Source organism: Mesorhizobium sp. P2_B5 (genome assembly GCF_056404775.1).
Window position 1 is genome coordinate 276968 of the sequence record NZ_JBFUDJ010000004.1, and the last position, 57671, is coordinate 334638.

The 57671-nt window shown below is 63.3% G+C and carries 48 protein-coding genes and 1 riboswitch (2 of these 49 running past the window's edge); of the genes, 29 read left to right on the top strand and 19 right to left on the bottom strand.

Annotated elements, in window-relative coordinates:
* Both AC1D1N_RS17025 and AC1D1N_RS17030 read left to right on the top strand, forming a co-directional pair.
* Nucleotides 1–129: the 3' portion of an SDR family oxidoreductase gene (locus tag AC1D1N_RS17025; RefSeq protein ID WP_477349849.1), read on the top strand. It extends 657 nt beyond the left edge of the window; only the last 129 of its 786 coding nucleotides appear in the window; its start codon lies beyond the left edge, outside the window; the stop codon is at nt 127–129.
* Nucleotides 130–138: 9 nt separating this feature from the next.
* The gene (locus tag AC1D1N_RS17030) at nt 139–924 is read left to right on the top strand and encodes an SDR family oxidoreductase (protein ID WP_477349851.1); all 786 of its coding nucleotides are present in this window, start codon (nt 139–141) and stop codon (nt 922–924) included.
* A gap of 141 nt (nt 925–1065) precedes the next feature.
* Here the strand turns inward: AC1D1N_RS17030 and AC1D1N_RS17035 are convergent, their stop codons facing one another.
* On the bottom strand, nt 1066–1230 hold the full coding sequence (locus AC1D1N_RS17035) for a hypothetical protein (protein WP_436258784.1): 165 nt from the start codon (nt 1228–1230) through the stop codon (nt 1066–1068).
* Between the two features lie 116 nt (nt 1231–1346).
* On the opposite strand from AC1D1N_RS17035, the gene AC1D1N_RS17040 reads away from it, so the two are divergent.
* The 3 genes from AC1D1N_RS17040 (at nt 1347) to AC1D1N_RS17050 (ending at nt 5449) form a co-directional block, all read left to right on the top strand.
* Nucleotides 1347–2321: an ABC transporter substrate-binding protein gene (locus AC1D1N_RS17040; protein ID WP_477349853.1), complete on the top strand. Its 975-nt coding sequence runs from the start codon at nt 1347–1349 to the stop codon at nt 2319–2321.
* Between the two features lie 72 nt (nt 2322–2393).
* Nucleotides 2394–3473: a quaternary amine ABC transporter ATP-binding protein gene (locus AC1D1N_RS17045; protein ID WP_477349855.1), complete on the top strand. Its 1080-nt coding sequence runs from the start codon at nt 2394–2396 to the stop codon at nt 3471–3473.
* Nucleotides 3470–5449: an ABC transporter permease gene (locus tag AC1D1N_RS17050; RefSeq protein WP_477349857.1), complete on the top strand. Its 1980-nt coding sequence runs from the start codon at nt 3470–3472 to the stop codon at nt 5447–5449. Before AC1D1N_RS17045 ends, AC1D1N_RS17050 begins: the two co-directional genes overlap by 4 nt.
* Before the next feature lie 17 nt (nt 5450–5466).
* Here AC1D1N_RS17050 and AC1D1N_RS17055 read toward each other — a convergent pair whose 3' ends face one another.
* Nucleotides 5467–6825, bottom strand: a complete 1359-nt coding sequence (locus AC1D1N_RS17055) for an NAD(P)-binding domain-containing protein (RefSeq protein ID WP_477349859.1) — start codon at nt 6823–6825, stop codon at nt 5467–5469.
* Between the two features lie 291 nt (nt 6826–7116).
* Here AC1D1N_RS17055 and AC1D1N_RS17060 point away from each other — a divergent pair, with 291 nt between their 5' ends.
* Nucleotides 7117–7836 carry a helix-turn-helix domain-containing protein gene (locus tag AC1D1N_RS17060; RefSeq protein ID WP_477342200.1) on the top strand — a complete coding sequence of 240 codons (720 nt, stop codon included), beginning with the start codon at nt 7117–7119 and terminating at the stop codon, nt 7834–7836.
* A 161-nt stretch (nt 7837–7997) separates the two neighbouring features.
* On the opposite strand, the gene AC1D1N_RS17065 is transcribed toward AC1D1N_RS17060, so the two are convergent.
* The 4 genes from AC1D1N_RS17065 to AC1D1N_RS17080 are packed head-to-tail and all read right to left on the bottom strand — an operon-like array spanning nt 7998 to nt 11780.
* Nucleotides 7998–9038 carry a heme-dependent oxidative N-demethylase family protein gene (locus AC1D1N_RS17065; protein WP_477349861.1) on the bottom strand — a complete coding sequence of 347 codons (1041 nt, stop codon included), beginning with the start codon at nt 9036–9038 and terminating at the stop codon, nt 7998–8000.
* Nucleotides 9039–9047: 9 nt separating this feature from the next.
* Nucleotides 9048–10013, bottom strand: coding sequence for a PDR/VanB family oxidoreductase (locus AC1D1N_RS17070; RefSeq protein ID WP_477349863.1), 966 nt, complete (start codon nt 10011–10013; stop codon nt 9048–9050).
* Nucleotides 10010–10606: a dimethylamine monooxygenase subunit DmmA family protein gene (locus tag AC1D1N_RS17075; protein WP_477349865.1), complete on the bottom strand. Its 597-nt coding sequence runs from the start codon at nt 10604–10606 to the stop codon at nt 10010–10012. Before AC1D1N_RS17075 ends, AC1D1N_RS17070 begins: the two co-directional genes overlap by 4 nt.
* Nucleotides 10607–10646: 40 nt before the next feature.
* Nucleotides 10647–11780: an aminomethyl transferase family protein gene (locus AC1D1N_RS17080; RefSeq protein WP_477349867.1), complete on the bottom strand. Its 1134-nt coding sequence runs from the start codon at nt 11778–11780 to the stop codon at nt 10647–10649.
* Between the two features lie 286 nt (nt 11781–12066).
* Between AC1D1N_RS17080 and AC1D1N_RS17085 the strand changes: the two genes are divergently transcribed.
* From AC1D1N_RS17085 to AC1D1N_RS17160, 16 genes are all read left to right on the top strand, one after another.
* Entirely contained in the window at nt 12067–12354 is a 288-nt protein-coding gene (locus AC1D1N_RS17085; protein ID WP_352584414.1) for a hypothetical protein, read from the top strand.
* Nucleotides 12355–12381: 27 nt separating this feature from the next.
* Nucleotides 12382–12759, top strand: coding sequence for a hypothetical protein (locus tag AC1D1N_RS17090; protein WP_023668545.1), 378 nt, complete (start codon nt 12382–12384; stop codon nt 12757–12759).
* Nucleotides 12760–12782: 23 nt separating this feature from the next.
* Nucleotides 12783–12944, top strand: a complete 162-nt coding sequence (locus AC1D1N_RS17095) for a hypothetical protein (protein WP_477343593.1) — start codon at nt 12783–12785, stop codon at nt 12942–12944.
* A gap of 9 nt (nt 12945–12953) precedes the next feature.
* Entirely contained in the window at nt 12954–14357 is a 1404-nt protein-coding gene (locus AC1D1N_RS17100) for an APC family permease (protein ID WP_112565763.1), read from the top strand.
* Between the two features lie 41 nt (nt 14358–14398).
* On the top strand, nt 14399–15085 hold the full coding sequence (locus AC1D1N_RS17105) for a hypothetical protein (RefSeq protein WP_477349870.1): 687 nt from the start codon (nt 14399–14401) through the stop codon (nt 15083–15085).
* Complete coding sequence (locus AC1D1N_RS17110; protein WP_477349872.1) at nt 15082–15399, top strand: hypothetical protein; 318 nt, start codon at nt 15082–15084, stop codon at nt 15397–15399. The genes AC1D1N_RS17105 and AC1D1N_RS17110 overlap by 4 nt, the downstream gene beginning before the upstream one ends.
* Before the next feature lie 85 nt (nt 15400–15484).
* Complete coding sequence (locus AC1D1N_RS17115; protein ID WP_477349874.1) at nt 15485–16381, top strand: class II glutamine amidotransferase; 897 nt, start codon at nt 15485–15487, stop codon at nt 16379–16381.
* A gap of 4 nt (nt 16382–16385) precedes the next feature.
* Nucleotides 16386–17114 (top strand): GXGXG domain-containing protein, encoded by a 729-nt coding sequence (locus AC1D1N_RS17120; protein WP_352557259.1) that lies wholly within the window; start codon nt 16386–16388, stop codon nt 17112–17114.
* Between the two features lie 6 nt (nt 17115–17120).
* Complete coding sequence (locus tag AC1D1N_RS17125; RefSeq protein ID WP_192256103.1) at nt 17121–18449, top strand: FMN-binding glutamate synthase family protein; 1329 nt, start codon at nt 17121–17123, stop codon at nt 18447–18449.
* A 31-nt stretch (nt 18450–18480) separates the two neighbouring features.
* Entirely contained in the window at nt 18481–19788 is a 1308-nt protein-coding gene (gene glnT / locus AC1D1N_RS17130) for a type III glutamate--ammonia ligase (RefSeq protein ID WP_477349876.1), read from the top strand.
* Between the two features lie 36 nt (nt 19789–19824).
* Nucleotides 19825–21078 (top strand): sarcosine oxidase subunit beta family protein, encoded by a 1254-nt coding sequence (locus tag AC1D1N_RS17135; RefSeq protein WP_477349878.1) that lies wholly within the window; start codon nt 19825–19827, stop codon nt 21076–21078.
* A gap of 10 nt (nt 21079–21088) precedes the next feature.
* Nucleotides 21089–21364, top strand: a complete 276-nt coding sequence (locus AC1D1N_RS17140) for a sarcosine oxidase subunit delta (protein WP_477349880.1) — start codon at nt 21089–21091, stop codon at nt 21362–21364.
* Between the two features lie 241 nt (nt 21365–21605).
* A complete protein-coding gene (locus AC1D1N_RS17145) occupies nt 21606–24578 on the top strand; it encodes a sarcosine oxidase subunit alpha (RefSeq protein ID WP_477349882.1) in 2973 nt (990 codons plus the stop codon).
* A complete protein-coding gene (locus AC1D1N_RS17150) occupies nt 24571–25194 on the top strand; it encodes a sarcosine oxidase subunit gamma (protein ID WP_477349884.1) in 624 nt (207 codons plus the stop codon). Before AC1D1N_RS17145 ends, AC1D1N_RS17150 begins: the two co-directional genes overlap by 8 nt.
* A gap of 254 nt (nt 25195–25448) precedes the next feature.
* On the top strand, nt 25449–27818 hold the full coding sequence (locus tag AC1D1N_RS17155) for a DUF1989 domain-containing protein (RefSeq protein WP_436258766.1): 2370 nt from the start codon (nt 25449–25451) through the stop codon (nt 27816–27818).
* A gap of 527 nt (nt 27819–28345) precedes the next feature.
* On the top strand, nt 28346–30055 hold the full coding sequence (locus AC1D1N_RS17160; protein ID WP_436258765.1) for an APC family permease: 1710 nt from the start codon (nt 28346–28348) through the stop codon (nt 30053–30055).
* 75 nt (nt 30056–30130) lie between these two features.
* Here the strand turns inward: AC1D1N_RS17160 and AC1D1N_RS17165 are convergent, their stop codons facing one another.
* From AC1D1N_RS17165 to AC1D1N_RS17190, 6 genes are all read right to left on the bottom strand, one after another.
* Nucleotides 30131–31486 (bottom strand): LLM class flavin-dependent oxidoreductase, encoded by a 1356-nt coding sequence (locus AC1D1N_RS17165; RefSeq protein WP_436258764.1) that lies wholly within the window; start codon nt 31484–31486, stop codon nt 30131–30133.
* A gap of 190 nt (nt 31487–31676) precedes the next feature.
* The gene (locus AC1D1N_RS17170; protein WP_477349887.1) at nt 31677–33170 is read right to left on the bottom strand and encodes an aldehyde dehydrogenase family protein; all 1494 of its coding nucleotides are present in this window, start codon (nt 33168–33170) and stop codon (nt 31677–31679) included.
* A gap of 117 nt (nt 33171–33287) precedes the next feature.
* Nucleotides 33288–36428 (bottom strand): efflux RND transporter permease subunit, encoded by a 3141-nt coding sequence (locus tag AC1D1N_RS17175; protein WP_436258762.1) that lies wholly within the window; start codon nt 36426–36428, stop codon nt 33288–33290.
* A gap of 251 nt (nt 36429–36679) precedes the next feature.
* A complete protein-coding gene (locus AC1D1N_RS17180; RefSeq protein ID WP_436258761.1) occupies nt 36680–37819 on the bottom strand; it encodes an efflux RND transporter periplasmic adaptor subunit in 1140 nt (379 codons plus the stop codon).
* A gap of 55 nt (nt 37820–37874) precedes the next feature.
* Nucleotides 37875–38480 carry a TetR/AcrR family transcriptional regulator gene (locus AC1D1N_RS17185; protein ID WP_112565810.1) on the bottom strand — a complete coding sequence of 202 codons (606 nt, stop codon included), beginning with the start codon at nt 38478–38480 and terminating at the stop codon, nt 37875–37877.
* Between the two features lie 444 nt (nt 38481–38924).
* Entirely contained in the window at nt 38925–40565 is a 1641-nt protein-coding gene (locus AC1D1N_RS17190) for an acyl-CoA synthetase (RefSeq protein WP_477349890.1), read from the bottom strand.
* 191 nt (nt 40566–40756) lie between these two features.
* Between AC1D1N_RS17190 and AC1D1N_RS17195 the strand changes: the two genes are divergently transcribed.
* The 3 genes from AC1D1N_RS17195 to AC1D1N_RS17205 all read left to right on the top strand — a co-directional run bounded on the left by AC1D1N_RS17195 (nt 40757) and on the right by AC1D1N_RS17205 (nt 45168).
* Nucleotides 40757–41728 (top strand): sugar-binding transcriptional regulator, encoded by a 972-nt coding sequence (locus AC1D1N_RS17195; RefSeq protein WP_436258759.1) that lies wholly within the window; start codon nt 40757–40759, stop codon nt 41726–41728.
* Nucleotides 41729–41821: 93 nt separating this feature from the next.
* Nucleotides 41822–43876, top strand: a complete 2055-nt coding sequence (locus AC1D1N_RS17200) for a bifunctional aldolase/short-chain dehydrogenase (RefSeq protein WP_477349892.1) — start codon at nt 41822–41824, stop codon at nt 43874–43876.
* 224 nt (nt 43877–44100) lie between these two features.
* Entirely contained in the window at nt 44101–45168 is a 1068-nt protein-coding gene (locus AC1D1N_RS17205) for a D-alanine--D-alanine ligase family protein (RefSeq protein ID WP_436258757.1), read from the top strand.
* Between the two features lie 308 nt (nt 45169–45476).
* Here AC1D1N_RS17205 and AC1D1N_RS17210 read toward each other — a convergent pair whose 3' ends face one another.
* From AC1D1N_RS17210 to AC1D1N_RS17220, 3 genes are all read right to left on the bottom strand, one after another.
* On the bottom strand, nt 45477–46529 hold the full coding sequence (locus tag AC1D1N_RS17210; RefSeq protein ID WP_436258756.1) for a substrate-binding domain-containing protein: 1053 nt from the start codon (nt 46527–46529) through the stop codon (nt 45477–45479).
* A 46-nt stretch (nt 46530–46575) separates the two neighbouring features.
* Nucleotides 46576–47571, bottom strand: coding sequence for an ABC transporter permease (locus tag AC1D1N_RS17215; RefSeq protein ID WP_142869906.1), 996 nt, complete (start codon nt 47569–47571; stop codon nt 46576–46578).
* 66 nt (nt 47572–47637) lie between these two features.
* Nucleotides 47638–49149 (bottom strand): sugar ABC transporter ATP-binding protein, encoded by a 1512-nt coding sequence (locus AC1D1N_RS17220; protein ID WP_477349895.1) that lies wholly within the window; start codon nt 49147–49149, stop codon nt 47638–47640.
* A gap of 137 nt (nt 49150–49286) precedes the next feature.
* Here AC1D1N_RS17220 and mtnK point away from each other — a divergent pair, with 137 nt between their 5' ends.
* The 4 genes from mtnK to fba all read left to right on the top strand — a co-directional run bounded on the left by mtnK (nt 49287) and on the right by fba (nt 53793).
* Complete coding sequence (gene mtnK, locus AC1D1N_RS17225) at nt 49287–50555, top strand: S-methyl-5-thioribose kinase (protein WP_477349897.1); 1269 nt, start codon at nt 49287–49289, stop codon at nt 50553–50555.
* Nucleotides 50552–51646, top strand: a complete 1095-nt coding sequence (gene mtnA / locus AC1D1N_RS17230; protein ID WP_436258752.1) for an S-methyl-5-thioribose-1-phosphate isomerase — start codon at nt 50552–50554, stop codon at nt 51644–51646. The genes mtnK and mtnA overlap by 4 nt, the downstream gene beginning before the upstream one ends.
* Before the next feature lie 228 nt (nt 51647–51874).
* Nucleotides 51875–52019, top strand: a riboswitch (FMN riboswitch).
* 77 nt (nt 52020–52096) lie between these two features.
* Nucleotides 52097–52570: a 6,7-dimethyl-8-ribityllumazine synthase gene (locus AC1D1N_RS17235; protein ID WP_112565846.1), complete on the top strand. Its 474-nt coding sequence runs from the start codon at nt 52097–52099 to the stop codon at nt 52568–52570.
* A 158-nt stretch (nt 52571–52728) separates the two neighbouring features.
* Nucleotides 52729–53793, top strand: coding sequence for a class II fructose-bisphosphate aldolase (gene fba, locus AC1D1N_RS17240; RefSeq protein ID WP_436258751.1), 1065 nt, complete (start codon nt 52729–52731; stop codon nt 53791–53793).
* Between the two features lie 126 nt (nt 53794–53919).
* Here the strand turns inward: fba and AC1D1N_RS17245 are convergent, their stop codons facing one another.
* The 4 genes in view from AC1D1N_RS17245 to AC1D1N_RS17260 are tightly spaced (at most 21 nt apart) and all read right to left on the bottom strand, a layout consistent with a single transcriptional unit that may run on beyond the window.
* A complete protein-coding gene (locus AC1D1N_RS17245; RefSeq protein WP_436258749.1) occupies nt 53920–55242 on the bottom strand; it encodes an amylo-alpha-1,6-glucosidase in 1323 nt (440 codons plus the stop codon).
* A gap of 16 nt (nt 55243–55258) precedes the next feature.
* On the bottom strand, nt 55259–56299 hold the full coding sequence (locus tag AC1D1N_RS17250) for an ABC transporter ATP-binding protein (RefSeq protein WP_436258748.1): 1041 nt from the start codon (nt 56297–56299) through the stop codon (nt 55259–55261).
* Nucleotides 56300–56320: 21 nt separating this feature from the next.
* Nucleotides 56321–57166, bottom strand: a complete 846-nt coding sequence (locus tag AC1D1N_RS17255) for a carbohydrate ABC transporter permease (protein ID WP_352557226.1) — start codon at nt 57164–57166, stop codon at nt 56321–56323.
* A protein-coding gene (locus AC1D1N_RS17260) for a carbohydrate ABC transporter permease (RefSeq protein ID WP_352588974.1) crosses the window boundary here: on the bottom strand, nt 57163–57671 show its 3' portion. 337 nt of this gene lie beyond the right edge of the window; only the last 509 of its 846 coding nucleotides appear in the window; its start codon lies off the right edge, out of view; the stop codon is at nt 57163–57165. The genes AC1D1N_RS17255 and AC1D1N_RS17260 overlap by 4 nt, the downstream gene beginning before the upstream one ends.

Sequence of the window (57671 nt, forward strand, 5' to 3'; positions counted from 1 at the left end):
GATACGCCGATGGGGCGCATGGCGACCCCGGAAGAGATGGTCGGCCCGACCGTGTTCCTGGCCAGCCGCGCCGCGAGTTTTGTCACCGGCATCGACCTGATCGTCGATGGCGGTTTTGTCTGCTGGTAGGAGAACCAAGTGCCGAAGCGTTTTGAAGGCAAGACGGCTGTCATCACCGGGGCCAGCGGCGGCATCGGCGCGGCAATGGCGAAGCGCTTGGCCGAGGAAGGTGCTGCGGTCGTGGTCAGCGCCATCGATGCCCGGGTCGAAGAGGTTGCCGCCAGCCTGAAAGCCGCGGGCGCCAAGGTCGCATCGATGCGCATGGACGTGACCAGGAAGGATGAGGTCATCGCGCTCTACGATCTCGCCGAGAAGGAGTTCGGCCGCGTCGACATTTCGGTGCAGAATGCCTCGGTCATCACCATCGCCCGGATCGAGGCGATGACCGAGGCCGAGTGGGACAAGGTGATGGCAGTCAACACCAAGGGCGTGTTCCTGTGCTGCCAGGAAGCGATCGCCCGCATCCGCAAGCATGGCGATGGCGGCCGGCTGATCAACACGGCATCAGGCCAGGCACGGCAAGGCTTCATCTACACGCCGCATTATGCGGCGTCGAAGTTCGGCGTCGTCGGCATCACCCAGAGCCTGGCCAAGGAAGTGGCCAAGGAAAAGATTACCGTCAACGCGATCTGCCCCGGCATCATCGACACCGACATGTGGGCCTATAACGACGCCGCATGGGGCAAGCTTATGGGAGATTACAAGCCCGGAGAGTTGATGGCCGAGTGGGTGAAGAATATCCCGATGGGCCGCGCCGGCAGCGGCGAGGATGTCTCCGGCCTGGTCAGCTTCCTCGCCAGCAACGACGCCACCTACATCACCGGCCAGACGATCAATGTCGATGGCGGCCTGATCATGTCGTGAAGTCAGCTCTGGCGGTTGGCAATCGACCAGTCTGAAATTCCGCAGTGCACGAGCCGTCAGCCGTTGCGCCGCATGAACGTTGGTATATATAATTTCATCCCATGAAACGGCCTTGGTGGGGATGGGGCTCGCCGGCCGAGATCATGGGACCTTGATGGCTCTGAAGTCACAGAGCGCCGCCGGAGCGGCGATCGATTCGTTGACGATTGCTCGCGCAGCAATCCATGCGATGCCATGACGCGGGCCTATCCAGCACCATACCACCACCAGATTGAGCACCATCTCGCCTGCGCCGGTTGCGGCCATGGAGATGGTATGGCGCGAACGAGCTTGCGTAACGACCCGCCTTTCCAACACAATCAAGAAAAGACGCAAGAAGGGAACGACTAAGAACTTCCACATGGTTTGACAGGAGAACAAGCATGTCATTTCGCAGTGTGATTTCGAGACTATCAATGGGAGCCTTCGCACTTGCCTCGGCAAGTGCACTGACACCGGCGGCGCAAGCGGCCGCGCCTGAATCCAACGACCCGATCAAGATCGCGCTGTTCGACTGGACCAGCGTCAACCTCAACGCCAAGATCCTTGGCGGCGTTTTGGAAAAACTCGGCTACACCGTCGAATATCCGACCGCCGACTACCTCTCCAGCCTGACCACCGGCCTCACCAATGGCGATATCGATGTCGGCCTGGAATTCTGGGACACGACGGCCGGCGAAGCTATGAAGGCCTCCGACGCCACCGGCCAGACCGAGCGGCTCGGCAAGCTCGGACCGAAGGCCAAGGAAGAATGGTGGTTTCCCGAATACATGAAGGAGAAATGCCCGGGCCTGCCGAATTGGGAAGCGCTGAAGGACCCGAAATGCGCCGAGGCCTTTTCGACAGCCGAGACCGCACCGAAGGGACGCTATCTCGGCGGCCCGGTGACCTGGGAAGGCTTTGACGACGAGCGCGTCGAGGCGCTGAAGCTGCCCTTCACCGTCATCCATGCCGGCACCGACGCGGCGATGTTCGCCGAACTGGACTCGGCCTATCAGCGCAAGGCGCCGATCATGCTGTGGATCTATTCGCCGCACTGGGCGCCGGCCAAGTACAAGGGCGAATGGTTGCAATTCCCCGAACACACGCCGGAGTGCTACACCGACCCGAAATGGGGCACCAACCCCGACGCCAAATATGATTGCGGCAAGCCGCATGGCGAGATCTGGAAATACTCCTGGTCGGGCATGAAGGACAAATGGCCGGTCGCCTACAAAGTGGCCAAGGCTTACACGGTCGACACCGACGAGCTCAACAAGATGAGCGGCGAGATCGACCTCGGCGGCAAGACACCTGAAGAAGTCGCCGCCGCCTGGATCGCCGCCCATGAGGCCGACTGGAAAGCCTGGGCGCAGTGATCGTTCCGACTGGAAGCCAGACCCGGCCGTAGCGGCCGGGTCTATTTCCCTATTTTCCAGAAGGACCATTGGATGACGGAAGCGACTGAACCGCAGGCAGTTGGCACGCCAAAGGATGCGCGGCCGATAAAGCTTGCCTGCCGCAATGTCTGGAAGTTGTTCGGATCGAACGCTGCGAACTTCATTCGCGAGCGCGACGGCAAGGCCAGCATGGCCGACGTCGCTGCCGCCGGACTGGTCGGCGCGGTCCGCGCCGTCGATCTCGAAATACGCCAGGGCGAGATCTTCATCATCATGGGCCTGTCGGGCTCCGGCAAATCGACGCTGGTGCGCTGCATGTCCAGGCTGGTCGAGCCGACCCACGGCAAGGTCGAGTTCGAAGGCAACGATCTCCTAAAGATTTCCGACGCGGCGTTGATTGAACTCCGGCGCCACCGCATGGGCATGGTGTTCCAGAATTTTGCGCTCTTGCCGCATCTCAACGTACTGGAGAACATCGCTTTCCCCTTGAGCATCCAGGGCCAGGACAGGCCGACGCGGGAAGCTCGGGCGCGCGAGGTGATCGAGCTTGTCGGCCTGCGCGGACGCGAGCATTTTTATCCGCGCGAGCTTTCCGGCGGCCAACAGCAGCGCGTCGGCATTGCCCGCAGTCTCGCGACCAAGCCGGAGATCTGGTTTCTCGACGAACCGTTCTCGGCGCTCGACCCGCTGATCCGCCGCGAGATGCAGGATGAGCTGATGCGGCTGCAAACCATGCTGCACAAGACCATCGTCTTCATCACCCATGATTTCGACGAGGCGATCAGGCTGGCCGACCGCATAGCCATCATGAAGGATGGCGAGGTCATCCAGATCGGCACGCCTGAACAGCTCGTGGTCAATCCGGCGACCGACTATGTCGCCGAATTCACCCGCGACGTCGACCGCGCCAAGGTGATTTCGGCGCGCAGCCTGATGCGCGCCTGCGATGGCTCGGAGCATGGCGGCACGGTTTCGCCCGATGCCAAGATCGCCAGTTTCTCGGCCAGCATCGTTGGCTCGGGAAAACCGTTCGCCGTGGTCAACGGCACCGGCAAGCCAATCGGCGAAGTGACGCCGCAAGCGGTGATCGGGCTGCTGGCCGGTCTGGACAAACCGAGAGCCGGCGCATGACGGTAACGGCAAGCGCCAGCGAAACGAGGCCGCCGGTTCAGCGCTGGCTGCTGGTCTGGGCACTGGCACTTGCCGCCGTGCTGGTGGTGGTCCTGCAGCAGGACCGGCTGCCCTGGGCGGTCAATTATCCGGCCGAGGCGGTTGTCCCGGTCGCCGACTGGGTCAGCGCGCTGATGCGCTGGATCAAGTCGAACTTGTCGTGGCTGACCCGCTCGATCACCGCGGTGCTCGGCGTTCCCCTCGATTTCGCGCTCAATCTGCTCGCCAAGAGCTTCAAGATCGGCCACGGCGCCGACGCCTATGTGCTGCCGCGCCTGTCATGGGTCGGTGTCTGCGCTGTCGCCTTCATCGCAGGGCATGCCGTGGGTGGGCGGAAACTCGGCCTGCTGGTCGGCGGCTGTTTTCTCTACATCGCTCTGTTCGGCCAGTGGACCAGCGCCATGCTGACGCTGGCGCTGATTTCCATCGCGGTGCCGTTCTGCATCGTCACCGGCTTGTTTGCCGGCATCTGGGCGTGGCGCAAGCCATGGGCCGAGAGGCTGATCGTCTCCCCTGCCCTTGATCTGATGCAGACCATCCCGACCTTTGCATACCTCATCCCGATGCTGCTCCTGTTCGGCAATAGCCCGGTGTCGGCGATGATCGCCACCGCCATTTTTGCCACGCCGCCGATGGTGCGGGCGACGATGCTGGGTCTGTCGCGCGTGCCGTCCGAGATCGATGATTTCAGTGAGATGGCCGGTTGCACGGCGCAGCAGAAATTGTGGCGGGTGCTGCTGCCCTCGGCGCGGCCGACGCTGATGGTCGGCGTCAACCAGGTGATCATGCTGGCGCTGAATATGGTCATCATCGCCTCGATGATCGGCGCCGGCGGCCTCGGCTACGACGTGCTGCTCGCGCTGCGCGCGCTGAAGGTCGGCGAAGCGATGGAAGCCGGCCTTGCCATCGTGGCTTTGGCTATCGCGCTCGACCGGCTGAGCCAGGCCATCGCCCACAAGCAGGCGAAAGGCCAGACGCATCAGGCGGTGAGCCCGGTCTTCTGGCGGCGCTATCCCCATCTGACGCTGGCGCTCGCCATCCTTGCCGTCACCACGCTGCTCAGTCTCTATGTGCCAGCCTTCGCGGCGGTGCCGAAGGCGATCACCTTCACCACCGCGCCTTTGTGGAAGGCGGCGGTGAACTGGGTGACGATCAACTTCTTCGACGTAATCGAAGCGTTTCGCGTCGCACTGATCCTCAATGTGCTGAACCCGCTGCGCGCCTTCTGCGAAGGCTTTCCGTGGCTGGGTGCTGTGGCGCTGCTCGGCCTCGCCGGCTATCAGCTCGGCGGCCTGCGGCTGGCGGCACTGGTTGCTGCGCTGACCGCTTTCTGCGCCATCGCCGGTCTCTGGGAAAAGACCATGGCGACGGTCTATCTCTGCGGCATCTCGGCCTTCATCGCTTGCCTGATCGGCATTCCGATTGGCCTGATGGCGGCGCGCAGCGACCGTTTCGAAAAGATCGCCACGCCCATCATCGATACGCTGCAGGTGCTGCCGTCCTTCTGCTTCATCATTCCGGTGGTGATGCTGTTTCGGGTCGGCGACGTCACCGCCATGATCGCAACGGTCGCCTTCGCCGTGGTGCCGGCAATCCGCTACACCAATCACGGCATCCGCCAGGTGCCGCCGGCATTGATCGAGGCGGCCAAGGTTTCGGGCTGCACGCCGCGCCAGACCTTCTTTCGCGTGCAACTGCCGCTGGCGCTTCCCGAGATCATGCTCGGCGTCAACCAGACGATCCTGATGGCACTGGCGATGATCATCATCTGCGCCATGGTCGGCACGCGCGATCTCGGCCAGGAGGTGTTCATCGCGCTGTCGAAGGCCGATTCCGGCCGTGGCATTGTCGCCGGTCTCGCCATCGCCTTCATCGGCATCGTCGCCGACCGGCTGTTCAACGCCTGGACGGCGAAGGCGCGGGCGAGGCTGGGCTAGGCAGGACGATACCGCGGCTACTCGGCCGCCACACCTTTCACCTCGAGATAGCTCTCCATGGAATCGTCCAGCGCCTGCAGCCAGGGCGTATGATGCAGCGGCGCCATGGTGCCGGTCATCAGCGAGCGGTAGGCGTGGTCGCGGAAGCTCATAATGTCTTCCGCCTTGTGGTGCTCCCATTCCATGAAGGTCTGGTTGACAGCCTCGACGTCGAAGCCGGGATAGTCGGTCTGGTCCATCAATTCCTTAGTGTAGTCTCCCTGGAACCAGATCATCTGTTCGGCGTCTTCCAGCATCTCCTCGCGCGCACGCCATTTGGCGCCGTGCTCGGCCATCGCCTGCACCGACGGCAACTTAATGCGGCCCATGATGACGTCGCGGGCGAACCAGGCCTGCGCGTCGAACATGTTGAAAGTGTAGAACTGGTCCTGCATGCCGATATAGGACAGCTTCGGGTTCTTCTCCCAGACGACGCCCTCATAGAGGTCGAGCGGCCACATGCGGTTGGCGGTCTTCAGCTTGAGGTCGTCGGTGAGGAAGGGGAAGGAATGCAGATAGCCGGTGCACAGGATGATGGCGTCCACATCCTTGGTGGTGCCGTCCTTGAAGTGGGCGGTCTTGCCGACGACCTTTTGCAGCAGCGGCACCTCCTTCCAGTTCTCCGGCCATTTGAAGCCCATCGGCTTGGAGCGGTAGCTGGAGGTGATCGATTTGGCGCCGTATTTGTAGCATTGCGAGCCGATGTCCTCGGCCGAGTAAGAGCGGCCGATGATCAGGATATCCTTGCCCTTGAACTCCATGGCGTCGCGGAAATCATGGCTGTGCAGGATGCGGCCGTTGAAGGTCGAGAAGCCCTCGAAATAGGGCACGTTCGGCACGGAGAAGTGGCCGGACGCGACGACGACATTGTCGAACTCCTCGGAGTAGGTGACGTCGTTGGTGCGGTCATGCGCGGTGACGGTGAATTTCTTCGTCACATCCGAGAAGGTCACCATGCGCACCGGGCTGTTGAAGCGCACCCATTTGCGCAGGCCCGATTTCTCGACGCGGCCCTTGATGTAGTCCCACAAAACGGCGCGCGGCGGATAGGAGCCGATCGGGCGGCCGAAATGCTCTTCGAATGTGTAGTCGGCGAATTCCAGGCATTCCTTCGGTCCGTTCGACCAGAGGTAGCGGTACATCGAGCCGTGGACGGGATCGCCGTGTTCGTCGAGGCCGGTGCGCCAGGTGTAGTTCCACAGGCCGCCCCAGTCCGACTGCTTTTCGAAGCAGACGATTTCAGGAATGGTGGCGCCCTTGTCTTCGGCCGATTTGAAGGCCCTGAGCTGGGCCAGGCCGGATGGCCCGGCTCCAATGACGGCAACGCGAGTGTTCATGGCAGGCCTCCCGGTCTCATTTCAACTTTGACGCAATTCCTGTGGGAAAACCGTTTCACGCTTTTCCCAGGATTGCTCTTACGAAACAAATTTCACTCACAGTGACAGTAATTGCCCCTTCGATGCTGTCAACAGGGCTTGTGGCGAAACCGCGTTTCGTCCCAGCGGATTTTCGGCAAAAACCGATGGCAGCGCGACTTAAAGGGCTTGCTGTCGCGGTTGCGTTTCTGTATCGGCAGCGAATATGTTCACCTTGAGTGAAATAAATCTGCGATTCTTGGGAGCGGCGACATGGCGAAGACAGCATCCGATCTCAAGCCCGGCGCCGGTCCGGCCAAGGCCAAGCCGTTGCCGAAGGTCTCGGGGGACGGGAAGACCATCCGCACGCCGCTGACGCAGAACCCGCACGCCATCCGCGACACGCGCGAGAAGGTGCTGGAGGTGGCGATCGGCCGCGAGGTGCGCGCTTTCCGCAAGAAGCTCGGCATCACTGTCGCCGATCTCGCCGTTGCCACCGACATTTCGCTGGGCATGCTGTCGAAGATCGAAAACGGCATCACCTCGCCGTCGCTGACGACGCTGCAGGCGCTGTCCAGAGCGCTTGGCGTTCCCGTCACCGCCTTCTTCCGCCGCTTCGAGGAAGAGCGCAGCGCCGTCTTCGTCAAAGCCGGCGAAGGCCTCGATGTCGAGCGCCGTGGCACGCGCGCCGGCCACCAGTACAATCTCTTGGGGCATATCGGCTCCAACACCAGCGGCGTCGTCGTCGAGCCCTATCTGATCACGCTGACCGAGGATTCGGACGTGTTCCCGACCTTCCAGCATGAAGGCATGGAGTTCCTCTACATGCTGGAGGGTGAAGTGGTTTACCGCCACGGCAGCAACCTCTATCCGATGAAGCCGGGCGACAGCCTGTTCTTCGACGCCGACGCGCCGCATGGACCGGAGCAGCTGACAAAGCTGCCGATGCGGTATTTGTCGATTATTTGCTATCCGCAGAACAGCGCGGGGTAGAATTTAGCTCAGGTTCCTCGCCCCCACAAAAGTGGGGGAGAGGTGGCTCGGCGAAGCCGAGACGGAGAGGGGGAGCGCCCTACGAAGGCCCCCTCTCCGTCCGCTTCGCGGACACCTCTCCCCCGCCTCCGGCGGGGGCGAGGAACCCAAGTCTTTGACCGTCAATCCGGCCCAAACCCCGGGCTCGTCGCGCTGCCATCATCCAGCTTCGACAGCCATTCCACCAGCGTCGGCCTGTACCGCGTCAGGCCCTTGTAGGTGGCGAGCTCTTCCGGCAGGTCGCGGATGACGCGGTGCAGGCGCCGCGCCCATTTCGGCTGCGTCACCAGCTCGTCCATCTTGATGAGGTAGCAGCGGATCGGGAAGACGATGCCGTTCGAACGCGGCAGGCGCCAGAAGCTCTGCAATTCGACGCGCAGATGCACCTTGTCGCCGACATTCTCTGGCGTCACCGTCGCGCGGTCCGGTCCCCATTTGTGATAGTTTTCCGGGCTGGTGTCGAGGCGCGGATTGATGGTCATCGTCCAGTTCAGCCGCCGCGCCGGCTTGCCCTGCTGGATGTTGGTGAGAAACTTCAGCGCCCTAACGAAAATACCCTTCTCATGGGCCAGCGGCACCGGCGCGTGCCATTCGAAGAAGTTCATGCCGATGTCGAAATCGAGCGACCAGTCGGCCTGGGTGGTGACCATGCCGGCGTCCATCCACAGATTGCCGTCGCGCTGGTCGAGGATGCAGAAATCGCCCTGGCTCTGGCGGGTGATGTATTCCATCGGCCCGTAAGGCAGCGTCGAGGTGTCGCCGAAGGTGAAGGTGTCGTCGATGCCGAGCGGCCGGTTGATCCAGCGCCAGCGGTCGCCGTCGCGCTCAAGCGTGAAATGCTCGGGGTAGCCCAGCGCCTGCTGCTCCATCAGGAGTTCGAGCAGGTCCCAGCCGGCCAGCGTCATATGCGGCAGCGACTGACAGCGCAGCGGATCCTCGGCCAGCACCAAAGCGCGGTCCTGCATCTCGGCGACATAGTGCTCGTCGACGTCGATCAGGTTTTCCAGCACTGAGCCTTTGGGACCGACGACATGCGGCTCGATATTGACCGCATACATGTAGCTGTCTTCGTGGAACGGAAACGGAAACCGCCTGATGTGCTCCGGGCTGTTCTTGAAGGTGAAATCGTCGCGGAACGTTTCCTTGCGAAAGGTGATGCCCAAGCTCGCCTCCTATCTTTCCAGGACCAAAGACTTGCCTTCGAAGCGCGACACGCACGGCATGATCTTGCAGCCGGAACGGTGGTCTTCCTCGCTCAGCCAGTGGTCGTTGTGGATGAACTTGCCGTCATACGAGATGACATTGGTCTCGCATTGGCCGCAGACGCCGCCACGGCAGAGATAGGGCGGATCGACGCTGGCGGCTTCGATCGCTTCGAGCAGGCTCTGCTGCTCGCCGACGCGGATAGTCTTGCCGCTGACGGCAAGTGTGACGTCGAACGGCAGGCCGGGTTGGGGTGCCGCGAAATGTTCGTAATGCACGGTCTCCGGCGGCCAGCCCAGTTCTGCCGCGCGCTCGCGCACCCAGTTGATCATGCCGGCCGGGCCGCAGACATAGAGATGGGTGCCGAGCGGTTGCGACGACAACAGCCGGTCGAGTTCGATTCGCTGGTCCAGATCGTCGTGGTAGAGCCGGATGCGGCGGCCATAGCGTTCCTGCAGGACATCGGCATAGGTGCCGAGCGACGCGGTGCGGCACGTATAGTGTAACTCGAAATTGCCGCCGGAGCCCGCGAGCTGCGCGGTCTGCGCCATGAACGGTGTGATGCCGATGCCGCCGGCCAGCATCAGATGCTTCTTCGCCCTGAGATCGAGAGAGAACAGATTGACGGGGTAGCTGACCACCATCTCCTGGCCCGGCTTGACCGACCTGTGCATGAACAGAGAGCCGCCGCGGCCGACATCGTCGCGGCGCACCGAGATGGTGTATTCGCGCGTGTCGAGCGGAGAGCCCATCAGCGAATAGGGGTTGAGCCTGGTGAGGTCGCCATCGCGCATCTCGACCACGACGTGGGCGCCGCCGGAGAACGTCGGCAACAGCTCGCCGTCGCGGCGGCGGAAATGGAAGCGGGTGACCAGATCGTTGACCGGAACGACGTCGCTGACGACGACATCGAGCTTGGTGGTGCCGGTGCTCATGGGAAGGCCTCCTCTTTGGGAGGAATCTCCGAGCGATCCTCGGCATTGATGCAGACGCCCTGGAAGGCGGCGAGGCGCCTGGAATAGTGATCGCGCACCAGAAGCAGCAGGCCGCAATGCGCGCAGGTTGCCGGCTGCGTCGTCACGTTTTCGGTGATGCCCTTGCAGTGCACGCATTGCATGCGTCGCGCCAGCGAGCCGCGATGCTCGGTCTGCATCGAGGTGTGGTCGATACCGGCTTCGAGCGCCACCTGCATGGCCTGGCCGATCAGACCTTCGGTGCCGGCGAGATAGAGGCGCAGGCCCATATGGGCGTTGGCCAGCGTCTGCTTCAGCCGCGGCAGCAGGCTGGCGAAGGACGGCGCGACGTGAAACTGCGCCGGCTTCAGGGTTTCGAGCGCGGCAATGTGCTTGCCGTCAGGTCCCGGAATGAAGACGATCTCGGCGCCGTCGAAGAAACCGGGCGGGGCCGTCCTTGCCATATCAACGATCGCCAGCGCGCCTTCCGCATCCGCCAGAAAAAGATGATGCTTGCCGGGCTGCGGAGACAGGGTTCCGTAGATGGGCCGGCTGATGATCGTCTTGGCTGCCATTCTCTCTGTGTGCCCTAAATCCCTCGCTGTCGATTGTGCCTCAACCCTTGGCGGTGCGCTTGGTCTTTTTGGGATCGTCGAAGGGCAGCGGCTGCGCCGTCGCCTTGATCGAACCGCTCTTGTTGCGGATCTCGAGCTTGGTGTCCTTGACCGCGCAGTCGACATCGAGGCGAGCGATGCCCATCGATTTTTTGACCAGCGGCGAATACATGGCGCAGGTCACCACGCCGACCTTTTTGCCGTCGCGATAGACCGGCGCACCCTCGTCCGCTGGCTCCTTGCCGTCGAGCAGAACGCCATAGATCTTGAAGCGTTCCTTGCCTTTCAGCCGATAATGCTCCTCCGCGCCGCGGAAGCCGGTTTTCCCCGGACTGACGGTGAAGTCGAGGCCGAGCTCCCACAGTGTGTCGCCGGGGCCTTCGTTCTCGAACGGATATTTCTGCGAATTGTCGTAGGGGTAGAACAGCAAATAGCTTTCGACGCGCAGCATATCGAGCGTGGTGAAGCGGCACGGAATGATGCCGGCGCTCTTGCCTTCGTCGAGGATCCTGTCCCAGATCGTGCCGGCATCCTGGCCGCGGCAGAAGATTTCGTAGCCGCGCTCGCCGGTATAGCCGGTGCGCGAGATCATCACCGGGAAACCGAAGAGCTGCGTCTGCATGTGATGGAAGTAGTTGAGATCGCGGATGCCCGGCACATGCTTTGAGAGGTAATCGACCGCGGTCGGCCCTTGCAGCGACAGATCATGCAGATTGTCGTCGAAGCGCAGCGACACGTCGCGGCCCATTGCGGCGCGCTGCAGTTCCTCATGGCCGGTGCCGGAGCCGTGCACCACCATCCAGCTGTTCGGGCCGGTGCGGTAGAGGATGCAGTCGTCGGTGAATTTTCCGGCCTCGTTCAGCATGCAGGCATAGGCCGACTTGCCGGGATAGATCTTTTCGACATCGCGCGTCGTGGCGAGATCGATGAGGTGTGAGGCATGCGGGCCGGTGATGTGGACCTTCTTCAGGCCCGACACATCCATCAGCCCGGCCTTCGTGCGGATCGCGGTGTATTCCTCGTCGGCGTCCTTGTCGTAGGTCCAGGCGGTACCCATGCCGCTCCAGTCTTCGAGCTTCGAGCCGAGCGCGCGATGGCGATCCGCCAGGGTCGAAAATCTCCAGGATGCCGTCATCCGCTAATCCTCCGTTCGAAAATTCAATTGTGTTCCCTGCCCCCTGCGCTGCGGCGGGAGCTTTGAGCGAATATTGATCGCAAACGTTCGGGCGCCGCAATACCCGTAAGCAAATAATTTCATTGTCAGGCAAAATTTGCCACGCCAAATGACCGGTTAACCAAACGTAAATTCGTCTTGACAATTCCGCAAATCGGATTGAATTTATGAAAAAAATTTCACTCTCTTGAAAGAGGGCAGCGACCGGCCAATTCGGAAGCCGGCGTTGGAATAAAGGGGAAAACCGATGTCAGACCTGCAGCAGCGCATCGAAGCGCTGTACCGTTCCGACGTGCGCGGATCCGCGCTCCTGATCGTCTGCCTGTGGGCGACGATCCTCTTCGTGCTCATCATGACATGGCCCTACATCCCCGACAGCGGGATCAAGATCGTCGTCGCCATCGCGGCGGCCGCCGTGCTGATCTTCAACACGGCCGCCATCCTGGCGATGGTCAATCACTACAAGGAAGACAAGGATTTTATCTACGGTCTCGACATCAAGAACGCCGACGCGGCCCGCAACCGCAAGTCCTGAAAATAGAACGTCCTGAGGGGTAGAGACATGTCGCGCTACACGCCGCCGGAACAAGGCAAGGCCGGGCAGATTTTCGATATCGTCGTCGTCGTCGTCGCCATTTTTGTGGCGCTGTGGCTGCCGCTGAAACTCGGGCTCGCCGGTGCTGCGAAGTCCATCGACGCGCTCGATGCCAAGACCTGGGAGGCCCTCGGGCAGAACCCGACCATGGCCTCGATCTGGGAAAAGCTCGGCTACACGCCCGAGACCGCGCACGACATCATCCAGAACCGCTTCCACTACATCATCGACTGGCCGACGCTGATCATCATGGCGGCGGTGCTGATCGGCTATTTCGTCTTCCTGTTCCGCGCCTCCGACCGCGAATACCGCGACGTCATCAACGAAAAATTCGACGACAAATAACGCCAGAGATTTGGGGAAGCACCATGTGGACGGCTCTGTCTTATGCATGCTGGGGCATCTCGGTCGTGCTTGCGCTGTGGATGCTCTACGACTGGTTCAAGATCGACACGACCTACTCCGAGGAGGTGCTGACCTCCTCGCGCGAAGGCGAGCTTGAAGCCGTTTCCGAAAAGCATCGGGTCTAGGGGAAAACAATGGCGGTCGCGGCTGAAACGATAATTACGGCAATCCACGGCGACAGGGTTTCGCTGCTCAGGGTGCTCGGCCCGGCCCATGTCTGGGCGCTCGGCGTCGGCATCGTGTTGGTCGGCGAATTCACTGGCTGGAATTTCTCGGCCGACAAGGGCGGCGCGCTGGCCGCGCTGATCGTCTGCTGGGTGGTCGGGCTCTTGTACACTTCGGTCGCCATGATCGACTCCGAAGTGACCTCCACGGTCGCCGCCGCCGGCGGCCAGTATGCTCAGGCCAAGCACATTGTCGGGCCGCTGATGGCCTTCAACGTCGCGCTGTTCCTGGTCTTTGCCTACACCATGCTGGAGGTCTCGGACGCCATCCTGCTCGGCGACACCATCGTAGCCAAGGCCGGCGTCGAGGGGCTTACCCACAATTCCTTCATTGCCGCCACCATCGTCGTATTGGCATGGCTGAACTATCGCGGCGTGCTGATGACGCTCAACGTCAATTTCGTCATCACCGCCATCGCCTATGTGTCGATCGTCATCCTGTTCTTCTCGGTCAGCCCGTGGACGCAAGGCGCGGTGCTGAAGCTCAACGAGCTGGTCACCCCCGGCAATGCGCTGCCTTACGGCTGGATCGGCGTCATCGCCGCCTTCCAGTTCGGCATCTGGTATTATCTCGGCATCGAAGGCACCACGCAGGCGGCCGAGGAAGTCCGCTCACCGGCGCGCTCGCTGCCCTACGGCACCATGGCCGGCATGATCACGCTGCTGATCGCCGCCGCCATGACCTGGTATGTCTGCGCCTCGCTGATGCCCTGGGAATATCTCGGCATCACCTATTATCCGCTGTGGGACGCCGGCAAGCTGACCGGCAGTGCGCTGCTCGAGAACCTTTTGTTCATCGCCACGCTACTTGCCGCACTCGCCTCGGCCAATGGCTGCATCAACGATGCGGCCCGCGCCTGGTTCTCGCTCGGACGCGACCGCTATCTGCCGACCTGGTTTTCGGCCGTGCACCCGAAATACCGCACGCCCTACCGCTCGATCCTGTTCCTGCTGCCGATCGCGCTGGCCTTCGCCTTCATCGCCGACCTCAACCAGGCGATCACCTTCTCGATCCTGTCTGGCGTGCTGCAATACACCTTCATGAGCATCAACATCATGATGTTCCGCAAGAAGTGGCCGCTGGGCACGATCCGCCGCGGCTATACGCACCCCTTCCATCCGCTGCCGGCGATCGTTTTGTTTTGCCTGTGCGTGGTGACCTTCTTCGCGATCTTCCTCGGCTTCGGCTCGCAGCTGATCGCCATGGTCGCCTTCTACTTCCTGATTTCGCTGTGGTTCCACTTCTACCGCTACCGCTATGTGCGGCGCGGCGACCAGTTCACCATGCCGTGGCCGAAGCCACAGGGTTATTGACAGGAGAGGGCCTGCCGGTTTGGGCAGGCATTGCGTGACGAGTGTCTGACGTGACGACAGCATTGCTGGCTGGGGCGATAGCCTTGGCTCTCGTCCTGCACCTCGCCTGGCTTGCGCGCGCCAGCCGCAACAGGGCCAAGGCTGTTCTTGCCGCCGAGGTTGCAAGCATCCGAACCGTCATCGCAGATGCCGTCGACATTTCAGATGGCACGGTTGGCGTCGTCACCTGGGTGGGTTCGTGGAACGAACGGCGCGTGCAAGTGCGCACCATCGTCGACACGCTGGCGACGCGAAAACTGCCGGCGCGCTGGCTCAGCGTTTCGGTCACCGAACCGGTAGCGGTGCCGGCGACCTTCGACATGATGATGCGGCCGGGATCGCCGACCACCTTCTCCAATTTCGATCACCTTCAGCACACGCTTCCGAAAGCTCCGGGTTTTCCGGCCGAAGCCGTGTTGCGAACAGACTTAAGGGGCGCGCGCTTTCCGCAGAACCTGATCGCCAGTCATCTGGACATCTTTGCCGAAAGCCGCGCCAAGGAACTTTTGATCACGCCGAACGGTGTGCGCATCGTCTGGCTGCTGGCCGAGGCCGAACGCGCCCGCTACGGCGTGTTCCGGCAGGCTGCCTTCGGCACAAGACTCGAACCGGCGCTGGTCGAAAGGTTGCTCGCCTCGGCGTCGACGCTGCGCGATGCCATCAACAGACAGGAAAGGCAGGTGGCATGAGCGCACCCGCACCGCCAAATCCTTATCTGGTGCTTGGCGCCGCAATCGTCCTGCCGGCGAGCGGCCATGTCATTCTGGGCGTCCCTGTGCGCGGCCTGCAGTTCCTTTTCTTCATGGTCGTCCTGGCCTGGGTGACGGCCAAGATCGCGCCGGCCGACGCCAGCTTTGTCGGCCGCCATGCCGGCGGCTTCCTGATCTATGCGCTGTCGATCCTGGATGCCTACAAAATCGCCCGTGTCCGCACCGCCACATGGGTTCACAGTGCCCGCGCGGGCAGCGATAGTGCACAAAGTGACATTGAGCCGCATACGTAACTAGAGGAAAATTTTTTTCATATGATTGAATTCGGACAGCGCATTCGATACATCATCTCTTAGCTGCAAACGCCGGGAGGCTGACATGTGTGGAATCGTCGGACTTTTTTTGAAGGACAAGTCGCTTGAGCCGCAACTCGGCTCGATGCTGTCGCAGATGCTCATCTCGCTCAGCGATCGCGGCCCCGACAGCGCCGGCATCGCCATCTATGGCGACACTTCCAAAAACGAAGCCAAGATCACCATCCAGTCGGCCAAGCCCGAGCGCGATTTTCACGGCCTGGACGCCGAACTTGCCAAGGCCATCGGCGCACCGGTAAGCATCGCGGTGAAGTCGACGCACGCCGTACTCAGGACCGCGCCCTACAAGGTCGACGCCGCGCGCGAAGCGTTGCAGTCGATCCGGCCCGACGTGCGCATCATGGGCGCCGGCGAAGCGGTGGAGATATACAAGGAAGTCGGCCTGCCGGAGGCGGTGGTCGACCGCTTCGACGTCCGCTCGATGACCGGCACGCATGGCATCGGCCATACCCGCATGGCAACGGAATCGGCCGTGACCACGATGGGCGCGCATCCGTTCTCGACCGGCGCCGACCAGTGCCTTGTGCACAATGGCTCGCTGTCCAACCACAACAATGTGCGGCGCGAATTGCGGCGCGAGGGCATGACCTTCGAGACCGAGAACGACACCGAGGTCGCTGCCGCCTATCTCTCCTCGCAGATGGCGCATGGCAAGAATCTCGGCGAGGCGCTGGAAGGCACGCTTTCCGACCTCGACGGCTTCTTCACCTTCGTCGTCGGCACCAAGAACGGCTTTGGCGTGGTGCGCGACCCGATCGCCTGCAAGCCCGCCGTCATGGCCGAGACCGACCAGTATGTCGCCTTCGGCTCGGAATATCGCGCGCTGACCAAGCTGCCCGGCATAGACAATGCGAGGGTCTGGGAGCCAGAGCCCGCAACCGTCTATTTCTGGGAGCATTGAGCCCATGCCGGCAACCAAACTTTCGAAAGTGGCGCAAGACCACGCCTCCCGGGTCTTCGATCTCGATGTGTCGTCGCTGCGCGAGCTCAACCAGGCGCTGCACAATCTGACGCCCGGCTCCAACGAGACGGCGTGGGAAGTGCTGCACCCGAAGGGCAGCCATTCGGTCGCCGTCGGCGTCGACCAGCCTGTCACCATCGATGTGCGCGGCAGCGTCGGCTACTATTGCGCCGGCATGAATGACGGCGCCACGATCACCGTGCACGGCTCGGCCGGCCCCGGCGTCGGCGAGAACATGATGTCGGGCTCGATCGTCATCAAGGGCGATGCCAGCCAGTATGCCGGCGCCACCGGCAGAGGCGGGCTGCTGGTCATCGAAGGCAATGCCTCGTCGCGCTGCGGCATCTCGATGAAGGGCATCGACATCGTCGTGCACGGCAATATCGGCCACATGTCGGCCTTCATGGCGCAATCCGGCAATCTGGTGGTGCTGGGCGACGCCGGCGATGCGCTGGGCGATTCCATCTACGAGGCGCGGCTGTTCGTGCGCGGCAAGGTCGAAAGCTTAGGGGCCGACTGCATCGCCAAGGAGATGCGGGCCGAGCACATCGACCTGTTGCAGGGCCTGCTCGACCGCGCCGGCGTGACCGGCGTCAAGCCGTCGGAGTTCAAGCGCTACGGCTCGGCGCGCACGCTCTACAATTTCAATATCGACAACGCCGACGCGTATTGAGGCAGCATGACCTACAAGAACCCGCCGACGACGCCGCGCAAATCCGCGACCTTCGACGACTACACGCTCTCCGAAATCCGGCGCGCAGCGGCGACCGGCATCTATGACATCCGCGGCGCCGGGGCCAAGCGCAAGCTGCCGCATTTCGACGACCTCTTGTTTCTTGGCGCCTCGATCTCGCGCTATCCGCTGGAAGGCTATCGCGAGCGCTGCGACACCAGCGTGGTGCTCGGCTCACGCCATGCCAAGAAGCCGATCGAGCTGAAAATCCCGATCACCATTGCCGGCATGAGCTTTGGATCGCTCTCCGGTCCCGCCAAGGAAGCATTGGGCCGAGGTGCTTCGCTTTCCGGCACCTCGACGACCACCGGCGACGGCGGCATGACCGAGGAAGAGCGCGGGCATTCCAAGACGCTGGTCTATCAATATCTGCCGTCGCGCTATGGCATGAACCCGCGCGACCTTCGCCGCGCCGACGCCATCGAAGTGGTCGTTGGACAAGGCGCCAAGCCTGGCGGCGGCGGCATGCTGCTCGGGCAGAAAATCTCCGACCGCGTCGCCGAAATGCGCACGCTGCCGAAAGGCATCGACCAGCGCTCGGCCTCGCGCCATCCCGACTGGACCGGGCCGGACGATCTCGAGATCAAGATCCTCGAACTGCGCGAGATCACCGACTGGGAAAAGCCAATCTACGTTAAGGTCGGCGGCGCCCGCCCCTATTACGACACGGCACTTGCGGTGAAGGCCGGCGCCGATGTCGTCGTCGTCGACGGCATGCAGGGCGGCACCGCGGCGACGCAGGAAGTGTTCATCGAAAATGTCGGCCAGCCGACGCTTGCCTGCATCAGGCCGGCGGTGCAGGCGCTGCAGGATCTCGGCATGCACCGCAAGGTGCAGCTGATCGTTTCCGGCGGCATCCGCAACGGCGCCGATGTCGCCAAGGCGCTGGCACTCGGCGTCGATGCCGTCTCGATCGGCACGGCGGCGCTGGTCGCGCTCGGCGACAACGACCCGCGCTGGGAGGCGGAGTACAACGCGCTCGGCACCACGGCCGGCGCCTATGACGACTGGCATGAGGGCCGCGATCCCGCGGGGATCACCACGCAGGACCCTGAGCTGATGAAGCGGGTCGATCCGATCGCCGCGGGACGGCGTCTCGCCAACTACCTCAAGGTGATGACGCTGGAGGCGCAGACGATCGCGCGAGCGTGCGGCAAGAACAGCCTGCACAATCTCGAACCAGAGGATCTCGTCGCCCTCACCATCGAAGCCGCCGCCATGGCAGGCGTGCCGCTGGCCGGCACCAACTGGATACCGGGGAAGAACGGCTTCTAAAAAATCACATCAAAATATGCGAGGAACTATAATGGGGAACGATCTCGCCGCATTCGCCAAAGAGAACGGCGTCAAATATTTCATGATTTCCTACACCGACCTGTTCGGCGGCCAGCGCGCCAAGCTGGTGCCGGCGCAGGCGATCGCCGACATGCAGAAGGACGGGGCCGGCTTTGCCGGTTTCGCCACATGGCTCGACCTGACGCCGGCGCATCCCGACATGCTGGCGGTGCCGGATCCGGATTCGGTCATCCAGCTGCCGTGGAAACCCGATGTCGCATGGGTCGCCGCCAACTGCATCATGGACGACAAGGAAGTCGAGCAGGCGCCGCGCAACACGCTGCGCCGTCTGATTGCGGAAGCCGCCACCGACGGCATGCATGTCAAGACCGGCGTCGAGGCCGAGTTCTTCCTGATCTCGCCGGACGGCAGCGTCATTTCCGACAAATACGATACGGCCTCGAAGCCCTGCTACGACCAGCAGGCGGTGATGCGTCGCTACGATGTCATCGCCGAGATCTGCGACCATATGCTGGCGCTGGGCTGGAGCCCCTACCAGAACGACCATGAGGACGCCAACGGCCAGTTCGAGATGAACTGGGCATTCGACGATGTGCTTGCGACCGCCGACAAGCACTCCTTCTTCAAGTTCATGGTCAAGTCGGTGGCCGAAAAGCACGGCCTGCGCGCCACCTTCATGCCAAAGCCCTTCCAGGGCCTGACCGGCAATGGCTGCCACGCGCATATCTCGGTGTGGGACAAAGCAGGCAAGACCAATGTCTTTGCCGACAATGCGATGGAGCTTGGCCTGTCGGCCAAGGGCAAGAATTTCCTCGGCGGCATCATGAAGCATGCCTCGGCCTTGGCCGCGATCACCAACCCGACGGTCAATTCCTACAAGCGCATCAACGCGCCGCGCACCATTTCGGGCGCCACCTGGGCGCCGAACACGGTGACCTGGACCGGCAACAACCGCACCCACATGGTGCGCGTGCCCGGCCCCGGCCGCTTCGAATTGCGGCTGCCGGACGGTGCCGCCAACCCCTATCTGTTGCAGGCCGTCATCATTGCCGCCGGTCTCGACGGCATCCGCTCCAAGGCCGATCCCGGCAAGCGCTACGACATCGACATGTACCAGAACGGCCACACGGTGAAGGGCGCGCCGAAGCTGCCGCTCAACCTGCTCGATGCGCTGCGCGAATTCGACAAGGACAAATCGCTCAAGGCGGCGCTGGGTGAGGAATTCTCGTCGGCTTACCTAAAGCTGAAGCACCAGGAATGGAATTCCTATGCTTCGCACTTCACGCAATGGGAGCGCGACCACACGCTGGATATCTGATGTCCGGCGTGGGGCGAGCGACCTCGGAATGACCTGATGAAATACTCGATCTTCTCGCTCGCCCGCGCCGCTCTTTCCGGTCACAAGAACTGGCAGCGCACCTGGCGCGATGCCAGCCCGAAAGACCACTACGATGTGGTGATCATCGGCGGCGGCGGCCACGGACTCGCCACCGCCTGGTTCCTGGCCAGCGAGTTCGGCATCAAAAATGTCGCGGTGCTGGAAAAGGGCTGGATCGGCTCCGGCAATGCCGGTCGTAACACCACCATCATCCGCTCCAATTACGGCCTGCCCGGCAATACCGGCTTCTACGAATTGTCGATGAAGCTGTGGGAGCGGATGGAGCAGGACCTCAACTACAATTCGATGGTCAGCCAGCGCGGCGTTCTCAACCTCTACCATTCCGACGCGCAGCGCGACGCCTATGCGCGGCGCGGCAACACCATGCGCATCAACGGCATCGACGCCGAACTGCTCGACCAGGCGGCGCTGAAGAAGATGCTGCCGTTCCTGAATTTCGACCATGCGCGTTTCCCCGTGCAAGGCGGGCTTTTGCAGCGACGCGGCGGTACGGCGCGGCATGACGCGGTGGTCTGGGGCTACGCCCATGCGGCGAGCAAACTCGGCGTCGACATCATCCAGAATTGCGAGGTCACCGGCTTTGTCAGAGACGGCAATGGCAAGGTCACCGGCGTCGAGACCTCGCGCGGCATGATCGGCGCCGGCAAGGTCGGCATGGCAGTTGCCGGTTCCTCCTCGCGCGTCGCCGCGATGGCCGGCCTGCGCCTGCCGATCGAAAGCCACGTCCTGCAGGCCTTCGTTTCCGAGGCGATCAAGCCGCTCATTCCCGGCGTCATGACCTTCGGCGCCGGGCATTTCTATGTAAGCCAGTCGGACAAGGGCGGGCTGGTCTTCGGCGGCGACATCGATGGCTACAATTCCTATGCGCAGCGCGGCAACATGCCTGTGATGGAAGATGTCTGCGAAGGCGGCATGGCGCTGATCCCGATGATTGGCCGCGTGCGGCTCTTGCGCCAGTGGGGCGGCATCATGGACATGTCGATGGACGGTTCGCCGATCATCGACAAGACGCCGGTCGACGGCCTCTACCTCAATGCCGGCTGGTGCTATGGCGGCTTCAAGGCGACGCCGGGCTCAGGCTTCGTCTTTGCCCATCTTCTGGCCCGCGATGAATCGCACAAGGAGGCGGCGCGGTTTCGCCTCGATCGCTTCCAGCGTGGCGCCATGATCGACGAAAAGGGCCAGGGCGCCCAACCGAACCTGCACTGAGGACGGCTCGATGCGTATTGTCTGTCCCTTCTGCGGCGAACGCGAACTCGGCGAGTTCAGCTATCTCGGCGACGCCAAGCCGGTGCGGCCCGCCGCGGACGCCGGCGACGAGGCCGTCTACGACTATGTCTATCTGCGCGACAACGTCGCCGGCGTGATGAGTGAGAACTGGTACCATGGCGGCGGCTGCCGGGCCTGGTTGAAAGTCACCCGCAACACGCTGACGCACGAGATTTCTTCCGTGGAAGCAGCGGCGGGCGCCGGTGCGAGGCAGGTTGCGAAATGAATACTCTTGCCCAGTTCAGTGCCGCCCCTCACCTGCCTGCCGGCATCCTCTCCCCGTATAGTGACGGGGAGAGGGAAGCTGTCGCCTACGGTTTCGCCAATCGCCAGCGTTGCAAGAAGGGAGCCGGCTTAGCCGACAGCCCCCTTCTCCCCGTCACTATACGGGGAGAAGGTGCCGGCAGGCGGATGAGGGGCAGCACCACCCTTCGCCATGACACCGTATCGATGAGGGGCTGGACATCATGATCTCCCATCGCCTCGCATCCGGCGGTCTCATCGATCGCTCGGCGCCGCTCAACTTCCGCTTCGACGGCGAGACATTCTCCGGCTTCCAGGGCGATACGCTGGCATCGGCGCTGGTCGCCAACGGCGTGAAGCTGGTCGGCCGCTCGTTCAAATACCATCGCCCGCGCGGCATTCTCACCGCAGGCTCGGAAGAACCCAACGCGCTGGTCGAGTTGCGCACAGGCGCACGGCGCGAGGCCAACACCAAGGCGACGACGGCCGAACTCTATGAGGGGCTCGAAGCGGCAAGCCAGAACCGCTGGCCGTCGCTGCGCCACGATGTGATGTCGGTCAACCAGCTGTTCGCGCCGATCTTCGTCGCCGGCTTCTACTACAAGACCTTCATGTGGCCGGCGAAGTTCTGGGAGATGATCTACGAGCCGGCGATCCGCCGCGCCGCGGGTCTCGGCCGCGCGGCTCAGCTTCCCGATCCTGATCATTACGACAAGGCCTGGGCGCATTGCGATGTGGTGATTGCCGGCTCCGGCCCGGCAGGTCTCGCTGCCGCACTCGCGGCTGGCCGCAGCGGCGCCCGCGTCATCCTGTGCGAAGAGGATTTTGTCCCCGGCGGCCGACTGCTGTCGGATGGCGGCACGATCGACGGGCTGCCGGCAGCGGAGTGGCTGGCGCGCACACTGGCCGAGCTCAGCTCGATGCCGGACGTCCGCATCATGACCCGCACGACGCTGTTCGGCGTCTATGACGGCGGCACCTATGGCGCGATCGAGCGCGTCAACGACCATCTGCCGACGCCGCCTGAACACCAGGTGCGGCAGCGCCTGTGGCGGATCGTGGCCAAGCGCTGTGTCGTCGCTGCCGGCGCGATCGAACGGCCGATCGTCTTTGCCGGCAACGATACGCCCGGCGTGATGATGGCCTCCGCCATGCGGACCTATGTCACGCGCTACGCCGCCACCCCCGCAAGACGGATCGCACTGTTCACCAACAATGAGGATGGCTGGCGCACAGTCGAGACCGCACTCGGCGCCGGATTGCAGGTCGCGGCGGTGATCGACGCACGCTCCGACGTCTCGCCTGCCCATCGCTCGCTGGCCTCCAAGAACGACTTTACCGTGCTGCATGGCTCCGTCAGCGGCGTCGACGGCGGCAAGGACGGCGTGCGCAAGATTTCGGTGTCGCTGACCGGCGGTGCACGCGCCGAAGTCGAAGCCGACGGGCTCGCCGTTTCCGGCGGCTGGAACCCGGCGGTCGGGCTCACCTCCTATCATCGCGGCCGGCCGAAATGGCGCGACAACATCGCCGCCTTCGTGCCGGATGGCGCGCCTCCCGGCATGGTTGCCGCAGGTGCGGCCAATGGCGATTTCGGTCTTGGCGCCTGCCTGCGTGACGGTTTTGAAGCCGGTGCGGCAGCCGCGCGTGATGCGGGCCGGATCGGCAATGCAGGATCGGCGCCTGTTGCCGACGACGAGGCTTTCTCGCTCACGCCCCTCTGGCATGTCACCGGCAAGGGCAAGGCCTTCGTTGACCAGCAGCATGACGTCACCGCGTCCGACATCGAACTGGCACAGCGCGAGGGCTTTGAATCGGTCGAGCATCTGAAGCGCTACACCACGCTCGGCATGGCGACCGACCAGGGCAAGACCTCCAACGTTGCCGGCCTCGCCATCATGGCGGCTGTGACCGGCAAATCCATCCCCGAGACCGGCACGACGATCTACCGGCCGCCTTACGTGCCCGTCGCCATCGGCGCTTTCGCCGGCCATCATCGCGACGAAAATTTCCACGCGACGCGGCTGACGCCCTCGCATCACTGGGCCGCCGAACAGGGCGCGATCTTTGTCGACACCGGCCTGTGGAAGCGCGCGCAATGGTATCCGCGCGCCGGCGAGAAGGACTGGCTGGAATCCGTGACGCGCGAGGTCAAGGCGGTGCGTAGCGGGGTCGGCTTCTGCGATGTCTCGACGCTTGGCAAGATCGACGTGCATGGCCCGGATGCCGGCGTGTTCCTCGACCGCGTCTACATCAACACCTTTTCCAACCTCGCCGTCGGCAAGGCGCGCTACGGGCTGATGCTGCGCGAGGATGGCCTGGTCTATGATGACGGCACGACCTCGCGTCTCGCAGAAGATCACTATTTCCTCACCACCACTACAGCGAAAGCCGGGCTGGTAATGCAGCACCTCGAATTCTGCCGGCAAGTGCTGTTTCCCGAACGCGACGTGCAGCTGACCTCGGTCTCCGACCAGTGGGCACAATTCTCCATCGCGGGGCCGAAGACACGCGATCTGCTGAAGGAAATCGTCGATCCGGCCGAGGACCTGTCTAACGAAGGTTTTCCGTTCATGGGCGCGCGGGAAGTGGCGCTGCGCGGCGGCATCAAGGCGCGGCTGTTCCGCATCTCCTTCTCCGGCGAGATGGCGTTCGAGATTTCGGTGCCGGCCCGCTACGGCGAGGCTATGGCGCGCAATCTGATGATTGCGGGAAAACCCTTCGGCGTGACGCCCTATGGCACGGAGGCGCTCGGCGTCATGCGCGTCGAAAAGGGCCATGTCGCCGGGCCGGAACTGAGCGGCACGACGACAGCCGCCGATCTCGGCCTCGGCAAGATGATGTCGACCAGGAAGGATTTTATCGGTCGCGTCATGGCCGGCCGCGAGGCGCTGGTGGCGCCCGACCGGCAGGTCGTGGTCGGCATCAAGCCGGTCGACAAGGCGCGGCGCCTGCGCTCCGGCGCGCACATCATTCCGAAAGGGCAGACACCCGGCCCCGACAATGATCAGGGCTATGTCACCTCGGTCTGCTTCTCGCCGACGCTCGACCAATGGATCGGGCTCGGCCTGGTCGAACGCGGCCGCGAGCGCATCGGCGAGATCGTGCATGCGCACGACCCGCTGCGCGGCGAGGACTACGATGTCGAGCTCTGCAATCCCGTCTTCTACGATCCGGATGGAGGGCGCCAGCGTGGCTGAGTTTTCCTGGGATGTTCGAAGCCCGCTCGACCGGGCGCTTGTTGCCGGCGCTTATGGTGCACGGGGCGATGCCGGCGTGTCACTGACCGAGATCCGCAACTTCGACCTCGTCCAGGTGATGGCGCGGCGCGGCAAGGCGGCCGACATGGCCAAGGCGGCGAAGGCACGCTTCGGTGTGGCGGCTCCGCAAACACCGAAGGCGGTCGGCACGGCCGACGCGACGCTGATCTGGTCGGGACCGGATCAGTTCTTCGTGCTGTCGAAGGGTGGCAAGCATGGGATTGGGGCGCTTGCCCCAGCCTTCGCGCAATCGGCGTCGCTCTCCGATCAATCGCATGCGCGCGTGCTGATCAGCATCTCCGGCGTCAAGGCGCGGACGATGCTGGCGAAACTGTCGTCGATCGATTTGCATCCCGATGCGTTTCCGATTGGCGCGGCGGCGGCCACTTCGATTGACCACACCAGCGTCACGCTCTGGCGCGAGAATGATCGTGACGGACTGGCGGTGTTCAACGTTCTGGTGTTTGCGACTTTTGCCGAGAGCCTTTGGCACACGATGCAGGATTCGGCTGCGGAGTATGGCGTGGCGATTGGCCATTCCGAGGAACTGGCGTAGCGCTTGTGCGCGCCCTTCCCTTCTCCCCCTGTGGGAGAAGGTGGCCGAGCGAAGCTCGGTCGGATGAGGGGTGCTCCAGCTTGGCAAGGACGGCGATCCGTCACCCACCGCGCTCCGCGCCGATCCACCTTCTCCCACAAGGGGAGAAGGCAAGAAGCGCTCCCCCGCCTTGCCAAACGCAACCGCGCTGCTATTCTTACAGCTAAAATAATTTCACACACAGGCAAACTTGTTTCTCGAACCGCAAGGCTGAGATGAGCCAGTCGCCCTATCCCACTATCGCAGCCGGACCGCCCCGACCGAGCCTCATCCTGAGGCCTGGCCAGATCGCGCTGCCGCCGGGCATGGAGCGGTATACGATCCAGGGCAACGGCGCGGTGCTGATCGAGGTCGAGGCCGGCGATACATTTACCGTGCGCAACGTCGAGGGCGGACAGGCTTGCGAGCTTTTGGCCTGGGACAAGTCGGGCGCCACCGACCCTTCCATCCTCGGCGAAAAATCCAACAGCAATGCCGCCGGCATCAAGGCGCTATTGGCCGAGGGCGATGACAGCCTCGCTTCCGTGCGCCGCGGCCTCGAGCGCCGCCAGGTGCAGATCGACCTGGCCAAGGCGGTGCGCGTGTTTGGCGGCGCGACGCCTGCCGGCACCGAGCAGGCGTTCACTATCGCGCGTGACGGCGCGATGCTGATCGCCGCCCCCGGCGGTCCGATGCTGGTCGATGGCCATGACACGGCCACGCCGCTTGCCGTCATCGTGCGCCGCGCCACGGTGCGCCTGAAGTCGAAGTCTGAGCTGGCCGATCCGCTTGCGGATCCGGTGCTCGATCTCAGGGTGCATTCGGCAACCGCCGAATCCTACTTCGTCAAGGCCGGCGACTATCTGCAGATCATCGATGTCGACGGCCGCCAATGCACCGACTTCCAGTGCTTTTCGGCGCGCAAGCTGGACAAGGGCCACGACCATCCGCTCGACGTGACGACGACGCGCACGCTGATGGGGTCGAGCTATCCGATGCCCGGCCTGCATTCGAAATATTATGACCAGGATATGGAGCCGCTGGTCGAGGTGGTGCAGGACACGTGCGGCCGGCATGATGCCTTCGCGCTCGCCTGTGCCGCCAAATATTACGACGACATCGGCTATCCCGGCCACACCAACTGCTCGGAGAACTTCAATCGCGCGCTGGCCGACAAGGGCGTGACGCCGCGCGCGGGCTGGATGGCGATAAACTTCTTCTTCAACACCGCGATCGATGCGCATGGCGTCATGGTGTCCGATGAGCCATGGTCGCGGGCCGGCGACTATGTGCTCTTGCGGGCGCTGACCGACATCGTCTGTGTTTCCTCCGCCTGCCCCGACGACACCACGCCGGCCAATGGATGGGACCTTACCGACATCCATGTGCGGACCTATTCCGGCCAGCACAAATTCTCGCGAGCGATCGCCAGACGCATGACGCCCGATTCGGAACCGAAAATGACCCGCGAGACTGCCTTCCACTCATCCTTCGCCAAGCATACCCGCAACTTCGCCGAATACAGGGGCTATTGGCTGGCCAACGCCTTCGCCAAGGAAGGGCCGATCGCCGAATACTGGGCCTGCCGGCAGGACGCGGTGATCATGGACCTGTCACCGTTGCGCAAGTTCGAGGTCACCGGTCCGGACTCCGAAGCCCTGCTGCAATACACGCTGACCCGCGACGTGAAGAAGCTCGGCGTCGGCCAGGTCGTCTATTCCGCCATGTGCTACGAGCATGGCGGCATGATCGATGACGGCACGCTGCTGCGGCTCGGCAAGGACAATTTCCGCTGGGTCGGCGGCGACGACCTGTCCGGCGAATGGCTGCGCGAGACGGCGAAGAAACTTGGCCTCAACGTGCTGGTGCGCTCCTCCACCGACCAGATGCACAATGTCGCCGTGCAAGGACCGAAGAGCCGCGACATCCTCAGGGAAGTCATCTGGACCTCGCCGCTGCAGCCTTCGATCGACGAACTCGAATGGTTCCGCTTCGCGGTCGCCCGCATCGGCGGCGGCAACGGCATCCCGGTCGTGGTGTCGCGCACCGGCTATACCGGCGAGCTTGGCTATGAGATCTGGTGCCATCCGCGCGACGCCGAAAAAGTGTTCGACGCCATCTGGGAAGCCGGCCAGCCGCATGGGCTGAAACCGATGGGCCTGCAGGCGCTCGACATGGTGCGCATCGAGGCCGGGCTGATCTTCGCCGGCTACGAATTCTCCGACCAGACCGACCCGTTCGAGGCCGGCATCGGTTTCACCGTACCTTTGAAGACCAAGACCGACGACTTCATCGGCCGCGAGGCGCTGATAAGGCGCAAGGAGCACCCGCAGCATAAGCTCGTCGGCCTCGATATCGACAGCAATGTCTCGGTCGGCCATGGCGACTGCGTGCATGTCGGCCGCGCCCAGATCGGTGTCGTTACCTCGGGCATGCGCTCGCCGGTGCTGAACAAGAACATCGCGCTGGCGAGACTCGACGTCACCCATGCGGCCATCGGTACTGAGGTCGAAATCGGCAAGCTGGACGGCCATGCCAAGCGGCTGCCGGCGCGCGTGGTGGCCTTCGCCCATTACGATCCGCAGAAGACCAAACCGCGTTCCTGACGAGAGGCAATCGCTCCAGGTTTCGATTTTCCAAGCGTTTGCGCTGCCCCTCACCTGCCTGCCGGCATCCTCTCCCCGTATAGTGACGGGGAGAGGGGCGCTGTCTCGCCGATTTCGTCAACCATCGGCGTCGCAAGAAGAGTGCCAGCGTTGCGGCCAGCCCCCTTCTCCCCGTCACTATACGGGGAGAAGTGCCCGGCAGGGCGATGAGGGGCGGCGCCGACTTTCGATAATTGGTGGCCTCCAACACTGGCCGGAATCTCACCTTCGTCTGATGCGATGCCTTGGCTCATGACGGCGGCCTCAAAGTGATGCTGATACTGGGCCTGCCGCACACGCGCGCAAGCGTGATGTGCACGACATCACAAATCGCTTGACGTGAAAGCGCGTCGGATCAATCTTCACTGTTAAGAAAAAAATACGACTGAGTGGAAACACCGGAGTCGTGAAGGTCATTTGCCGGGGAACAAGCTTCGCGCAGTCGAGGCATCGCCGGCGGGAACAGCGAAAAAGGGGAATTCACAGACATGAGCTCCATTAGCACGGCCCTTGAGCAGCCTGCCGAAAGCAAGCTGCTCAGGCATATCGACTGGCGCGGCGCCTTCTGGGTGGCGAGCGGCGTTCCGGCCCTGGTCCTGTTTTCGATCGGCGGCATTGCCGGCACGACCGGAACGCTGGCCTTCCTGATCTGGACGGTGTCCATGATCATGGGCTTCCTGCAATCCTTCACCTATGCCGAGATCGCCGGCCTGTTCCCGAACAAGTCGGGCGGCGCCTCGATCTACGGCGCCACCGCCTGGCTGCGCTACTCCAAGTTCATCGCGCCGCTGTCGGTGTGGTGCAACTGGTTCGCCTGGTCGCCGGTGCTGTCGCTCGGCTGCTCGATCGCCGCCGCCTACATCCTCAACGCCCTGGCGCCGGTGCCGCTCGTCACCGAGGCGTCGCCCGATGTCGTCGCCTATATCGCAGCGCATGCCGGGACGGCGCCTGCCGATGCGATTGCCGCGGTGACCGCGGCGGCCACGCCGGCGATCCGCACCTGGACGCTGTGGAGCCACACGCTGGGCCCCGTCTCCTTCACTCTCAACGCAACCTTCTTCATCGGCGCGGTGCTGATGCTGATCATCTTCTCGATCCAGCATCGTGGTATTCTCGGCACCGCCAATGTGCAGAAGTATATCGGCCTGCTGGTCATCATCCCGATGCTGATCGTCGGCGTCGTGCCCATCGTCACCGGCCAGATCAACTGGGCGAATTTCTCGCCGCTGGTGCCGCTGGCCGCAGCCTACGCGCCGGAGCCTGGCTCGTGGAACATTCCCGGCTGGACGCTGGTGCTCGGCGGCATGTTCATCGCGGCATGGTCGACCTACGGCTTCGAAACGGCTGTCTGCTACACCTCCGAGTTCAAGAACCCGGGCACCGACACCTTCAAGGCGATCTTTTATTCCGGCCTGCTCTGCATGCTCTTGTTCATCCTGGTTCCCTTCACCTTCCAGGGCGTACTGGGCCTCAACGGCATGCTGGCGACGCCGATCGTCGACGGCTCCGGCGTCGCCGATGCACTGGCCGGCATGGTCGGCGGCGGCGCGCTGATCCACAGCCTCCTGGTGATGCTGATGATCCTGGCGCTGGTGCTGTGCATCATGACGGCGATGGCCGGCTCCTCGCGCACGCTCTACCAGGGCTCGGTCGACGGCTGGCTGCCGCGCTATCTCAGCCACGTCAACGAGCATGGCGCGCCGACGCGGGCGATGTGGACCGACCTCGTCTTCAACCTGATCGTGCTGGCCATCGCTTCGGCCGACGCGACGAGCTTCTTCTTCATCCTCGCCGTGTCGAATTGCGGCTACATCATCTTCAACTTCCTCAACCTCAATGCCGGCTGGATCCACCGCATCGACAACGGCCACATCAACCGGCCTTGGAAGGCCCCGAGCTGGCTGCTCGGCGTCGGCGCCATCTTCGCCTATGTCAACGCCATCTTCATGGGCGCCGGCGCCAAGGTGTGGAACCCGATGGCGCTGTGGGCCGGCCTGATCACGGCTGCCTTGATCATCCCGGTGTTCTGCTTCCGGCACTATGTCCAGGACAAGGGCAAGTTCCCCGACCACATGCTGGCCGACCTCGGCATGGCGGGAGCCGACCTGTCGGTCAAAAAGGCCGGCATGCTGCCCTATCTGACGCTTGTCGCCGGCGTGGTGGTGATGCTGCTCGCCAACTGGTACTTCGTCATCTGAAAATGACGGCTTGAACAGAAAGGGCGCGCCTCGGCGCGCCCATTTCTTTTTTGCACAAGCCCATCCGGGAGTGCATCAGCCGGCCTTGCGGATGGCCGCTTCGGAGCCTTCGAAGAACCGGTTCGGCGGCCGCTTCAGGCCGAGATTCTCGCGCAAGGTCGTGCCCTCATATTCGCGCCGGAAGAGGCCTCGCCGCTGCAGTTCCGGCACCACCTTCTCGGCGAAGTCGTCGAGCCCGGCGGGAAGGTAGGGGAACATGACGTTGAAGCCGTCGGATCCCTCGGCAAGCAGCCATTCCTCCATCGCGTCGGCGATGGTCTTCGGCGTGCCGACAAAGGCAAGACCGGAGTAACCGCCGAGCCGCTGCGCCAGCTGGCGGACGGTCAGATTCTCCCGGCGCGCCAATTCGATAACGCGCTCGCGACTGCTCTTCGAGGCGTTGGTCTCGGGGATTTCAGGCAAGGGCGCATCGGGATCGAAGTGGGCCGCGTCATGGCCGAGCGCGATCGACAGCGAGGCGATGCCGCTCTCGTAATAGACCAGGCTGTCGAGCTTCGCCCGCTTGGCCTGCGCTTCCTCGATGCTGTCACCGACGATGACGAAAGCGCCGGGCAGGATCTTGATGTCGTCACGCGAACGGCCGAGCTTTTCAGCCCTGCCTTTGACATCGGCAAAGAAACGCTGTCCTGCCGCGAGATCGGAATGCGCGGCGAAAATCACTTCCGCCGTTTCGGCCGCCAGCTGCCGTCCCGCCTCCGAGGCGCCGGCCTGGACGATAACCGGCCAGCCTTGCACCGGGCGGGCAATGTTGAGCGGGCCGCGCACCGAGAGGTTTTCGCCCTTGTGGTTGAGCACATGCAGTTTGGCGGGATCGAAATAGAGCCCGCTTTCGGCGTCACGGATGAAGGCGTCGTCGGCAAAGCTGTCCCACAGGCCGGTCACCACATCGTAGAATTCCCGCGCGTTGAGGTAGCGCTCATCATGCTCGACATGCTCGTCGAGACCGAAGTTCAGCGCCGCATCGGGGTTGGACGTGGTGACGATGTTCCAGCCGGCGCGACCGCCGCTGATATGGTCGAGCGAGGCGAAGCGGCGAGCGATGTGATAGGGCGCATCGAAGGTCGTCGATGCCGTGGCGATCAGGCCGATATGCTCGGTGACGGCAGCCAGCGCTGACAGCAAAGTGAATGGCTCGAACGAGGTCACCGTGTGGCTGCGCCGCAGCGCCTCGATCGGCATGTTCAGCACGGCCAGATGGTCGGCCATGAAGAAGGCATCGAACTTCGCCGCCTCCAGCGTCTGCGCGAAGCGCTTCAGATGGGCGAAGTTGAAATTGGCATCGGGATAAGAACCGGGATAGCGCCAGGCGCCGGTGTGAAGACTGACCGGACGCATGAAGGCGCCGAGCCGCAATTGTTCTTTGTCTGCCATGGGATTCTCACCTGAGGTGGACGAGCGCGATCCTTTGTTGGAGCATGATCTTTTCCAAAAACCGGTACCCACTTTTCGGGATCATGCCCGCGCTCCGATATATCGCCAAGATCGGACGGCTTTGCCGTGCTGGAAAGGAATTCTGTTTTGCGAAACCCGCGTCGCGGAGCATTTTTGTATGGGCTGCCGTTCAATCTATTTTGATGAACACGCCCTTGGTGTTGAGATACTCGCCGAGATGTTCAGTGCCGCCTTCGCGGCCGTAACCGCTCATCTTGTAGCCACCGAAGGGCACCGCCGGATCGATTGCGTGATAGGTGTTGACCCAGACCGAGCCGGCGCGGATCTTTCGCGACAGCTGGTGCGCGGTGGCGACGTTTTGCGTGAACACGCCGGCGGCAAGACCGTAGGGCGTGTTGTTGGCGCGCTCGACGACTTCGTCCAGTGTGTCGAAGGGCAGCGCCGAAATGACCGGACCGAAGATTTCCTCGCGCGCGATCTTCATGTCGTCGGAGACGCCGGCAAACACGGTCGGCGCGACGAAATTGCCGGCGGCGAGCACGCCTTCCGTGAGGCGGGTACCCCCTGTGACCAGCTTGGCACCCTCGGCTGCTCCGGCTTCGAGATAACCCGTCACACGTTCGAGCTGCCGCACCGAAACCAGCGGGCCGATCTCGGTCGCCGGATCGATCCCGTCGCCGATCCTCAGCCCCTCCGCGTAAGCGGCGAGCCGCGCGACGAACTCGTCATGGATCGGGCGCTCGACGAACAGGCGCGAGCCGGCAATGCAGATCTGGCCGGAATTGGCGAAGACCGACATCGCCGCCACCGGCACGGCCTTGTCGAGGTCGGCATCGGCGCAGACGATGACCGGCGACTTGCCGCCAAGCTCCAGCGAGACGCGCTTCAGATTGCCGGCCGAGGCGCGGACGATCGACTGGCCGGTCGCGGTCGAGCCGGTGAAGACGATCTTGTCGACTCCCATATGCTCGGCAAGGGCGGCACCCGCCTCGGCGCCGGTGCCGGTGACGATGTTGACGACGCCTGCGGGCACGCCGGCCTCGTTCATGATGTCGGCGATCAGCAGCGGCGTCAGCGGCGCCTCCTCCGATGGCTTGAGCACGATGGTGCAGCCGGTCGCGAGCGCCGGGCCGATCTTCCAGATCGAGGCGGCGGTGGGCGCGTTCCACGGGATGATGGCGCCGACGACGCCGACAGGCTCCTTGAGGGTGAACGAAACGATCTCGCCCGGCAGCGAATTGTCGATGGTCTCGCCATGCAGCGCCGTCGCCATGCCGGCGTAGTAACGCAGCATGCCGATGACGCGATTGCGGTTGGCGCGGGTGCGTACGATCGGCATGCCCATATCTGTGGTGTCGGAGCGGCTGATCTCTTCCCAGTGCTTTTCGAAGAGATCGGCGATCTTCAGCAGCAGCACCTGCCGCTCATAGGGCTTGAACCGGCTCCAAGGACCGTCGAAGGCTTTTCGCGCCACGGCCACCGCAATGTCTATGTCCTGACGGTCGCCGCGCGGCACCGTGGCGATGACCGCGCCGGTCGCCGGATTGCGAGTCTCCATGGTCTGGCCCGAGGCAGCATCGACCCAGGCGCCGTCGATGAACATCTGCCGATGGCGTCCGTCGATCGGCAGGCGCAGGGCGATCGAGGTCTGGGCCAGGGTCATGATCATCCTCCACGCAACAGACGGGGCATCATGGCCATCAGGACGCCACAACGCCGCACGTCAACGTACGGCGTTGTAGCATTTTTCCAAGGGCGCATCCTAATGCGCCAGCAACGGTTACTCGGCGGCCAGGGCCAGTTGCGGCTGTTCATTGTCCTGCACCGCCTCGCCCGCCGGCTCCTTTGCCTTCTTCGGTTCACGGCCGAAGAACAGCGCATAGCCGGCCGGCAGCACCAAGATGGTGAGCACGGTGGCGACCAGGATGCCGCCCATCATGGCATAGGCGAGCGGGCCCCAGAACACGGCGCGCGAGATCGGGATCAGCGCCAGCACCGCCGTCATCGCCGTCAGCACGATCGGCCGGAAACGGCGCACGGCCGAGCCGATAATGGCCTCCGATCTATCCATGCCTCTGGCGATGTCCTGGTCGATCTGGTCGACCAGGATGATCGAGTTGCGCATGATGATGCCGAGGAGCGCGATGACGCCCAAGATAGCGACGAAGCCGAAGGGCGCACCGCTGATCAGCAATGCTGCCGCCGCACCGATGATGCCGAGCGGGCCGGTGGCCAGCACCAGCATCGCCTTGCCGAAATGCTGCAGCTGGATCATCAAAAGCACGACGATGACGGCCAGCATGACCGGCGCCTTGGCGGCGATCGAAGCCTGGCTCTCGGCAGAATCCTCCGCACCGCCCTGGATCTCGATCTTGTAGCCAGGCGCCAGACCGGCGCGCATGCCCTGCATGTCGTTGTAGAGCTTGGTGACGACATCGTTCGACTGCACGCCGTCCGGCAGCGTGGCGCGCACCGAGATGGTCGGCAGGCGGTCACGCCGCCATTCGACGCCCTGCTCGAGCACCGGCACCACCTTGGCGACCTGCGACAGCGGCACGAAGCCACCGAAATCGGTCGGGATATAGACCGAGTCGACCGACGAAAGCAGGTTGCGGCTGGCATCCGGTTCGCGGGCGACGATGGACACGGTCTCCTCGCCGTCGCGGAAGTCATCCAGTGGCGCGCCGGACATCGACGCCTGCAGCATCTGGCGGATGCGCTGCGAGGTCACGCCAAGCGCACGGGCCCGGTCCTGGTCGATGACCAGCTTCATCGCCGGCACCGGCTCCAGCCAGTCGTCATGGACTGCGGCGAGCAGCGGATTTTCAGCGAACTTGGCCTTCACCTGGTCGGCGATGCGGCGCACCTCCTGGCGGTCCGGACCCATGACGCGCATCTGCACCGGCCAGCCGGTCGGCGGCCCGAGGAACAGGCGATCGACCTTGGAACGGATCGAGGGGAAATCCTGCGCCAGGATGGAGCGCAGCTTGAGGATCAGCCGCTCGCGCGCCGGCTCGTCATTGGCCATCACCAGAAGCTGGGCAAAATTCGGATTGCGCAATTGCTGGTCGAGCGGCAGGAAGAAGCGCGGCGCGCCCTCGCCAATATAGGTGGCGATGAAGCGCTTGTCCTTGTCGTCCATCATCCTCGATTCAAGCGCCTTGGCCTGGGTCTCGACCTCCTTGATCGAGGTTCCCTCAGGCAGCCAGAGATCGACCAGGATTTCGGGACGCGACGACTGCGGGAAGAAGTTCTGCGGGATGAACTGGAACGCCCACAGGCTGGTGCCGAAGGTGACCAGCGTCATCACCAGAACGATGATGCGATGGCGCACCGCCCAGCCGACCGTGGCGCGCAGCCGCCGGTAGAAACCGGTGTCGAAGGCATCGTGATGATTGCCGGCATGCTTGCGCTGCTTGAGGATCATGTAGCCGAGCCACGGCGTGAAATAGACCGCAACGAACCAGGACACGACCAGCGCGATTCCGACGACGTAAAACAGCGTGCGCACATATTCGCCGGCGGTCGAGGCGGCGAAGCCGACCGGGATGAAGCCGGCGGTGGTGATCAGCGTGCCCGTCAGCATCGGGAAGGCGGTCGAGGAATAGGCGAAGCTCGCCGCCTCGATCTTGACCAGCCCCTCCTCCAGCTTGCGCTCCATCATTTCGACGACGATCATGGCGTCGTCGACGAGGAGACCGAGCGCAATGATCAGCGCGCCGAGCGAAATGCGCTGCAGGTCGATGCCTAGCTCGTACATGATGGCGAAGGTAGCGGCGAGCACCAGCGGAATGGCGATGGCGATGACCAGGCCGGAGCGCCAGCCGATCGACAGCAGCGAGACGGCAAGTACGATCAGCAGCGCTTCGCCCAGTGCCTCCATGAACTCCTTCACTGCATCGCGCACGACCTCCGGCTGGTCGGAGATCTGGTCGACCGAAACACCGTACGGCAACGCCTCTTCGAAGCGCTTGTAGGTTGCTTCGACATCCTTGCCGACATCGGTGACGTTGAAGCCCTTGGCCATCACGACGCCGACCTGGACGCTTTCGTGGCCGTTGAAGCGGTATTTGCGCTGATAGGGATCCTCAAGGCCGGAGGACACGGTGGCGATGTCGCCGAGACGCGTCACCTGGCCGCCGGCGCGCAGACGCAATTCCCTGATGTCGGCTGCCTTGGTGACGTCGCCTTCGACCGAGATGCGCACCGAGCGCAGGCCGGTGTCGACGGAGCCTGCCGGATCGACATTGTTCTGGCCCTTGATGGCGTTCTGCAGGTCGGTCAGCGTCAGGCCGCGTTCGGCCAGCGCCTTGGACGAGATGTCGATATAGATCTTCTCCGGCTGGTCACCGATGATGACGGCCTTCTCGACACCCGGTGTCGTCAACAGCATGTCGCGCGCCTGGATGGCGAACTTCTTCAGCTCGGGATAGGAGTAGCCATCGCCGCTGATCGAATGCAGCGTGATGAAGGTGTCGCCGAACTCGTCGTTGAAATAGGGGCCGAGTAGGCCTTGCGGCAGGTCGCCTGAGATGTCGCCGACCTTCTTGCGCACCTGGTAGAAGGCATCCTTCACCTCCTCGGCATTGGTGTCGCCCTTGATCTGGACGGTGATGATGGCGCTGCCGGCGCGGGTGTAGGAGCGGACGAAATCGAGATGCGGCGTTTCCTGCAGCTTGCGCTCGATCTTGTTGACGACCTGGTCCTCCATCTCCTGGATCGAGGAGCCCGGCCAGATCGCCTGGACGACCATGACGCGGAAGGTGAAATCGGGGTCTTCCTTCTGGCCCATGCGCATCAGCCCGAGCCCGCCCGCGATGATGATCAGGCCGAACAGGAAGCGCGCAATGGAAGGATGGCCAATGGCCCAGCGCGAAAGATTGAAAGGCCGCTTTTCACTGCTGTCGTTGGTGGTGGTCATCGGCGTCAGTCCAATTCGTTGATCGTGAGCGCATACCCATGGCATGCGGCTTCAGGGAATTCCGATGCTGGCTTCCGGGCGGCGAGGCTTTCCGAGCGGGAGAGACTCTCATCGCGGTGGGACGCGTGGATCGATGCGGGGGAACTCGACCTTGGCGTCTCGACCATCGGGCACTCGCCGCCCGGAAACCATGAATGCTTCGCCAGCCTTTTCGCCGAAGCGACGATCAAGCCGGCTTCATGCGTCTGCCTTCAGCGCAGGGCCTTTGCGGCGTCGCCTTCCGCAGAGGCGGCCTGCACCGCGTCGCCGGTCAGCTTGACCTTGAGATTCTCGCTCATGAACTGAGTGCCGGCGGCAACGACGACATCACCCGGCTTGAGCCCGTCGGCGACACTGACGCCGTCGGCGGTAAACTCTGCAACCTTGACCGGGCGCTCGTGCACCGTCTCGCCGGCGCGGTCGACGGTCCAGACAATCTTGCGGCCATCCTTTTCCGCCAGCGCGCTGAGTGGGATCGACACCATCTCCTGCTTCTTGGCCACCGAAGCCTCGATGTTGGCCGTCATGCCGAGCAGCACGCGCGGATCGTCGGGCAGCGAGACACGCACGGCAAAGGTGCGCGACTGCTGGTCTGCGCTGCCGGCCACTTCGCGAACCTTGCCGGAGAGTTTCAGTGCATCGTCGGACCAGAAGCTGGCCGTGACTTCCTTGCCTGGTTTGAAGGCGGCGATGTCCATTTCTGGAACCGCGATTAGCACTTCCTTTTCGCCATCGACAGCAACCGTCATGACCGGCGTTCCGGCGCCGACCACCTGGCCGACATCAGCGGAAACCGCGGTGACGATGCCGTTCTCGCTTGCCTTGAGATCGGTGTAGACGACCTGGTTCTGCGCCTGTGAAAGGGTCGAACGGGCGGCATCGCGGCTCGCCACCGCCTGGTTGTAGCTCAGCGTCGCCTGCTCGAGCTGCGACTTGGAGGTGAAATTCTTGGCATAGAGCTGCTCGGCGCGCTTTCTGGTCAGGTCGACCGTCTCGACCTGCCGCTCGGCGGCATCGAGACTGGCCTTGGCGCTCTTGACCGAAAGCTCGTAATCGGTGGAGTCGATGCGGGCGAGCACATCGCCCGATGTCACATGCTGGCCGATATCGACAAGGCGCTGGGTCACCTTGCCCGAGATGCGAAAGCCGAGGTTCATTTCGGTGCGGGCGCGCACCGAGCCGGAATAGGCGAGTTCGCGGCTGTTTTGCGCCTGGCCGATCTCGACCACCTTGACCGGACGGATGACGTCCTGGACTTCGGCCTTTTCCTGGCTGCAGGCGGCGAGCCCGAGCGTGGCGACGATCAGGCCGGCGACCGGCAGCTTGCGGAGGATGGAACTGGACAAAGACACTTTCGTACTCCCGACTGGAGATGAACGGTCGACACCGGCGCCCGGCGGGCGGCGGTTATTTCAGGGCTTTGATTGCGTAATCGATGAGGTCGTCGGGCATCGCCCGGTTGGTCTTGGCAAGGCACTGCGCCACCATTTGCGGGTGGCACAGAATGACGGTGGCGGCGCCGAAGCAGCGCGATGCGATGACCGGATCCTGTTCTCTGAACTCACCTGCGGCGATGCCTTCGCGGATCACCTCGGCAAACAGGTCGTGAATGCTGTCGATATGCTTGTCGATGACACCCCAGTCGCGCTCGAGCGCGACGATCACCATCTCGTGCACCTTCTGGTCGTCGAGCATGACTTCCAGCGTCATCTTGTACTGCGCATTCACATAGCGACGCAGCCGCTCCTCGGCGCTGATCGGCAGGTGGCAGATCGCGTAGGCCATATTGTAGCTGGCGAGCAGCATGCGGCCGCAGACGGCCTGGTGGATTTCGACTTTGGAGGCGAAGAAGCGGTAGATGTTGGCCGGCGACATGCCGAGTTCGCGGGCGATGTCGGCAACATTGGTCTTGCCATACCCATAGTGGCGGAAGAGGCGCTCGGCGCAGTCGAGAATGCGCGTGACATTCTCCTGGCGGGCGGCGTCGACCATGATGCTGGCGGCTTCGGACATTAGCTCTCTGTCAATTAACGAGTGACGAATTTCAATTTTCGTCAGTCGTAAATTGAAAAGAGGGAGGTGTCAATGCGGATTCGACGTACGCGTATAATTTGGTGACAGATGGTGACAGTGGGTGTGCGATGACCGGCGCTCGCGATTGGCGAATGGCACCTGTCGGTTCGTCATCCTAGGGCGAAGCAAGGAGCGAAGCGACGCGGCGCAGACCCTAGGATCCATGCCGTGACGCGCGTCGAAGAGTGAGGCGGATCAATAATTTATACTGGTAAGCGAGCTGTAGCCGTTCTCGGCCACCAGAGCACTGCCGCAAAGTCACGGCATGGATCCTAGGGTTTCCGCGACGTCGCTTCGCGACTGCTCCACCCTAGGATGACGAGTCGCGGAAGGCTCAGGCTAACCACGAATGTCGTAGCCAGAAGAGAGCCCCAAGGGTGTTGGTCAAGCTATCTTCGCCATTTCCCGCAGCCGAAACTTCTGGATCTTCCCCGTCGACGTCTTCGGGATCTCCGCAAAAATCACCGCCTTCGGCACCTTGAAGCGGGCGAGCAAGGCGCGGCAGTGCTCGATGATCTCGGCCTCGCTCGCCGCCTTGCCGGGCTTCAGCTCGACATAGGCGACCGGAACCTCGCCCCATTTGTCGTCGGCCCTGGCAACGACACCGCATGACGCGACAGACGGGTGCTTGTAGAGCGCATCCTCGACCTCGATCGACGAAATATTCTCCCCGCCGGAGATGATGATGTCCTTGGAGCGGTCCTTGAGCTGGATGTAGCCGTCAGGGTGCATGACACCGAGGTCGCCGGAATGGAACCAGCCGCCGGCAAAGGCCTCGTCGGTTGCCTTCCTGTTTTTCAGATAGCCCTTCATGACGATGTTGCCGCGGAACATGACCTCGCCGATGGTCTCGCCGTCGGCCGGTGTCTCCTGCATTGTTTCCGGGTCCATGACCGTCAGGCCTTCGAGTGCGGCATAGCGCACGCCTTGCCTGGCCTTCTTCTGCGCCTTCGCTCCCTTGTCGAGATCGTCCCACGCGCCATGCCATTCGTTGACGACCGCCGGGCCATAGGTCTCGGTCAGGCCATAGAGATGGGTGACGGCAAAGCCGGCATCGGCCATGCCCGACAGCACCGCTTCCGGCGGTGGTGCGGCCGCGGTGTTGAAGGTGACCGTCTGCGGGAACGTCCGCTTGTCCTCATCCCTGGCGTTGATCAGCACCGACATGACGACCGGCGCGCCACAAAGGTGGGTGACGCCGTGATCGGCGATGGCATCGTAGATCGGCTTCGGCCGCACCCAGCGCAGGCAGACATGGGTGCCGGCCTGGACGGCGAGCGTCCACGGAAAACACCAGCCATTGCAGTGGAACATCGGCAGCGTCCAGAGATAGACGGCGTGCTTGGCCATGCCGGCATGGATGGTGTTGGTGTAGGCCATCAGGGCAGCGCCGCGATGATGATAGACGACGCCCTTCGGATTGCCCGTCGTGCCTGACGTGTAGTTGAGCGAGATGGCGTCCCATTCGTCGTCGGGCATCGACCAGACATAGTTCTCGTCGCCGCCGGCGACGAAATCCTCATAGTCGATCGAGCCGATGCGCTCGCCCTTCGGATAGGGCGCGTCGGCGGCATAGTCGGGATCATCATAGTCGATGACCAGCGGCTTGACCTTTGCCAGCGCCAGCGCCTGCTTGACGACGGCGGCAAATTCACGGTCGACGATCAGCACCTTGGTCTCGGCATGGTCGATCTGGAAGGCGATGACGGCGGCGTCGAGCCGGGTGTTGAGCGAATGCAGCACCGCCTTGGTCATTGGCACGCCGAAATGCGCCTCCAGCATCGGCGGCGTGTTGGACAGCATGACGGTCACCGTATCTCCCTTGCCGATGCCGCGCTTCGACAGCGCCGAGGCGAGCTTCAGCGAGCGCCGCCAGAAGGTGCGATAGGTGCTGCGCTGGCTGCCATGGATGATGGCGACATGGTCGGGATAGGTCCTTGCCGCCCGCTCAAGATAGGTGAGCGGCGTCAGCGGCTGGTGGTTGGCAGCGTTCTTGCCGAGATCTTGATCGTAGGGATTGCCCATCCCACTCCTCCCCGAATTTTCTTTTGTTGAGAACTTCTAACCACAGGTTCCGGCTACGTCACCATCAGCGATTCCCGACCGGACGCATTTGGCGCAATGATTATCCAGATTCGATGGGCAAAAAGGTATCGCGCACCCACGCGGTTTGACTTTTGTCGAGAGCCGTGAATAATGTCAGCCGAGGAGACGGCATGGCGATCCGACCGGCAGAACAGCTTATCCACAAGGCCGCGTGGCTCTATTATGCCCATGGCCTGCGCCAGGACCAGGTGGCCAGCCAGCTTAACATTTCCCGCGCCTCGGTCGCCATGTATCTGCGCAAGGCGCGCGAGACCGGCATCGTCAACATCTCGACCTCGACGCAGCTGTTCACCGACGATGTGCTGGCGCGCCAGCTCGAGGATGCGCTCAAGCTCGATGCGGTGTGGATCGCGCCGGAGAACGACTATGTCCTCGATCCATCGACGGACATTGCAGTGCTGGCGGCGAGCGTCTTTCTCGAACTGGTGAAGAAGGGCGACCGCATCGGCGTCGCCTGGGGCCGCACCGTCTACACCATCGCCGACGTCATGTCCTATGCCGATCTGCAGGACGTCACTGTGGTGCAGCTCTGCGGCAATCTCGGCGCGCCCTATTCCTACCGTCCCGACCAGTGCACGATGGAGATCGCCCGCCGACTCAACGCCAAGGGCCTGAACTTCTACGCGCCGCTGGTGCTGACGACGGAATTGCTGGCGCATGGGCTGCGCGCCGAGCCGGTGATCCGCGAGCAATTGGCCGATATCGGCAATTGCGATCTGGCGCTCTATTCGGTCGGCACCGTCGACGCCGACAGCCATGTCGTCAAATGCGGCGCGCTAAGCCCCGGCGAGATGGGGGTGTTGCGCGAGGCGGGTGCCGCCGGCGTCATCGCCGGCCAGATCATTGACGCCACCGGCAAGGCGCTCGATTGCAGCTATAACCGCCGCGTCATCTCAGCCTCGCTGTCGTCGCTGCGCCAAATCGAAAAGCGCCTGATGGTGGTGCAGGAGGACAGCAAGTTCGAACCGCTGTTGGCCGCACTCGCCGGCGGGCTCTGCACGCATCTGGTGGTCGGCGCGCGCATGGCGCAGCGGCTTCTCGACCATGCCGGAGCCAGTGCGGGGGCAAAAAAGGCTTCCTGACAAACGAAATCCTGCAGCCGGCGCATTGTCATCAAGGCGTCGTGGCATTCCTGTTCACAGCAACATCAAAGACAGCAAAGCGGACATAGCGACATGAAGAACCTTTGGAATGATGGCGAGGCGGAAAAGCTCGTTGCCGACTATGCGAAAAAGGGCGTTGCCCGCGACCTCGCGCTGCGCGTCTACACGACCCGGCTGCTCGGCGGCGAGCCGCGGCTGGTGCTGCATGGTGGCGGCAACACCTCCTGCAAGACCAAGGCGATCGACCTTGTCGGCGACGAGTGGGATGTGCTGTGCGTCAAGGGCAGCGGCTGGGACATGGGCGTGATCGAGCCGCAAGGACTGCCGGCGGTGAAGATGGGCGCGCTGCTGAAAGCGCGCGCGCTGGACAGCCTCGCCGACGAGGACATGGTGGCGCTGCAGCGGGCTAACCTGATCGATCCTGCTTCGCCCAACCCTTCGGTCGAGACGCTGCTGCACGCCTTCCTGCCACACAAATTCGTCGACCACACCCATTCGACCGCGATCCTCGCCATCGTCGACCAGGAAGACAGCAAGGCGCTGATCAAGACGGTGTTCGGCGACAGAATGGGCTACGTGCCCTACATCAAGCCGGGCTTCGACCTCGCCAAGGTGGCGGCCGATGTCTACGACGCCGACCCTGATGTCGAGGGCCTGATCCTCGACAAGCACGGCATCTTCACCTTCGGCGACGATGCGAAGCAGGCCTATGACCGCATGATCCACTATGTGAACGTCGCCGAGGATTATGTGGCGAAGAACGGCAAGCCGCAGCCTGCGAAGGCAGCGCTGCCGGCAAAGCTCGCAACGCCGGCTGCCATCGCACCGACGCTGCGCGGCGCAGTGGCGGTATCGCGTGGCGAAGGCCGCTTCGATCGCATGATCAGCGATTTCCGCACCTCGGACGCGATCGTCGATTTCATCAACTCGGCCGGCATTGCAGACTACGCCGCGCGCGGTGTGTCGACCCCTGATCTGTCGATCCGCATCAAGACCGGGCCGATGGCGGTGCCGGCGCCGGACGCCGACAAGGCCGGCGACTACAAGGCCGTCATCAAGAGCCATGTCGACGCCTTCGCCAAGGAGTATCGCGCCTATTTCGAAACCAATGACGCGCTGGACGATGTCAAGCGCACCATGCTCGACCCGATGCCGCGGCTGACGCTGGTGCCGGGCCTCGGCATGTTCGGCCATGGCCGCACGCTGAAGGATGCGAAGATCGCGTCCGATGTCGGCGAGATGTGGATCGAGGCGGTGCGCGGCGCCGAGGCCGTAGGCAGCTTCCATCCGCTGTCCAAGGCCGACCTCTTCCCGCTCGAATACTGGTCGCTGGAACAAGCCAAGCTTGCCTCGAACAAACCGAAGCCGCTGACCGGCCAGGTGGTGCTGATCACCGGCGGCGCCGGCGCGATTGGCGCAGCGACGGCCAAGCTTTTCGCCGCCAACGGCGCGCATGCGGTCGTGGTCGATCTCGACGCGGCAAAGGCTGCAGAAGCTGCCAAGGCGGCCGGCAACAATTCGATCGGCGTCGGCGCCGACATCACCAACCCAGCCCAGATGCGCGCGGCCTTCGACAGAGCGGTCGCCGTCTATGGCGGCGTCGACATTCTGGTCTCCAACGCCGGCGCCGCCTGGGAAGGCCGCATCGGCGAACTCGACGATGCCCTGCTGCGCAAGAGCTTTGAGCTCAACTTCTTCGCCCACCAGTCGGCGGCGCAGAACGCGGTGCGCATCATGCTGGAACAAGGCACCGGCGGTGTGCTGCTGTTCAACACCTCCAAGCAGGCGGTCAATCCCGGCCCGAAATTCGGCGCTTATGGCGTGCCGAAGGCGGCGACGCTGTTCCTGTCCAGGCAGTATGCGCTGGATTACGGCGCGCACGGCATCCGCTCGAACGCCGTCAATGCCGACCGCATCCGCTCCGGCCTGTTGACCGACGCCATGATCGCCAGCCGCTCCGGCGCGCGCGGCGTGTCGGAGAAGGAATACATGTCCGGCAATCTGCTCGGACAGGAAGTGACGGCCGACGACGTGGCGCAAGCCTTCCTTCATCACGCGCTGGCCGAGCGCACAACCGCAGATGTCACCACGGTCGACGGCGGCAACATCGCGGCAGCGCTGCGCTGAAGATAGAACTGGAGCGGTTCATCGTTTCACCAAAACGGCGAACCGCTCCACCTCCTCCTGTCTTGACGGACTCCAGGCGGAAAACCGCTTTCGCATGTCGTGCTGAAAAACTGCTCGAACCGGTCAAAATCCCACTCCAATCCTTCGCTTATTGCTCGACCAGTTTCTGGGGCGCCTGGTGTTTCGCATGCAGGCCCCAACCCTGATCCTTGGTGGAGTTGGCTATGGCAGCGAAAAGACTTCGTATCGGCGTGCTCTTCGGCGGGCGCTCCGCCGAGCATGAGGTTTCGCTGCTCTCGGCAACCAATGTCATGCGCGCGCTGGAGCCGGCGAAATACGATGCCATTCCGATCTTCGTCACTCGCGAAGGACAATGGCTGCTGAGCCGGTTCGAGGACGGCACACTGGCGACACCGTCTGACGGCACGCAGCTCTGCCTGGTGCCCGGAGGACAAGGACGGATGCTGGCGATCCCCGCCAAGGACGCACCGCACGACCTGCCTGATATCGATATCCTGTTTCCCGTCCTGCACGGACTGCATGGCGAGGACGGCGCCGTGCAGGGGCTGGCCGAGGTGGCGCGCGTGCCGCTCGCCGGCTGCGGCATCCTCGGCTCGGCCGCCGCGCTCGACAAGGATGTCGCCAAGCGACTGCTGAAGGCGGCCGGCGTGCCTGTCGCGCGCTCGGTGACGATCGAGGACGGTGCAGTCCCTCCGCTCACGGCGCTTGAAGACCAACTCGGGCTGCCACTGTTCATCAAGCCGGCACGGCAGGGCTCGTCCGTCGGCGTCGCCAAGGTCAACGGCAGTCAGGAATTCGAGCGGGCGCTGGCAGATGCCTTCCAACATGATCGCAAGCTGCTGGCGGAGGAATTCATTCGCGGCCGAGAGATTGAATTCAGCGTTCTGGAGAGCCCTGAAGGCGAGCTCTTCGTCTCCCGTCCGGGCGAGATCGTGCCGGCGGAAAGCCACGGCTTCTACAACTACAATGCCAAATACGTCGACGAGAATGGCGCGGCATTGATGGTGCCGGCGCAGCTGCCGCCGGAGGTCGAGGCCGCCATGCGCGACATGGCGGCAAAGGCGTTCAGGGCCGTCGGCTGCGACGCGATGGCGCGCGTCGACTTTTTCCTGATGCCGGACATGACGTTCGTGATCAACGAACTCAACACCATCCCCGGCTTCACCGACATCAGCATGTACGCCAAGGCGATGGCGGCAAGCGGCGTCAGCTATGCCGAAGTCATCGACCGGCTGGTGGCCCACGGCCTGGCGCGCGCCAAGCGGACATGATGAAGGTATAAGCACCCTCGCCAACTCGATAGCGCGGCCACGAGCGCGCGCTAATCTCTCAAACGTCGGCGCTGCCCCTCACCTGCCTGCCGGCATCCTCTCCCCGTAGAGTGACGGGGAGAGGGGCGCTGTCATCGCGGGTTTCGCCAATCACCGGCGTTGCAAGAAAGGCGCCGGCGTCGCGGCCAGTTCCCCTTCTCCCCGTCACTATACGGGGAGAAGGTGCCGGCAGGCGGATGAGGGGCGGCGCCGACTTCGATAGTCAACAGCCTTGCTTTGCGATCCGAAAGCTTTCGCTGACCCGAACGCTACTTCGCGTTCGGGTTGGGCATCCAGGCCGGCATGGCGACATCGGCATGGGCGAATTGCGGCAGCTTGGCCGACAGGTCTTCCATGTTCTTGATGTCCTTGTCGATGAGGTCCTTCTGCGTGATCAGCGTCGGCGGCACGATGACGTTGTGGCCGGGGTCTTCACCGGCCAGCAGCTGCGCCAGAGCGCGCACCGAGACCTGACCGACGACGGCCGGGTTGGTGGCGGCGGTGGCGGCCCAGGCGCTGTCGGTCTCGCGCATCGCTGATATGTCCGAGGTCGAGATGTCGGCCGAGTAGATCTTGATCTTCTTGTTCAGCCCCGCCTCGTCGACGGCGATCTTCACACCCTTGGCGAATTCGTCATAAGGCGCGAACATCACATTGATATCGGGATGCGCCTGCAGCACCGAGCGCGCCTGGTTGGCGACTGAGTTGGCGATCGGATTGTCGAGCGTGCCGAACATCGCGACTTCCTTGATGCCGGCATACTTCTTCTTGACGTCGACCCAGGTCTCGTTGCGGCGGTCGAGCGGGGCGATGCCGGCGACATAGACGTAGCCGGCGTTCCAGCTCTCGCTATTGTCCTTGACCGCCTGTTCGAGCGCGAGCCTCGCAAGGTCCTTGTCGGACTGTTCGACTTGCGGGATTTTCGGGTTTTCGACATTGACGTCGAAGGCGACAACCTTGATGCCGGCATCGACGGCGCGCTGGGCGGCGTCCTTCATCGATTCCGTCAGGCCGTGCTGGATGATGATGCCCTGCACGCCAAGCGCGATGGCCTGGTCGACCATGTCGGACTGAAGGGCGGCATCCTGGCGGCTGTCGAGCACGCGCAGGTCGATGCCGAGCGCCTTAGACTGCGCCTCGACGCCCGAGAGATAGGCCTGGAAGAAATCGCCGGTCGAGAGATAGCGCACCAGCGCGATCTTGACGCCCGGCTTGTCGAACGGCGCCGGCTTGTCGGCGGCAAACGCCGGGACCTGCATCAGCATTGTTGCACCGGCGAGCCCGAGTGCGACCTTCCCCAGAAGTCTTCTTGTGATGTTCACTTTGTTTCCTCCACTTGTTGAACCCAAAACTGTTCCGGCAGCCGTTCTATCTCCTGCCCCGGCCGGAAAGGGCGAAGGTGAAGACAAGGGCGACGACGAGAACCACGCCCTTGACGAAATCCTGCGTGTAGTAAGGCGCGTTCATCATCGTCAGGCCTTGCAGCAAGATGCCGACGAACAGCGCGCCGACGGCGGTGCCAAAGGCGTTCGGCTTGGCGGCGCCAAGCACCGCGTAACCGATCAGCGCCGCGGCAACCGCATCGAGCAGCAGATTATTACCCGAGGCTATGTCGCCGCGTCCAAGTCGTGCGGCGAGCAAAATACCGCCGATCGAGGCAAAAACTCCTGAAATGACGTAGGCCCAGATTTTGTATGCCTTGACAGGCGCGCCGGCGAGTTCGGCGGCACGTTCATTAGAGCCGACGGCATACATCATGCGGCCGAAACGCGTGTATTCGAGGAAGAACCAGATCAGCACGGCAAGCACGATGAGCACGACCACCGACACCGGGATGAGGTTCGGAATGAAGAAGTCGAAGCGGTGGCGCCCGAGCGCCAGGAAAGCATCGGCGAATTTGCCGTTGGCGACCGAGCCGTCGGGCATGGTCATCCCTGTGGCAATGGAGCGGCCTTCGGTCGGGATGCGCTGCAGGCCGACGAGCAGGAACATCATGCCGAGCGTCGCCAGCAGATCGGGCACGCGCATATAGACGATCAGCCAGCCATTGATCAGGCCGACAATGGCGCCAATGAGCAGACAGACGACGACGGCGACAACGACGTTCTGCTCCAGCACGACCATGACATAGGCCGCCGCCATCATGGCCGATGTGGCGACCGACCCGATCGACAGGTCGAAGCCGCCGACGACAAGCGTGGCTGTAACGCCGAGCGCCAGCACGCCGGTGATGGCGACCGACTGGAAAATGAAGACAGCACTTTGCGGCGAGACGAACCCGTCGGCGGCGATGGCGAAATACGCTATCAGGCCGAACAAAAGCACGATGAACCCATAGCGGATGGCGTAGTCGCGCAACGTCATTCAGCGCCCGCCGTCTTTACCCAACTCAAACCCATGCGCTCCATTCCAATTCCCATAGTTCTTTGCTCAGGCCGCGCTGTGCAGCGGCCCGCCCGCGACCTCGGCCAGCAGGCGATCGAGATCGACATCGGCGTTGCGGTGTTCACCGACGATGGTCTTCTCCGACATCACCAGGATACGGTCGGCGGTCTCCAACGCCTCGTCGAGCTCGGTGACAAACAACAGCGTGGCGCGGCCATTGGCGCTTGCCCGCAGCTTGGCAGCAATGTCGCGCCTGGCCGAGATGTCGACACCCTGGAACGGCTCGTCGAGGATGAACAGTCTCGCGTCCTGCGCCATCCAGCGCGCCACCATCACCTTCTGCTGGTTGCCGCCCGACAGCGTGGTCATTTCATCCTTCTCGGAACGGCAGACGATGCCGAGGTCCTCGATCTGGCGGCGGGCCGTGGCACGCTCGAGGCCGCGCTTGAGAACGGCAAAGCGCGACATGCGCTTATGGAAGGGAAGGCTGATGTTCTCCTGGATATTGAAGCCACCGACAATGCCGTTTTCGCCGCGGTCCTTGGCGACCAGGAACACGCCGGCGGCAATGGCTTCGCCCGTTGTGTCAGGCGCATAGGGCTTGCCGTTCAAAGCCATCGTGCCGGCGAGCGGCTTGCGCAGGCCAAACAGCGTCTCGGCCAGTGCGGTCTTGCCGACGCCGACGAGGCCGGTGACGGCAACGACCTCGCCATCGCCTAGCGTCAGCGAGATCGGCCGGGCGCTCGGCGCGATGCGGAGGCCCTCGATGGTCAGGATCGGTTTGGCCGAATTCCTCGCTTCGATCCGGTCGAGATGGATCTTGCGGCCGAGCATGGCGTTGACCGCGCCTTCATAGTCGAGCGGCTTGGTATCGAAGACGCCGGAGATATCGCCATCGCGCATCGAGACGATGCGGTCGGCCAGCCGCCTGATATCCGACATGCGGTGCGAGATGTAGAGGATGGCGACGCCCTGCTCGCGCAGCCGATCGAGCAGCGAAAACAGCCTATCGGCCTCGGCACTGGACAGCGACGAGGTCGGCTCGTCGAGGATCAGCACTTTCGGCTGGTGCGCCATGGCGCGCGCGATCGCCACCATTTGGCGGTCGGCCAGCGACAGATCGCTGACGCGGGCCTTGAGATCGATGGCGAGTCCCATGCGGTCGGCGACCGCCCTCGCCTCCCGGCGCACGCGGCCAGGGTTGAACAGCAGCGGCGCGCCTTTGCCACTCAACCGGTCGAGCGTCAGATTGGTGGCGACATCGAGATCGGCGACAACGCCGTCATTGATATTCTGGTGCACGGTGACGACACCGGCGCGGATCGCTTCGGCCGGCGTGTTCGGCGCGAAGTTATCGCCGGCAAGGTGCATGGTGCCGCCGGCATGGTCGTAGACGCCGCTGATGATTTTGACGAGGGTGGATTTGCCGGCGCCGTTGGCGCCCATCAGCACGGTGATCTCACCGGCATGCAATTCGAGCGAGACGCCGCCAAGCACCTCGATATGGCCGAAGGACTTCCTCAGCCCGTCCACGCGGAACACGGCATCATTGCCCATTCGTTCCTCCCTGACGATGACGCTATGGGCTACGTCATCAATTGTCAACTCGATTGACAATTGCCAGACAGCTTCCTAGCTTGGCCCCGCTGCCATCGCTCCACTATGATCGGAGCGACCAAGCGCGAGGGTGAGGAATGACTGGGAAATTGCCGTTCGAAGCACTGTCGGTGGAGACGCTTGCAACGCGCCTCGGCGCGAATGAAGCGCTGTGCGCCAGGATTGGCAAAGGCCCCTGGAAGGTGCGCGAGGTCGGCGACGGCAACCTGAACCTCGTCTTCATCGTCGAGGGCGCCTCGGGCGCGGCCGTGGTCAAGCAGGCCCTGCCCTATGTCCGCCTCGTCGGCGACAGCTGGCCGCTGCCCTTAAAACGCTCCTTCTTCGAATATCACGCGCTGACCCGCCAAGAGGCGCGCGCGCCGGGCTCGGTGCCGGCGATCTACCATTTCGATGAGGCCCAGGCGCTGATCATCATGGAATATCTGGCGCCGCCGCACATCATCCTGCGCCGCGCCCTGATCGACGGCCGCCAGTTGCCGAACATAGCCAGAGATATCGGCCTGTTCATGGCTCGCACCTTGTTCCGCGGCTCCGATTTCTCGATGCCGACCAAGGACCGCAAGGCCGACCTGGCGCTGTTTGCCGACAATGTCGAGCTCTGCGGCATAACCGAGGACCTGGTGTTTTCCGACCCCTATTTCAACGCCAAGCTGAACCGGCACACCTCACCGCAACTTGACGGCCTGGTCGCCGAGCTACGCGCTGACCGCGACCTCAAGGTCGAGGCGCAGCGGCTGAAGCATATCTTCGCCGCCAATGCCGAAACGCTGCTGCATGGAGACCTGCATTCCGGCTCGATCATGGTCACCGACACCGAGACAAGGATGATCGATCCCGAGTTCGCTTTCTACGGGCCGATGGCCTTCGATGTCGGCATGCTGCTGGCCAATTTCTGGATGTCCTACTTTTCGCAACACGGCCATGAGGAGAAGGGCAAGCGCGACGCCATGCGCGCCTATCTGCTCGGGGTGACGGCGGAGACCTGGGCGGTGTTCCGCGCCGAGTTCTCACATTTGTGGCGCACCGAGCGCACCGGCATGCTATACCAAAAAAGCCTGTTCGAGGATCAGGGCGACGTGCTCGGCGCCGAGCAGGCGCTCGACCATGTGCTGCACCAGATCTGGACCGACTTGCTCGGCTTTGCCGGCATCGAAGTGCACCGGCGCATCCTGGGCCTCGCCCACAATGCCGATTTCGAGACCATTGCGGATGAGGATCTGCGCGCCTCCTGCGAGGCCAAGGCGCTGAAATTCGGCCGCCACATCGCCGTCAACCGGCGCCAGATCCATAGCATGGACGAGGTCAACACTCTGGCCACGCTGATCGAACGGGAGAGCAGGATTTGAACGTCGGCGAACGCCACTACCGGACCATCTGGCTGAGCGACGACAAGCGTTCGGTCGAGATCATCGACCAGCGCTGGCTACCGCATGAGTTCCGCATCGAGACAATCGACACGGTCGACGGCATCGCTACGGCGATCCGTGACATGTGGGTGCGCGGCGCGCCGCTGATCGGGGTCACCGCGGCCTATGGCGTCGCCATCCAGATGGCGGACGATCCGTCGGATGCAGCCCTCGGCGCGGTGTGGGAGACGCTGCACAAGACGAGGCCGACAGCGATCAATTTGCGCTGGGCGCTGGACGAGATGCGGCGCTCCTTGATGCCGATCGCGCCCGAACAGCGTGCCGAGGCGGCCTACAGGCGCGCGGCTGAAATCGCCGACGAGGATGTGGGCTTAAACCGCGCCATCGGCGAGAACGGGCTGAAGATCATCAAGGAGATCGCGGCGCGCAAGAAGCCGGGCGAGCCGGTCAACATCCTTACCCATTGCAATGCCGGCTGGCTGGCGACGGTCGACTACGGCACCGCGACCTCGCCGATCTATCTTGCCGTTGAGGCCGGGATTCCGGTCCATGTCTATGTCGACGAGACACGGCCGCGCAACCAGGGCGCCCAGCTGACCGCCTGGGAGATGGCCGGCCATGGCGTGCCGCACACGCTGATCGTCGACAATGCCGGCGGCCATCTGATGCAGCATGGCGAAGTCGACATGGTGATTGTCGGCACCGACCGCACGACGGCCAATGGCGATGTCTGCAACAAGATCGGCACCTACCTCAAGGCGCTCGCCGCCGCCGACAATGACGTTCCCTTCTACGTCGCCCTGCCCTCGCCGACCATCGACTGGACGGTGGGTAACGGGCTGGCAGAAATCCCGATCGAGGAGCGCTCCGGCGACGAGGTGTCGCTGGTCTGGGGCAAGACAGCGGATGGCAGAATAGCGCAGGTGCGCGTGTCGCCCGAAGCGACGCCGGCGGCCAACCCGGCTTTCGATGTGACGCCGGCGCGGCTGGTGACGGGGTTGATTACCGAGCGCGGTGTGGCCAAAGCCTCGCGCGAGGGACTGAAGGCGATGTTTCCGGAACGGGGGTGAGCTGATCTTCCCCCAAGCGCTTCGTCATCCTCGGGCTTGACCCGAGGATCCATGCCGCGACCTCCACCATAAGCGCGACGGTGCGGAATTCTGGAATCGTTGCAACACCTTAGCGTCACGGTCCTAGGTCTGCGCGCGTCGCTTCGCTCCTTGCTCCGCGCTAGGATGACGACCGAAATGTCGTCGCCGATTGACAGAGCCGCAGGGTCCTTCCATAAAACCGCCCGTTAATGTTCTCAGGGCGGGGTGAAAGTCCCCACCGGCGGTAAGGGTTTCGGCTCAAGCCCGCGAGCGCCTCCTGGCAACAGGAGGGTCAGCAGATCCGGTGTGATTCCGGAGCCGACGGTCACAGTCCGGATGGAAGAGAACGAAACGGAAGACGGACCGCTCGTGCGGGCCGGATTTCGTATCGTGCGTCCTGATTCTGGTTCGAAACGGAAGGATGGACCCATGAATCAGCATACCCCAAGACACCAAGAAACTGTTCGTATCGCCGTCATTCGCGCGCGCTGGCACGCCGATGTCGTCGACCAGTGCGTACAGGCCTTCGAGGCAGAGCTTGCCGTGCTCGGCGGCGGGCGCTTCGCCGTCGATGTGTTCGACGTACCGGGCGCCTACGAAATCCCTCTGCACGCGAAGACACTGGCTACGACCGGCCGCTACGCCGCGATCCTCGGCACCGCCTTCGTCGTCAATGGCGGCATCTATCGCCATGATTTCGTGGCCGGCGCCGTACTTGACGGCATGATGAATGTGCAGCTGTCGACCGGCGTGCCGGTGCTGTCGGCGGTGCTGACGCCGCACAATTATCATGACAGCGCCGAGCATCACCGCTTCTTCTTCGAGCACTTCACCGTCAAGGGCAAGGAAGCGGCCAATGCCTGCCTGCAGATCCTGGCGGCACGGGAGCTGATCGCGGCGTGATCCAATGAAAATGGCCGGATTTCAGCCCTGCAACAAGAATTGCGGCCTCCACGGCCGCTGACGGTTGCGGTTCTGGCGAAATCCGGCCAGAAGCATCTGGGCCGGCAACCAGCCGGCCCGCGACGTTGCGCTTGAAACCAGATACGGGAGACTATTGGGTGGCTCGCATAACACTGAGACAATTGCTCGACCACGCCGCCGAATACGGCTACGGCGTACCCGCCTTCAACATGAACAATATGGAACAGGGCCTCGCCATCATGGAGGCGGCCGAGGAGACCAAGTCGCCGGTCATCCTGCAGGCAAGCCGCGGCGCCCGCGCCTACGCCAATGACGTGGTGCTGGCCAAGCTGATCGACGCGCTGGTCGAAATCCACCCCGACATTCCGGTCTGCATGCATCTCGACCATGGCAACAATGAAGCCACCTGCGTCACCGCCATCCAGTACGGCTTCACCTCGGTCATGATGGACGGCTCGCTGAAAGAAGACGGCAAGACGCCGGCCGACTACGCCTACAATTCCGGCATCACCAAGCGCGTCGTCGATATGGCGCATTGGGGCGGTGTCTCGGTCGAAGGCGAGATCGGCGTGCTCGGCTCGCTGGAAAGCGGCGGCGGCGAGCAGGAAGACGGCCACGGCGTCGAAGGCGCGATCAGCCACGACCAGCTGCTGACCGATCCGGAGCAGGCGGTCGAGTTCGTCAAGGACACCCATGTCGATGCGTTGGCGGTGGCCATGGGCACCAGCCACGGCGCCTACAAATTCTCACGCAAGCCGGACGGCGCGGTGCTGGCGATGAACGTGATCGAGGAAATCCACCGTCGCCTGCCCAACATGCATCTGGTGATGCACGGCTCGTCCTCGGTGCCGGAGGATCTGCAGGAGATCATCAACAAATATGGCGGCCAGATGAAGCCGACCTGGGGCGTGCCGGTGGAAGAGATCCAGCGCGGCATCAAGCATGGCGTGCGCAAGATCAACATCGACACCGACAACCGGATGGCGCTGACCGGCGCCATCCGCAAGGTGCTGACCGAAAATCCGAGCGAGTTCGATCCGCGCAAATATCTGACGCCGGCCATGGCCGCCATGCGCAAGCTCTGCAAGGAGCGCTTCGAGCAGTTCGGCACGGCCGGCAATGCGCAGAAGATCAAGCCGCTGCCGGTTGCTGAGATGGCCAAGCGGTATAAGTCGGGCAGCCTCCATCCGAAGTTTGGGTGAGCTGACGTCCCCTTCCCTTCCCCCCCTTGTGGGGGAAGGTGGCCTCGCAAAGCGAGGTCGGATGAGGGGTGTTCCAGCGGAGTGAGACGTTGGCGTTCCCTGGAACACCCCTCATCCGTGTCGGCGCTATCGCGCCGATCCACCTTCTCCCACAAGGGGAGAAGGGAAGAGAGGCGCCCCCCGCAAGAACTCGATCACCATTGCCGCTGTCCAGGTGAAGCGGCCGCCACCTAGTGGTTCGCCGGTGAGCGGGTCGTAATATTCGGCAAAGCCGCTTTCGCCGATCAGGTCGAGGCTGGACTGCGTGATGTGTTGCGCGACGTCGCCATGGCCGGCAGCAGTGAGCCCGTCGGCGATCATGTAATTGACCACCAGCCAGACCGGACCGCGCCAGTAGCGCTTGGCGTCGAGGCGTGGATCGTCGGGATCGTGCGAGGGCACGACATAGCGCGCCTTTCCGGCAAGGCGCTCAACGCGTGCCGCGAGCGCCGCCGCGCGAGGTTCTGGAATCGCCGCAAAGGCGGCCAAAATGCCGCCGACGGAGGCGCTGTCGATCAGCTTGCCGGTGGTGCGGTCGAGACAGAGATACTGGCCGTGCGCCTCGCTCCACAGCCGCTCCATTGCCGCCAGACCCTTTCGGGCACGGGCGCGGTTGGCTTCGGCGATCTCCGTTTCGCCCAGCGCATCGGCGAGATCGGCTAGATCGGCTGAGGCGCGGATCAGAATGGCGTTAAAGCCGGGATCGACGACCTGAAATGGCGAGGCGTCGTGCAGCCGGGCATTGTCCCAGCCGAGTGCACGAAAATGCTGCAGCAGCCAGAGATAGCGGTCGTACTGTTCTTTGGTCGGGCGATGCGCCGGATCGGCGTGCAGAATGTCGCGGCGAGTGTAGGGCTCGACGCCTTCGGTCGGCACGCGCTCGAAGGCATCATCCCAGTCGATCGAATTGTCGCGGCCGGATTCCCAGGGATGGATGATGGCGACCAGCCCGTCGCCTTTGGGGTCGCGGTTCTCATAGAACCAGCGATGCCAGGCGTCGATCCTCGGCAGCAGCGCATGCGCCCGTTCCGCCGCCAGCTTCTTGTCCGTGGCGCGGTCGAACAGGCGGCGGACGGCAAAGCCGGCGACGGCCGGCTGCGTGATGCCGGAGGTCGCGGTCGGGCGATTGGTTCGCCACACATCAGGCCCGGGAAAATAGCCGTCGCTCCAGACATGGAAGACAATGTGCGGCACCATGCCGTCCGGCCATTGATGGGCGAACAAAGTGTCGATCTCGGTCCAAGCGCGCGCCTCGTCGTAGTGGGCAAGACCCAGTGCGGTCAGGCAGGAATCCCAATTCCACTGGAAGGGGTAGAGACCCCTGGTCGGGATGGTGTAGGCGCCTTGGTCGTTTTCCCTCAGCACCTCGACGGCGCGGGCGATGGTTTCGTCGACGGCTAGAGAAGTCATGGACGGCATTCGTTCCTTAAAGGGCGTTGGTGGTTTCGGGATCGAACCAGCGGACGCGATCGGGCTTGGGCGCCAGCCGCAGCTGCTCGCCAACCTTGACGCTGGCATTCGATTCCAGGATGGCGCGGAACAGGCCGCCCTCGACATCGCAGGTGACCAGCGTGTGCGGCCCAAGCGGCTCGATGACCCGCACGGTGGCATGCAGCCCTTCGCTGCCGGCATCGACATCCTCCGGGCGAATGGCGAATTCTATTCTTTGCTTGTCGGATTTCGGGCCGGGCAGCGTCAGCCCCGCGACGCTCCAGCTGCCGTTTGCCGCCTTGGTCGCCGGGATGAAATTCATCGGCGGATTGCCGATGAAGGAGCCGACAAAACGGGCGGCCGGGTTGCGGTAGACCTCGACCGGCGACGCGGCCTGGACGATGCGGCCCTGATGCATGACGGCGATGCGGTCGGCGAGGCTCATCGCCTCGACCTGGTCGTGGGTGACATAGATGGTGGTGGTCTTCGACGCCGCGAGCACGCCCTTGAGCTCGGCGCGCATTTCGAGCCTGAGCAGCGCGTCGAGATTGGACAGCGGCTCGTCCATCAGGATGACGTCCGGCTCCATGGCAAGCGCGCGGGCGACGGCGACGCGCTGGCGCTGGCCCCCGGACAGCTGACCCGAATAACGTTTTAGCAGCTGCTCGATATGCATCAGCTCCGCCGTGCGGTTGACGCGGCGCTCGACGTCGGCCTGCGGCAGCTTCTTCATGCGCAGGCCGAAGGCGATGTTTTCGAACACGGTCAGATGCGGGAAGACGGCATAGTTCTGGAACACCATGGCAATGCCGCGCTCGCGCGGCGGCAGATGGTCGACGCGGCGGCCACCGATCCAGACCTCGCCCTGGCTCGGCGTCTCCAGCCCGGCGACGATGCGCAGCAGCGTGGTCTTGCCGCAGCCGGAGGCGCCGAGCAGCACCATGAATTCCTGGTCGGCGATGGCGAGATCGACCTGATGCAGCGCGGTAAAGCCGCCGAAGCGCTTGGCGACGCCCTTGATCGCGATTTCAGCCATGAGCCTTCTCCGTGTCGCGTGTCATCGGTTGGCGATCCCCCACATGGCGAACAGATATTTGCGGACGGCGAAGATGAAGATCAGCGCCGGCACGACCAGAGCCGCGCCACCGGCGAATTTGAGGTAGAGCGGCGACTCGCCGAGGCTTTGCAGAAGGAAAGCGGTCAGCGTGCGGTTCTCGATGGTGAGCACGGCAGCCGCAAACACCTCATTCCAGGAGATGGTGAAGGCAAACACCGCCGACGCCGCGATGCCGGGCAGCGCCAGCGGCAGGATCACCTTGCGAAACGCCTGCAGCCTGGTGCAGCCAAGCGTCCAGGCGGCCTCCTCCAGTTCGACCGGAATGCCTGAGAACAGTGAGAAGGTGATCAGCACGGCGAAGGGCAGCGCCAGCGTGGTGTGGACCAGCGCCAGGCCGATCGCGGTGTCGTCGAGGCCGGTTCGGATGAACATCACCGCCAGCGGCAGCGCCAAGAGCGGAAGCGGGAAAGCCCGCGTCATCAGCACCAGGAAACGGAACGTGCCCTTGCCCGGGAAATCGAAGCGCGACAGCGCATAGCCGGCCGGGGCGCCGAAGCCGATCGACAGGATCATCGTCAGCGTGGCGACCAGAACCGAGTTCCACAGCGCCCTGGCGACGCCGGCGAAATTGATGAAGAACGACAGGCTGCCGGTATCGAAGGACGGGAAGAAGCGCTTGGGGAAGGCGGTCACTTGTTCGGGCGACGACAGCGCGTTGACGATCAGGAGATAGATCGGCAGCAGCACCCAGACGCCAAGCAGGATGACGGTGGCGATCAGCAGCCAGTCGCCGGCCTTACGGGCATCGGCGCTTGCGGCGGCTGGGGTTTGCGTGACCGCACTCATATGCGCGCCTCCTTGGGCACGCGTAGCACCCTGAGGAAGAACAGCGTGAAGCCGATCGAGATGGCGAGAATGAGCAGCGCCGAAGCGGCGGCGACATTGCGGTCCTGCAGCGTGAATTGCCAATTGTAGGTCTCGCCCATCAGCACGGGCAGATTGGTGCCGCCAAGGGCGGCGACGACGGCGAAGACCTCGAAGGCGAGGATGACGCGCAGGATGATCGCCGTCTGCAGGCTCGGTCGCAGCAGCGGCAGCGTGATGCGCACGAAGCGCTTCCACGGGCCGGCGCCGAATACTTCCGCGGCTTCGTAATATTCCTTGGGGATCAGTCCCATGCCGGCGACGAGGATGACCATCATGATGGCGGTGGCGCGCCAGATCTCGGCCAGCGCCACGGCGATGAAGATGGTGAGCTTGCTTTGGTAGCCGAGGAACATGATCGGCCTGTCGACAACGCCGAGGTGGGAAAGCAGCGTGTTGAGGAAGCCCGACTGGTCGAAGATGGCGA

Excerpts from the sequence above, each read along its gene's own strand:
- AC1D1N_RS17095 (WP_477343593.1), top strand. The coding sequence starts at position 12,783 with ATGTGGACGGCTCTGTCTTATGCATGCTGGGGCATCTCGGTCGTGCTT.
- AC1D1N_RS17170 (WP_477349887.1), bottom strand. The coding sequence starts at position 33,170 with ATGACCCTGGCCCAGACCTCGATCGCCCTGCGCCTGCCGATCGACGGA.
- AC1D1N_RS17185 (WP_112565810.1), bottom strand. The coding sequence starts at position 38,480 with ATGTCCGAAGCCGCCAGCATCATGGTCGACGCCGCCCGCCAGGAGAAT.
- AC1D1N_RS17135 (WP_477349878.1), top strand. The coding sequence starts at position 19,825 with ATGAAATACTCGATCTTCTCGCTCGCCCGCGCCGCTCTTTCCGGTCAC.
- AC1D1N_RS17155 (WP_436258766.1), top strand. The coding sequence starts at position 25,449 with ATGAGCCAGTCGCCCTATCCCACTATCGCAGCCGGACCGCCCCGACCG.
- AC1D1N_RS17245 (WP_436258749.1), bottom strand. The coding sequence starts at position 55,242 with ATGACTTCTCTAGCCGTCGACGAAACCATCGCCCGCGCCGTCGAGGTG.
- AC1D1N_RS17075 (WP_477349865.1), bottom strand. The coding sequence starts at position 10,606 with ATGGCAGCCAAGACGATCATCAGCCGGCCCATCTACGGAACCCTGTCT.
- AC1D1N_RS17165 (WP_436258764.1), bottom strand. The coding sequence starts at position 31,486 with ATGGCAGACAAAGAACAATTGCGGCTCGGCGCCTTCATGCGTCCGGTC.
- AC1D1N_RS17045 (WP_477349855.1), top strand. The coding sequence starts at position 2,394 with ATGACGGAAGCGACTGAACCGCAGGCAGTTGGCACGCCAAAGGATGCG.
- AC1D1N_RS17115 (WP_477349874.1), top strand. The coding sequence starts at position 15,485 with ATGTGTGGAATCGTCGGACTTTTTTTGAAGGACAAGTCGCTTGAGCCG.
- AC1D1N_RS17070 (WP_477349863.1), bottom strand. The coding sequence starts at position 10,013 with ATGAGCACCGGCACCACCAAGCTCGATGTCGTCGTCAGCGACGTCGTT.
- AC1D1N_RS17140 (WP_477349880.1), top strand. The coding sequence starts at position 21,089 with ATGCGTATTGTCTGTCCCTTCTGCGGCGAACGCGAACTCGGCGAGTTC.
- AC1D1N_RS17060 (WP_477342200.1), top strand. The coding sequence starts at position 7,117 with ATGGCGAAGACAGCATCCGATCTCAAGCCCGGCGCCGGTCCGGCCAAG.
- AC1D1N_RS17190 (WP_477349890.1), bottom strand. The coding sequence starts at position 40,565 with ATGGGCAATCCCTACGATCAAGATCTCGGCAAGAACGCTGCCAACCAC.
- AC1D1N_RS17215 (WP_142869906.1), bottom strand. The coding sequence starts at position 47,571 with ATGACGTTGCGCGACTACGCCATCCGCTATGGGTTCATCGTGCTTTTG.
- AC1D1N_RS17040 (WP_477349853.1), top strand. The coding sequence starts at position 1,347 with ATGTCATTTCGCAGTGTGATTTCGAGACTATCAATGGGAGCCTTCGCA.
- AC1D1N_RS17110 (WP_477349872.1), top strand. The coding sequence starts at position 15,082 with ATGAGCGCACCCGCACCGCCAAATCCTTATCTGGTGCTTGGCGCCGCA.
- AC1D1N_RS17160 (WP_436258765.1), top strand. The coding sequence starts at position 28,346 with ATGAGCTCCATTAGCACGGCCCTTGAGCAGCCTGCCGAAAGCAAGCTG.
- AC1D1N_RS17120 (WP_352557259.1), top strand. The coding sequence starts at position 16,386 with ATGCCGGCAACCAAACTTTCGAAAGTGGCGCAAGACCACGCCTCCCGG.
- AC1D1N_RS17195 (WP_436258759.1), top strand. The coding sequence starts at position 40,757 with ATGGCGATCCGACCGGCAGAACAGCTTATCCACAAGGCCGCGTGGCTC.
- AC1D1N_RS17220 (WP_477349895.1), bottom strand. The coding sequence starts at position 49,149 with ATGGGCAATGATGCCGTGTTCCGCGTGGACGGGCTGAGGAAGTCCTTC.
- AC1D1N_RS17100 (WP_112565763.1), top strand. The coding sequence starts at position 12,954 with ATGGCGGTCGCGGCTGAAACGATAATTACGGCAATCCACGGCGACAGG.
- AC1D1N_RS17055 (WP_477349859.1), bottom strand. The coding sequence starts at position 6,825 with ATGAACACTCGCGTTGCCGTCATTGGAGCCGGGCCATCCGGCCTGGCC.
- AC1D1N_RS17255 (WP_352557226.1), bottom strand. The coding sequence starts at position 57,166 with ATGAGTGCGGTCACGCAAACCCCAGCCGCCGCAAGCGCCGATGCCCGT.
- AC1D1N_RS17205 (WP_436258757.1), top strand. The coding sequence starts at position 44,101 with ATGGCAGCGAAAAGACTTCGTATCGGCGTGCTCTTCGGCGGGCGCTCC.
- glnT (WP_477349876.1), top strand. The coding sequence starts at position 18,481 with ATGGGGAACGATCTCGCCGCATTCGCCAAAGAGAACGGCGTCAAATAT.
- AC1D1N_RS17085 (WP_352584414.1), top strand. The coding sequence starts at position 12,067 with ATGTCAGACCTGCAGCAGCGCATCGAAGCGCTGTACCGTTCCGACGTG.
- AC1D1N_RS17145 (WP_477349882.1), top strand. The coding sequence starts at position 21,606 with ATGATCTCCCATCGCCTCGCATCCGGCGGTCTCATCGATCGCTCGGCG.
- AC1D1N_RS17035 (WP_436258784.1), bottom strand. The coding sequence starts at position 1,230 with ATGGCCGCAACCGGCGCAGGCGAGATGGTGCTCAATCTGGTGGTGGTA.
- AC1D1N_RS17050 (WP_477349857.1), top strand. The coding sequence starts at position 3,470 with ATGACGGTAACGGCAAGCGCCAGCGAAACGAGGCCGCCGGTTCAGCGC.
- AC1D1N_RS17200 (WP_477349892.1), top strand. The coding sequence starts at position 41,822 with ATGAAGAACCTTTGGAATGATGGCGAGGCGGAAAAGCTCGTTGCCGAC.
- AC1D1N_RS17175 (WP_436258762.1), bottom strand. The coding sequence starts at position 36,428 with ATGACCACCACCAACGACAGCAGTGAAAAGCGGCCTTTCAATCTTTCG.
- AC1D1N_RS17250 (WP_436258748.1), bottom strand. The coding sequence starts at position 56,299 with ATGGCTGAAATCGCGATCAAGGGCGTCGCCAAGCGCTTCGGCGGCTTT.
- mtnK (WP_477349897.1), top strand. The coding sequence starts at position 49,287 with ATGACTGGGAAATTGCCGTTCGAAGCACTGTCGGTGGAGACGCTTGCA.
- AC1D1N_RS17125 (WP_192256103.1), top strand. The coding sequence starts at position 17,121 with ATGACCTACAAGAACCCGCCGACGACGCCGCGCAAATCCGCGACCTTC.
- AC1D1N_RS17080 (WP_477349867.1), bottom strand. The coding sequence starts at position 11,780 with ATGACGGCATCCTGGAGATTTTCGACCCTGGCGGATCGCCATCGCGCG.
- AC1D1N_RS17090 (WP_023668545.1), top strand. The coding sequence starts at position 12,382 with ATGTCGCGCTACACGCCGCCGGAACAAGGCAAGGCCGGGCAGATTTTC.
- AC1D1N_RS17235 (WP_112565846.1), top strand. The coding sequence starts at position 52,097 with ATGAATCAGCATACCCCAAGACACCAAGAAACTGTTCGTATCGCCGTC.